General features: G+C 68.4%; 45 protein-coding genes, 1 tRNA gene and 1 pseudogene (1 of these 47 cut by a window edge). 20 read left to right on the top strand and 27 right to left on the bottom strand.

Going from position 1 to position 47850, the window contains the following annotated elements:
• The 3 genes and pseudogenes from ABTU92_RS20485 to ABTU92_RS20475 form a co-directional block, all read right to left on the bottom strand.
• Positions 1-1560, bottom strand: a pseudogene (locus ABTU92_RS20485) (hypothetical protein); the annotation flags it as partial.
• A 4-nt stretch (positions 1561-1564) separates the two neighbouring features.
• Positions 1565-2359 (bottom strand): hypothetical protein, encoded by a 795-nt coding sequence (locus ABTU92_RS20480; protein ID WP_408093478.1) that lies wholly within the window; start codon positions 2357-2359, stop codon positions 1565-1567.
• Positions 2360-2374: 15 nt separating this feature from the next.
• Positions 2375-3325, bottom strand: coding sequence for a VWA domain-containing protein (locus tag ABTU92_RS20475; protein WP_408093477.1), 951 nt, complete (start codon positions 3323-3325; stop codon positions 2375-2377).
• 302 nt (positions 3326-3627) lie between these two features.
• Here ABTU92_RS20475 and ABTU92_RS20470 point away from each other — a divergent pair, with 302 nt between their 5' ends.
• The 5 genes from ABTU92_RS20470 (at position 3628) to ABTU92_RS20450 (ending at position 6091) form a co-directional block, all read left to right on the top strand.
• Positions 3628-3987, top strand: a complete 360-nt coding sequence (locus ABTU92_RS20470) for a hypothetical protein (protein WP_408093476.1) — start codon at positions 3628-3630, stop codon at positions 3985-3987.
• Positions 3988-4114: 127 nt separating this feature from the next.
• On the top strand, positions 4115-4648 hold the full coding sequence (locus tag ABTU92_RS20465) for an isochorismatase family protein (protein ID WP_408093475.1): 534 nt from the start codon (positions 4115-4117) through the stop codon (positions 4646-4648).
• Between the two features lie 199 nt (positions 4649-4847).
• Positions 4848-5168: a hypothetical protein gene (locus ABTU92_RS20460; RefSeq protein WP_408093474.1), complete on the top strand. Its 321-nt coding sequence runs from the start codon at positions 4848-4850 to the stop codon at positions 5166-5168.
• A gap of 71 nt (positions 5169-5239) precedes the next feature.
• Positions 5240-5629, top strand: coding sequence for an aspartate 1-decarboxylase (gene panD, locus ABTU92_RS20455; protein WP_408093473.1), 390 nt, complete (start codon positions 5240-5242; stop codon positions 5627-5629).
• A gap of 330 nt (positions 5630-5959) precedes the next feature.
• Entirely contained in the window at positions 5960-6091 is a 132-nt protein-coding gene (locus ABTU92_RS20450) for a hypothetical protein (RefSeq protein ID WP_408093472.1), read from the top strand.
• Positions 6092-6363: 272 nt separating this feature from the next.
• Here ABTU92_RS20450 and gyrA read toward each other — a convergent pair whose 3' ends face one another.
• Entirely contained in the window at positions 6364-9105 is a 2742-nt protein-coding gene (gene gyrA / locus ABTU92_RS20445) for a DNA gyrase subunit A (protein WP_408093471.1), read from the bottom strand.
• Positions 9106-9502: 397 nt separating this feature from the next.
• A complete protein-coding gene (locus ABTU92_RS20440; protein WP_408093470.1) occupies positions 9503-11122 on the bottom strand; it encodes an AAA family ATPase in 1620 nt (539 codons plus the stop codon).
• 79 nt (positions 11123-11201) lie between these two features.
• Here ABTU92_RS20440 and ABTU92_RS20435 point away from each other — a divergent pair, with 79 nt between their 5' ends.
• Entirely contained in the window at positions 11202-11822 is a 621-nt protein-coding gene (locus ABTU92_RS20435) for a MarC family protein (RefSeq protein WP_408093469.1), read from the top strand.
• Positions 11823-11957: 135 nt separating this feature from the next.
• On the opposite strand, the gene ipdC is transcribed toward ABTU92_RS20435, so the two are convergent.
• The 4 genes from ipdC to ABTU92_RS20415 form a co-directional block, all read right to left on the bottom strand.
• Positions 11958-13598 (bottom strand): indolepyruvate/phenylpyruvate decarboxylase, encoded by a 1641-nt coding sequence (ipdC, locus tag ABTU92_RS20430; RefSeq protein ID WP_408093468.1) that lies wholly within the window; start codon positions 13596-13598, stop codon positions 11958-11960.
• 151 nt (positions 13599-13749) lie between these two features.
• A complete protein-coding gene (locus ABTU92_RS20425) occupies positions 13750-14376 on the bottom strand; it encodes a DUF4142 domain-containing protein (RefSeq protein WP_408093467.1) in 627 nt (208 codons plus the stop codon).
• Between the two features lie 180 nt (positions 14377-14556).
• Complete coding sequence (locus tag ABTU92_RS20420; RefSeq protein ID WP_408093466.1) at positions 14557-15246, bottom strand: DUF4142 domain-containing protein; 690 nt, start codon at positions 15244-15246, stop codon at positions 14557-14559.
• 242 nt (positions 15247-15488) lie between these two features.
• The gene (locus tag ABTU92_RS20415) at positions 15489-15983 is read right to left on the bottom strand and encodes a single-stranded DNA-binding protein (protein WP_408093465.1); all 495 of its coding nucleotides are present in this window, start codon (positions 15981-15983) and stop codon (positions 15489-15491) included.
• A gap of 552 nt (positions 15984-16535) precedes the next feature.
• Here ABTU92_RS20415 and ABTU92_RS20410 point away from each other — a divergent pair.
• The 8 genes from ABTU92_RS20410 to gltA all read left to right on the top strand — a co-directional run bounded on the left by ABTU92_RS20410 (position 16536) and on the right by gltA (position 26162).
• Positions 16536-17297 (top strand): outer membrane protein, encoded by a 762-nt coding sequence (locus ABTU92_RS20410; protein ID WP_408093464.1) that lies wholly within the window; start codon positions 16536-16538, stop codon positions 17295-17297.
• 467 nt (positions 17298-17764) lie between these two features.
• Positions 17765-18574: an outer membrane protein gene (locus ABTU92_RS20405; protein ID WP_408093463.1), complete on the top strand. Its 810-nt coding sequence runs from the start codon at positions 17765-17767 to the stop codon at positions 18572-18574.
• A 428-nt stretch (positions 18575-19002) separates the two neighbouring features.
• The gene (locus ABTU92_RS20400) at positions 19003-19830 is read left to right on the top strand and encodes an outer membrane protein (RefSeq protein WP_408093462.1); all 828 of its coding nucleotides are present in this window, start codon (positions 19003-19005) and stop codon (positions 19828-19830) included.
• Positions 19831-20183: 353 nt separating this feature from the next.
• The gene (uvrA, locus tag ABTU92_RS20395) at positions 20184-23351 is read left to right on the top strand and encodes an excinuclease ABC subunit UvrA (protein ID WP_408093461.1); all 3168 of its coding nucleotides are present in this window, start codon (positions 20184-20186) and stop codon (positions 23349-23351) included.
• Between the two features lie 117 nt (positions 23352-23468).
• Positions 23469-23798 carry a hypothetical protein gene (locus ABTU92_RS20390; RefSeq protein WP_408093460.1) on the top strand — a complete coding sequence of 110 codons (330 nt, stop codon included), beginning with the start codon at positions 23469-23471 and terminating at the stop codon, positions 23796-23798.
• A 189-nt stretch (positions 23799-23987) separates the two neighbouring features.
• Entirely contained in the window at positions 23988-24314 is a 327-nt protein-coding gene (locus tag ABTU92_RS20385; RefSeq protein ID WP_408093459.1) for a DUF4258 domain-containing protein, read from the top strand.
• A complete protein-coding gene (locus ABTU92_RS20380; protein WP_408093458.1) occupies positions 24311-24526 on the top strand; it encodes a hypothetical protein in 216 nt (71 codons plus the stop codon). The genes ABTU92_RS20385 and ABTU92_RS20380 overlap by 4 nt, the downstream gene beginning before the upstream one ends.
• Before the next feature lie 331 nt (positions 24527-24857).
• Positions 24858-26162: a citrate synthase gene (gene gltA, locus ABTU92_RS20375; protein ID WP_408093457.1), complete on the top strand. Its 1305-nt coding sequence runs from the start codon at positions 24858-24860 to the stop codon at positions 26160-26162.
• Positions 26163-26202: 40 nt separating this feature from the next.
• Here gltA and ABTU92_RS20370 read toward each other — a convergent pair whose 3' ends face one another.
• Both ABTU92_RS20370 and ABTU92_RS20365 read right to left on the bottom strand, forming a co-directional pair.
• Positions 26203-27171, bottom strand: coding sequence for a TIGR03557 family F420-dependent LLM class oxidoreductase (locus ABTU92_RS20370; RefSeq protein WP_408093456.1), 969 nt, complete (start codon positions 27169-27171; stop codon positions 26203-26205).
• 388 nt (positions 27172-27559) lie between these two features.
• Positions 27560-27841, bottom strand: a complete 282-nt coding sequence (locus tag ABTU92_RS20365; protein ID WP_408093455.1) for a DUF2312 domain-containing protein — start codon at positions 27839-27841, stop codon at positions 27560-27562.
• 197 nt (positions 27842-28038) lie between these two features.
• On the opposite strand from ABTU92_RS20365, the gene ABTU92_RS20360 reads away from it, so the two are divergent.
• Positions 28039-28347 (top strand): hypothetical protein, encoded by a 309-nt coding sequence (locus ABTU92_RS20360; RefSeq protein ID WP_408093454.1) that lies wholly within the window; start codon positions 28039-28041, stop codon positions 28345-28347.
• A 150-nt stretch (positions 28348-28497) separates the two neighbouring features.
• On the opposite strand, the gene ABTU92_RS20355 is transcribed toward ABTU92_RS20360, so the two are convergent.
• Entirely contained in the window at positions 28498-30756 is a 2259-nt protein-coding gene (locus tag ABTU92_RS20355; RefSeq protein ID WP_408093453.1) for a S8 family serine peptidase, read from the bottom strand.
• Between the two features lie 221 nt (positions 30757-30977).
• Positions 30978-31640 (bottom strand): hypothetical protein, encoded by a 663-nt coding sequence (locus ABTU92_RS20350; protein ID WP_408093452.1) that lies wholly within the window; start codon positions 31638-31640, stop codon positions 30978-30980.
• 238 nt (positions 31641-31878) lie between these two features.
• Between ABTU92_RS20350 and ABTU92_RS20345 the strand changes: the two genes are divergently transcribed.
• Positions 31879-32643, top strand: coding sequence for a potassium channel family protein (locus tag ABTU92_RS20345; protein ID WP_408093481.1), 765 nt, complete (start codon positions 31879-31881; stop codon positions 32641-32643).
• Between the two features lie 335 nt (positions 32644-32978).
• Here ABTU92_RS20345 and ABTU92_RS20340 read toward each other — a convergent pair whose 3' ends face one another.
• The 11 genes from ABTU92_RS20340 to ABTU92_RS20290 all read right to left on the bottom strand — a co-directional run bounded on the left by ABTU92_RS20340 (position 32979) and on the right by ABTU92_RS20290 (position 43331).
• On the bottom strand, positions 32979-33338 hold the full coding sequence (locus ABTU92_RS20340) for a hypothetical protein (protein WP_408093451.1): 360 nt from the start codon (positions 33336-33338) through the stop codon (positions 32979-32981).
• Positions 33335-34036, bottom strand: a complete 702-nt coding sequence (locus tag ABTU92_RS20335; RefSeq protein ID WP_408093450.1) for a hypothetical protein — start codon at positions 34034-34036, stop codon at positions 33335-33337. Before ABTU92_RS20335 ends, ABTU92_RS20340 begins: the two co-directional genes overlap by 4 nt.
• An 830-nt stretch (positions 34037-34866) precedes the next feature.
• Positions 34867-35205, bottom strand: a complete 339-nt coding sequence (locus ABTU92_RS20330) for a hypothetical protein (protein ID WP_408093449.1) — start codon at positions 35203-35205, stop codon at positions 34867-34869.
• On the bottom strand, positions 35205-37157 hold the full coding sequence (locus ABTU92_RS20325) for a phage tail tape measure protein (RefSeq protein ID WP_408093448.1): 1953 nt from the start codon (positions 37155-37157) through the stop codon (positions 35205-35207). The genes ABTU92_RS20330 and ABTU92_RS20325 overlap by 1 nt, the downstream gene beginning before the upstream one ends.
• A gap of 1 nt (position 37158) precedes the next feature.
• The gene (locus tag ABTU92_RS20320; RefSeq protein ID WP_408093447.1) at positions 37159-38406 is read right to left on the bottom strand and encodes a hypothetical protein; all 1248 of its coding nucleotides are present in this window, start codon (positions 38404-38406) and stop codon (positions 37159-37161) included.
• Positions 38403-39086: a MarR family transcriptional regulator gene (locus tag ABTU92_RS20315; protein WP_408093446.1), complete on the bottom strand. Its 684-nt coding sequence runs from the start codon at positions 39084-39086 to the stop codon at positions 38403-38405. Before ABTU92_RS20315 ends, ABTU92_RS20320 begins: the two co-directional genes overlap by 4 nt.
• Before the next feature lie 209 nt (positions 39087-39295).
• Entirely contained in the window at positions 39296-39973 is a 678-nt protein-coding gene (locus tag ABTU92_RS20310) for a head decoration protein (RefSeq protein WP_408093480.1), read from the bottom strand.
• A gap of 32 nt (positions 39974-40005) precedes the next feature.
• Positions 40006-40980, bottom strand: coding sequence for a S49 family peptidase (locus ABTU92_RS20305; RefSeq protein ID WP_408093445.1), 975 nt, complete (start codon positions 40978-40980; stop codon positions 40006-40008).
• A complete protein-coding gene (locus tag ABTU92_RS20300; protein WP_408093444.1) occupies positions 40977-41354 on the bottom strand; it encodes a hypothetical protein in 378 nt (125 codons plus the stop codon). The genes ABTU92_RS20305 and ABTU92_RS20300 overlap by 4 nt, the downstream gene beginning before the upstream one ends.
• Positions 41355-41408: 54 nt before the next feature.
• A complete protein-coding gene (locus tag ABTU92_RS20295) occupies positions 41409-41810 on the bottom strand; it encodes a hypothetical protein (RefSeq protein ID WP_408093443.1) in 402 nt (133 codons plus the stop codon).
• 1308 nt (positions 41811-43118) lie between these two features.
• Positions 43119-43331: a helix-turn-helix domain-containing protein gene (locus ABTU92_RS20290; RefSeq protein ID WP_408093442.1), complete on the bottom strand. Its 213-nt coding sequence runs from the start codon at positions 43329-43331 to the stop codon at positions 43119-43121.
• Positions 43332-43433: 102 nt separating this feature from the next.
• On the opposite strand from ABTU92_RS20290, the gene ABTU92_RS20285 reads away from it, so the two are divergent.
• The 4 genes from ABTU92_RS20285 (at position 43434) to ABTU92_RS20270 (ending at position 45908) form a co-directional block, all read left to right on the top strand.
• A complete protein-coding gene (locus tag ABTU92_RS20285; protein ID WP_408093441.1) occupies positions 43434-44063 on the top strand; it encodes a hypothetical protein in 630 nt (209 codons plus the stop codon).
• Positions 44060-45295 (top strand): tyrosine-type recombinase/integrase, encoded by a 1236-nt coding sequence (locus ABTU92_RS20280; RefSeq protein WP_408093440.1) that lies wholly within the window; start codon positions 44060-44062, stop codon positions 45293-45295. The genes ABTU92_RS20285 and ABTU92_RS20280 overlap by 4 nt, the downstream gene beginning before the upstream one ends.
• A gap of 90 nt (positions 45296-45385) precedes the next feature.
• Positions 45386-45475, top strand: a tRNA-Ser gene (locus ABTU92_RS20275).
• A 202-nt stretch (positions 45476-45677) separates the two neighbouring features.
• Positions 45678-45908, top strand: a complete 231-nt coding sequence (locus ABTU92_RS20270) for a hypothetical protein (RefSeq protein ID WP_408093482.1) — start codon at positions 45678-45680, stop codon at positions 45906-45908.
• Between the two features lie 363 nt (positions 45909-46271).
• On the opposite strand, the gene ABTU92_RS20265 is transcribed toward ABTU92_RS20270, so the two are convergent.
• From ABTU92_RS20265 to ABTU92_RS20255, 3 genes are all read right to left on the bottom strand, one after another.
• The gene (locus ABTU92_RS20265) at positions 46272-46472 is read right to left on the bottom strand and encodes a hypothetical protein (RefSeq protein ID WP_408093439.1); all 201 of its coding nucleotides are present in this window, start codon (positions 46470-46472) and stop codon (positions 46272-46274) included.
• Between the two features lie 456 nt (positions 46473-46928).
• Complete coding sequence (locus ABTU92_RS20260) at positions 46929-47120, bottom strand: hypothetical protein (RefSeq protein WP_408093438.1); 192 nt, start codon at positions 47118-47120, stop codon at positions 46929-46931.
• 722 nt (positions 47121-47842) lie between these two features.
• Positions 47843-47850 carry the 3' end of a hypothetical protein gene (locus tag ABTU92_RS20255; RefSeq protein WP_408093437.1) on the bottom strand. The gene runs 481 nt beyond the window's last position, so only the last 8 of its 489 coding nucleotides appear in the window; its start codon lies off the right edge, out of view; it ends in the stop codon at positions 47843-47845.

Genomic DNA, 47850 nt, shown 5'->3' with positions numbered 1-47850 from the left:
GGGCGGCGCCGCGGGCGGGGTCCCCACGACCGCAGGCGAGACGGCCGGGGGCGCGACCGTCTCGCGCACCGCATCCTCGCGCACCGCATCGTCGGTGACCGTGGCGGCGGGCGCGACGGGCTCGGGCGGAGCCGGGGTCGCGACCACGGTCGCGGCGGACGACGGTGGAGCGGGCGGCATCGACGGCTCGGCCGGAGCCGGCGGCGGAGGCGCCGGCGACGCCGCGACGCTCGGCGGCTCCGGCTCGACGGGCACCGGGACGGCCGGCACAGCGACGCTTGGCACAGCGACGCTTGGCACAGCGACGCTTGGCACAGCGACGCTTGGCGCCGCGACATTCGGCGCCGTGACATTCGGCGTAGCCACGGCCGGCGCCGTGACAACCGGCGCCTCAACGGTCGGGACCGCGACGGTCGGCGCGGCTGGGCCGGCGGCGTCGTCGCGAAGCAGATGCGCGCCGGCCAGGTAAGCGACCACGATGGCGGCCGACCAGGCGGCCGGGCGCCAGGGGCCTGGTCCCCACCCCTGCCCCCGCCCCGCTACACCGGACGAGGCGGCGGACGGGACCGCAGGCCCCTCGGTGGTCGCAGCGGACGACCGGCCGGTCCGGCCGAACAGGCTCCACCCGCGGCCGGTCGCCGGTCGCGCGCCGGCGCGGTTCGCCTGCCGCGGGCCGAGCCCGGTCTGCGCCGCGAAGTCGGCGAGGCTCGGCACCGCCTCGACATCGCCGGCACACAGCGCCGCGAAGGCGCGCGCCGCCGGCCGCAGCGGGCGCAGCCGGTCGAGCGCCGCGATCACGGCGGAGTGGCGCGGATCCTCGAAGTCGCCCTTGCGGAACAGGAGCCCGTTCTCGACCGCGTGCTCGGCATAGAGGCGCGGCGCCATGATCGCGGTCTGCAGCGCCAGATAGATGGCGATCGCCGAGAAGCGGTCGATGGTCGGGCCGAAGGCCTGCCGGCGGCGGCCGGGGTGCTGATAGTTCTGGTGGCCGCTCTCGACCGCCGGCCGCCCCGCCATGGCCGGGACGAACATGCCGTCGTAGTCGATCAGCCGCAGCCGGTCGGCGACCAGGATGTTGTCGTGCTGCAGGTCGCCATGGGCGAAGCCCTGCTGCTCGGTCGAGGCCGCGAAGGCGAGGATGTCGGCGGCGATCTTGCGCAGCGCCTCCGGCGTCTCGAGATTGGCGCTCACATAGGTGTCGAGCGGGACGCCGTTCGCCCAGTCCATCAGCAGGCCCGGATAGCGCACCCCCTCGATCTGCACGGCCTGCGGCAGATACTCGAAGCCGACGAACTGCGGCGGCGTGCGCTCGGTCAGGAACGCCGCGATCGCGGCGTAGCGGTCGGCGCGGTCCGGCACGTGGCGGGTGAACAGCTTCAGCGCCTTCGGCCGGCCGGTCGGGTCCTCCAGCGCGAAGGTCGCGGCGTAGTTGCCGGTGAACAGCACCGGCCGGTTGATCCGCTTCATGCGGCGGAACGTCAGGCCGGCGAGCCGCTGATGCACGAAGGCGCGCTTCGCGACGGCGAGCGAGTAGTCGTTGGCGGTCGGCCAGCCAGCCATGACGCTACCCGGTCTCGACGATCATGAGGGTCGTGTCGTCGCGCCGCAGCCGGCCCGCGGCGCGCTCCTCGATCACCAGATCGGCGAAGGCCGTCTCGCTCTCGATCGCCTGCAGGCGGGCGAGCCGCGCCTCGGTCTCGTCGAGCAGCCAGGCGCCGAGCGCGTCGGTCATCAGGCAGAACGCCGTCCGGGCGTGCGCGGCGTAGCGGCCGACCGTCCAGATGCCGGACTGATCGAGCAGATGCACCCCGTCGACGACATTGGTGTGATCGGCGGTCGAGAGCAGCACCGGCCGCCGCTCGAACTGCGCCGCCGAGGACAGCGGAAAGGACCGCACCAGCGTCGGCCTTGCGCCGGCTCCGTCGTCGGCGCCATGGCCGGCGCCGGCGACGGCCGCTGATCCCTCTCGCGTCCTTTCGGTGGCGCCTTCGGCGACGACGCAGATCGAGTCGCCGATCGCCTGGACGGCGTAGAGATGCTCCTTCGGCCACAGCATCAGGCCGACCAGCGCGGCGTAGCTGCCGCGCCGGTAGGCGTTGCGCCGGTAGGGCGGCCATTTGCGCATGTCGAAGGACTGCTCGTAGGTCGCCCGCGCGCCGGCGAGCAGCGTCCGGTCGAGCGGCGCGTGCGCCACGAAGGCGGCGGCGAGCGCCCGCGCCCACCGCCCGGAGGCGAACGATTCGGTCGCCCCGTCGCACACCGCAAACGCGGTCGCGGCCGCATTGGCCGCGAAGGCGTCCTCGTTCTCGGACGGCACCTCGGGTTCCTTGGGCACCGTCCAGGCACGAACCCGGCGCATCGTGTCACCCGGCCGTCAGGCCGGGCTCGCCTCCTTGGTCGGCTGCGCCGACGAGGGCTGCGCCGCCGTGGGCTGCGCTGGCGCGGGCTCCGCGGGCGCCGGGGCGGCCGGCTCGGCGTCGGCCGGCGCCACGTAGACGGGCGCGTTGGCCGGCCGGGTGCCGATCTGGAAGAAGTGCGCGATCGTGTCGGTGCCGGCCTTGAAGCCGAAGAAGCGCGAGGTCGCGGTCGTCTCGTAGGACTCGGCGACCGCCGGGCGCAGCGGCTCCGGGATCTCGCTCGACATCCGGAACAGCTTCTTGGCGTAGACGTCGGGCAGCGTCGCCTCGTCGGACGGGAACACGACCTCCTTGCCGGTCTCGCGGCTGACATGGAGATTGAACAGGAGCACGGCGCCGTCCCAGGTGGTGAGCGCCTTGATCTCGTTCGCCACCGGCTCCGGGTCGCCGTCGGTCGGCTCGCCGTCGGTGACGTGGAAGACGATCGGCGGGAACGAGGCGGGATGCTCCTTCACCCAGGCCGCGACGATGTCGCGGGTCTTCTTCAGCGCCTCGACCATCGGGGTGTCGCCGACCGCGACCGGCTCGAACCACACCTCGGATTCGACCTCCTCGTCGCGCATCTTGCCGTCCGGGTCCGGCACCTTGATGGTGACGGTCTCGATCCGCAGCGGCGCGTCGGCGACCCGCGAGATCGGCAGGAAGAAGTCCTCGGTGTCCTTCCAGACGTTGCGCACTTTGCCGTCCGAGTAGCCGAGCGCCGCGACATGGAAATAGTCGCGCACCTGCTCGTCGCCGCGCGTGCACTGGTTGACCAGCTCGCGCAGCGCATCGTTGACGCTGCGCGCCAGGAAGCCGGCCAGCGTCCGGCGGGTGTTGTTGAAGGCGTCGTTCATCGACGACGACTGATCGATCACGAACACGAAGGCCGCGGGATGCTTGCGGCTGATCTCGGCATCGTATGGCATGGCGGAATCTCGCGGTGGAGCGGCAATACCGCAAGCTGTACCACCGGGGCCGGAGGCGGTCGAGCCGCGCGCGGCCGCGGCCACGTCGATGGCAGCGCACCGGCCATCCGCACGCCGGCACCCGGCGGGGGGCCGGCCGGAGCGCCTTTTCGGCGATGCCCACCCAGCGGGGCCCCGGAACAGCAGCCGCTCTGGAAGAACTGTACGTGACCGTACGGCCGCGCCGGGGACCGGGAACGCGCCCAGCCCGGTCCGGTTCCCCCTGGACATCGCCCGGCCGCCACCGAACACAGGAGATCCTCATGCGCGTCGTCGAGAACACGGCCGGCCGTCTGGCCCTGCAGTCCAGCGGCTTCGCCAATGCCGTCACCTGCATCCTCGACAAGCCCGAGGGCACGGTGCGGGTGCAGCGCAAGGTGCTGCTGTGGCCGCGCACCCCGATCGAGGCGCCGCTCGACGCGGTCGAGGACGTCAGCATCAGCGAGATCAAGGATCCGGCCTCGGGCACGCGGCTCCACGTTCCGGTGCTGCACCTCGCCGAGGGTCGGCTGGTCTCGCTCTCCGCCTCCGACGAGGAGGTCGCCACCGAGGTGGTGGACACGATCCGTGCCTTTCTCGAAGCCGGTCGCGACGGCCGCGGCCCGGCGCGATCGCGCGGGTGACGGCTCGCGCGGGACATCGTGCCCGGTGTCGCGCCCGCCGGTTCCGGGCTAGTGTCGGCTCTCGATTCTCGCGTTCCGCCCGCCGAGCCCCGGCCGGGCGCCGCGCCGATTTCCGGCAGAGAGAGCCGTGCCGACCATCGATCCAAAGCGCTCGACCCTCGTGGTCGTCGATTTCCAGGACCGTCTGATGCCGGCGATCGCCGAGGCCGAGACCGCGATCGCCAACGCGCGCCGTCTGCTCGACGGCGCCGCCCTGGTCGGCATCCCGGTCGTGTTCACCGAGCAGAACCCGAAGGGGCTCGGCCGCACCGTCGCGGGGCTGCCGACCGCCGGCCATCCGGTGATCACCAAGCAGACCTTCGACTCGCTGCCGGCGCCCGGCTTCCTGGCGGCGCTGGCACCGGCTCATGCGGTGGTCGTGGTCGGCTGCGAGGCGCATGTCTGTGTCTGCCAGACCGTGCTGGGCCTGCTCGCTCGCAAGCGCCAGGTCTATGTGGTGCGCGATGCCGTCGGCTCGCGCGCCGCCGAGAGCAAGGAGACGGCGCTGCGCCGCATGGAGCGCCACGGCGCCGAGATCGTGACGACCGAGATGGTGCTGTTCGAGTGGGTGGAGTCGGCCGAGCACCCGAAGTTCCGCGAGGTCGCCCGGCTGGTGAAGTGAGGGCGCGGCGCGCCGGATCACATTCGCGCGTTTCGAAAACCTTCAACGTCGCAGATTCTTGAGGGGCGCGCGCCGGACCTCGGTGCCGGCGCCGGCATCGCCGAACCGTCACGGCCCTGCCCCGTTCCCTGACGATTGCCGCCCGCTTCCTCGCCGATCCTGGCAGCATCAACGATTCACGCTCGTCGGGGGGCTGAGCATGATCGTCCTGGACTGGATCGTCGCCGTGCTGGTCGGCGGCTTCGTCGCGGCTGCGGCCGTGGAGGCGCAGCTCTATCGCGACCGAAAAGGCCTGCCCGCCCGACCGCCGTCGGGCTCGGGCCGGGTGCCGGCGGCGCACGGCCTGTGGAGCGTCGCCGAGGCGGCCTGGATCGGGGCGCGCGGCCCGCAAGGCCCGGGGCAGCGCCGGCTCGGCGCCCCGGAGCGCGACCAGCCGGGCTTCGCGGCCGCCGGCACCTACGAGGTTCGTGTTCAGTGGACCCCGGACCGGGTGCCGTCGCGTCGACGCCGTCGGCGCTGAGCCGCCGCGACGCCGGCCCGGTTGGCAGCGCCGCAAAAATCTGGCATGGGAGCGCCGCCGAGGAGCCCCCGATGCACATCCGGATGTTCTGGTCGAAAATCCACCGCGCGACCATCACGCATGCCGACCTCCATTACGAGGGCAGCTGCACCATCGACGCCGACCTGATGGACGCCGCGAAGATCCTGACCAACCAGGAGCTTCACGTGTGGAACGTGACCCGCGGCACGCGCCTCGTGACCTACGCGATCGAGGGCGAGCGCGGCTCCGGCGTGATCTGCATCAACGGCGCCGCGGCGCACGGCAACAAGCCGGGCGACCTGGTGATCCTCGCGACCTTCGCCGACATGACGGCCGAGGAGGCGAAGCGCCACGTCCCGACCGTCGTCCAGGTCGACGCCGAGAACCGCATCGCCCACATCCGCGACGAACTCCCCGGCCCGGCGCTGCGCGCGATCTGATTCTTTTCGGCTCCGTAGGGTGGGCAAAGGCGCGCGAGCGCCGTGCCCACGCCGTCTCACGTCGATAAGGCGGACGCCGACCGCGTGGGCCCGCCGTTCCGGCGCGCCCACCCTACAGCCGCGGCCCGACGCCCGACCACATTCCCCCGGCCGGAATTCGGCCCGTCACGACGTCGCTTGCCGCCGCTCCGCAGCCTCCGCCACCGTCCGCGACGGCCGGACACATCGCGAAATCTCCCCGCCCCGGCCGCGATCCGACACCGCTACCGCCGGAGTTGCCGGCGACAGTGGCATGGTTAACGGAACATGACTCGTTCGGGGGGACAGAGCATGATCGAGCTGCATTGGATGACGTTGTCGCTGGTCGGCGCCTTCGTGGGGCTTTCGGCGCTGGCCTGCATCGTCGAATGGCGCTGGCTCGCGGCGGAGACGCGGCCGGGGGCCGGGTCGAGCCGGGCGTGACGCCGCGCGGGCGCCGCACGCCCGCGTCTCTCTGGGGCACCACGATGGATGATGCAGCTCTCACCGTATGAGGCTGCGTGCCCCGGACGAGGCGCGTCGGGCCGAAGGCCCGATGCGCCGCAGAGCCGGGGCCCAGGGGCGGCACGACGGGCGGCACGACGGGCCACACGACGGTCCACACGAGGGGTCGTGCGACGGGCAGCCCGACAACCGCCTCGGATGATCGCCCCTGGGTCCCGGTTCGCGGCGCGTCGCGCCCGGGACACGGGAGATCAGCCGCCGGTGCCGTTTCCGTTGCCGTGTCCGTTGCCGTTGCCGTTGCCGTTCTCGCCGTTCTCCTCGGCCTCGCCTTCGGAGAGGCGCTCGACCGAGACGACGCGCTCGCCCTCGGCCGTGTCGAACACGATCACGCCCTGGGTCGAGCGGCCCTTGATCGAGATCTCCGACACGCCGCAGCGGATGAGCTGGCCGCCGTCGGTGACCAGCATGAGCTGGTCGCTCTCCTCCACCGGGAACGACGCGACGAGCTTGCCGATGCGCGGCCGGATTCCGGCGCGGGTGCGGTTGTCCATGGCGACGATGCCTTTGCCGCCGCGGCCCGTGATCCGGTACTCGTAGGACGAGGTGCGCTTGCCGAAGCCGCGCTCCGACACGGTGAGGACGAACTGCTCGGCCGCCGACAGCGCGACGTAGCGCTCCTCGCCGAGCTGAATGTCGGCGCCGCTCGTCTCCTCGCCCTCCTCGGGCGCGCCCGCCTCGGCGTCGGCCTCGGCGTCGGTGCCGCGGCGCACCGCCATGGCGCGCTTGAGATAGGCCTCGCGCTCTTCGCCGCTCGCGTCGACATGGCGCAGGATCGACAGCGAGATCACCTTGTCGTCGCGGTCGAGCGCGATGCCGCGCACGCCCATCGAGGTGCGGCCGGAGAAGACGCGCACGTCGGTGACGGGGAAGCGGATGCACTGGCCGATCGCGGTGGTGAGCAGCACGTCGTCGCGCTCGGTGCAGATCTGCACGTCGACGATCGCCTCGCCCTCGTGGCCCGTGTCGGCGTCGAGCTTCATGGCGATGATGCCGGAGCGGCGCACGTCGGAGAAGTCGGAGAGCTTGTTCCGCCGCACCGTGCCCGAGGTCGTGGCGAACATCACGTCGAGCTCGGCCCAGGTCGTCTCGTCCTCGGGCAGCGGCATGATGGTGGTGATGCGCTCGTCCTGCTCGAGCGGCAGCAGGTTGATCATCGCCTTGCCGCGGGCGTTCGGCGCGGCGAGCGGCAGCCGCCACACCTTCTCCTTGTAGACCCGGCCGCGCGACGAGAAGAACAGCACCGGCGTGTGGGTCGAGGCGACGAACAGTCGGGCGACGAAATCCTCCTCGCGGGTCTGCATGCCGGAGCGGCCCTTGCCGCCGCGGCGCTGCGCCCGGTAGGTCGACAGCGGCACCCGCTTGACGTAGCCGAGATGCGAGACGGTGACGACCATGTCCTCGCGCTGGATGAGGTCCTCGTCCTCCATCTCGCCATCCTGGTCGAGGATGACGGTTCGGCGCGGCGTCGCGTATTTCTCGCGGACCTCCAGCATCTCGGTCTTCACGATCGACTGGATGCGGGCCCGCGACCTGAGAATGTCGAGATAGTCGGTGATCTCGGCGGCGAGCTTGTCGAGCTCGTCCTTGATCTCGTCGCGACCCAGCGCGGTGAGTCGCTGCAGGCGCAGATCCAGGATCGCGCGCGCCTGCGCCTCGGAGAGCCGGAACGTGCCGTCCTCCTGCACCTTGTGGCGCGGGTCGTCGATCAGCTCGATCAGCGGCAGCACGTCGGCGGCCGGCCAGTCGCGCCCCATCAGGGCCTCGCGCGCCTCGTTGGCGTCGCGCGAGGCGCGGATCAGGCGGATCACCTCGTCGATATTGGCGACCGCGACGGCGAGGCCGACCAGCACATGGGCGCGATCGCGCGCCTTGCCGAGCAGGAACTTGGTGCGCCGCTTCACCACCTCCTCGCGGAACGCGATGAACGCGTTGAGGAGGTCCTTGAGCGACATCACCTGCGGGCGGCCGCCGTCGAGCGCCACCATGTTGCAGCCGAAGGTCGATTGCAGCGGGGTGAAGCGATAGAGCTGGTTGAGCACCACGTCGGCGACGGCGTCGCGCTTGAGCTCGATCACCACCCGGTAGCCGTCGCGATCGCTTTCGTCGCGCAGATCCGCGATGCCCTCGATGCGCTTCTCCCGCACCAATTCGGCGATCTTCTCCACCATGGTGGCCTTGTTCACCTGGTAGGGAATCTCGGTGACGATGATCGCCTCGCGCTCCTTGCGGATCGTCTCGATCTCGGCCTTGCCACGCATCACGATCGAGCCGCGGCCGGTGTGGAAGGCCGACCGAATTCCGGCCCGGCCCAGGATCACGCCGCCGGTCGGAAAGTCCGGCCCCGGCACGATCTTGATCAGGTCCTCGATGCCGAGCGCCGGATCCTCGATCAGGGCGACGGCGGCGTCGATCACCTCGCCGAGATTGTGCGGCGGGATGTTGGTCGCCATGCCGACCGCGATGCCGCCCGCCCCGTTGACCAGGAGGTTCGGGAAGCGCGCCGGCAGCACCGACGGCTCCTGCTCGTTGCCGTCGTAGTTCGGCCGGAAGTCGACCGTGTCCTTGTCGATGTCCTCGAGCAGCGCCATCGCCGGCCGGGCGAGCCGGCACTCGGTGTAGCGCATGGCCGCCGCCGGATCGCCGTCGACCGAGCCGAAGTTCCCCTGCCCGTCGATCAGCGGCAGGCGCATGGAGAAGTCCTGCGCCATGCGCACCAGCGCGTCGTAGATCGCCGAGTCGCCGTGCGGGTGATACTTACCCATGACGTCGCCGACGACGCGCGCCGACTTGACGTACTTGCGGTCCGGCAGATGCCCCTGCTCGTGCATCGAGTAGAGGATGCGGCGATGTACGGGCTTGAGCCCGTCGCGCGCATCGGGGAGCGCGCGCGACACGATCACGCTCATCGCGTAATCGAGATAGGCGCGCTTCATCTCGTCGGAGATGGAGACGGGGCGAATGTCCGATGGGCTCGAAGGCCCGGTCGGACCCGTGCTGCCCGGCGGGGGTGTGTCGTTGTCGGCCAAGTGCGGAGAATCCCGGCGAATCCGTTGCCCTCTAGATAGTCCATCGCGGCTGCGAAAGCCAGTTCTGCGGGACGCGGCGCACCGATATCTTTCGCTTTGTTTATAAGCGTTTAGCTGGGGCGCACGCGGTTCGGGCGACAATCCTGTGACGCGATGCGGCCGGACGGCCGCGCGAGAGGCGCGATTGATCCCTTGTCCCCTGCAACGCCACCAACCAGATTTCCTGAGGTTATCAAGCCGCGCTACCCTGGGGCGCACCGCACCATTCCCACCCTCACTGCGAGCCGAGCGTGTTGTCTTGAGCCTAACCATTGACCTCGGCGTACAATCCTCCGAAAAGGCTCCTTATACTTTCCAAAGCACAAGCATCATCCTGCAACAGTTTGAGCACAGCAGCTTGGAATGCGCCACGGTCTTTCATCTTAAGACCTTCCACAACACGATCGAATGCCGAACTTTTACGGAGGGGATATCTCGTTAACAAACCTTCCCAATTGTTCGCAGAAATCAAGGCATCGAAGCGTTCTCCTTCTGTCGCGCGAAGAGACTGAACGTCTACCTCGACCTTAATTAGGGAGACTTCTGCTCGTAGATGCGAGCGATTCGGCAATTCACTAAGGATTTTTTTCCGCACCACCCGAAGAACGGCATCCTCAACAAGGTGATCTCGCTTAATACTAGCGGCATTTACGGCCGCTTGGACCGCCGCGGCACCGAGCACGCCGGGGTCTTCGCCTAACAAATCAGCTTGGCGCGCCGCAATCTTCGCAATTAAAAAGGGATGATAATAAAGCGACTCTACAGAATAATATGGTAGCGCCCACACGCCCGCCTGCCTCAAACGCGCAATATCTTCGGGTGCCCGCTGGTCATTATCAACTATACCCCAGACAGCAATCCAATGCACCTCGTCAGCACCTCGCAGACCGCGAACAGAATACTCTACATCCCGACAGCTTTCCTTTGGCACGATTGAAACATCCGGAAATACAATATTGTAAAACGGCGCATCCAAACTGCTTTTTGTGCCCTCTACGAAAACCATCTTCCGGCGAGATCCTAAAATGTCACTCTTTAAGTCATCGTCTATTCCCGCTCCCGGAGGCAACAAATCTGCACTCCAGGCGGTCACCCTCTGTCCGTGGTAAACACAACCCCGCACCAGAAGAACAGATGCGGCAGGCGTATCGAGAGGCAATGCGAGCTCGTGAGTCGAGACAACAAAAACACAATCATTACGATAACCGAAAAGATATCTCAATAAGGGGGAAATGATGGATCGGTGCAAATGACGCTCAGGCTCGTCGACTAAAATTAAAGAATTTGATTTCGCCGTGAGCACATCGGCTGCTATAAGAAATGCATTGCGCTCTCCATCCGAGAGTTCAGCTACACTGTATTTATCACCCCCATTCTTCTGAGCAACTACCTTTTGCCCAGCTTCAACGCTGATCTCTATGCTCAAATTCGATAAGCGCACAAGCTCGTTAATGATCTGAATCGGAGAGGGATTTCGAGCCTCCTCCTGCGCGACCTCAAGATTTCTCTCCCTTACTAATCTTGCAATTTTACGCTCCTGCATAGCGTCGGCATCGATTAGATCAAAAATGGCCATACCGGCGCGACCAGATGGATTCCACTCTCGATAGCGAGCATGAAGCTGAGCATCCTGACTTCTGTAGTTGCGCTCTAGATCCTCGCGGTTCCGGGGTGTCATATCCAATGTGTTGGACTCAAACCACGTTTGCCGATGAGCTGAGATACGTCGAGCAACGGCTTGGTGCTGTCCAAACAAGAGCGAAATTAGGCTAGATTTGCCGGTGCCGTTAGCACCAAGCAGGTACAGGACATCGCCATTATGGAGGCTAAAATTAATAGCGTCCCCGGCGGCGCTCGGAATGGAAAATTCAAGATGATTCGTCATCCCTTCATGCTAATAGATCTTCTCGCAACTTCACCGGCGAATCTCATCAGGTACACTCCGGCGCCGAGTACGGCACTAAATGGATCTCGATTTTCTCCTCTCCGCGGCCGTCACGCTGTTCGTGGTGGTCGATCCGCTCGGGCTCGCGCCGGCCTTTCTGGCCGTCACTGAGGGGCTGCCGGCGGCGGCGCGCACGCGGGTGGGTCTCCGCGCGACGCTGATCGCCGTCGTGGTGCTGGTCGGGGCGGCGCTCGCCGGTGAGTGGCTGCTGCACCATCTCGGCATCGGCCTGCCGGCCTTCCGGATCGCCGGCGGGCTCCTGTTGTTCGCCGTCGCCTCCGAGATGGTCCTGGGGGTGCGCATCGAGCGGCAGTCGCGCGAGGCCGAGCAGGCGATCGAGGAGCGGGTCCGCCACGTCGCCGCCTTCCCGCTGGCGATCCCGCTGATGGCCGGCCCCGGCGCCCTCACGGCCGCGATCCTGCTCGCCGGCCAGGCCGGCAGCCTCGCCCGGCTCGGCCTGCTGATCGGCGTGATCGTCGTCGTCTGCGCGCTCTGCCTCCTGGTGTTCCGCTTCGCCGGACGGCTGTCGCGGTTCCTCGGCATCACCGGCAATGTCGTGCTGTCGCGCCTGCTCGGGGTGCTTTTGGCCGCGCTCGCCGTGCAATACGTGATCGACGGGGCCAAGGCCGTGTGGGGGTGAGAAGGCGCCCGCCGGATCCCGTGGCACGTCACCCGTAGCCCGCATGGAGCGCAGCGGAATGCGGGGTCGTCGCGGGAGGTTCGGTCGGGGCAATCCCGCGTTCCGCTGCGCTCCACGCGGGCTAAGGCGCTGCCACTAACCGGCCTGCCGGTCCCGCGCGCTCTTCAGGCCCGAGACGAAGCGGGCGAGCGTGCGCGACGTCACCCCGCGCGGGATCATCGCCTCGATCAGCGAGAAGACGCCGCGGCGGGCGACGGCGCGCTCCAGCGCGGCGGCGAGATCCTTGCGGGTCGAGACCCGCTCACCATGGCCGCCGAGCGACGGCGCAGCCGCCGCGAAAGTCCAGTCGGACAGGTCGTTGAACTTCGATTCCGGTTGAAAGACCCGGAGCATCTCCCAGCTCGCATTGTTGAAAACAATCACGATCGGATCGAGGCCGTAGCGCCGGCAGTTGCCCAGCTCCCAGCCGGTCATCTGGAAGGCGCCGTCGCCGACCAGGATCAGCGGCCGCGTCCCGGTCGCCGCCGCGACCCCGATGCCGGCCGGCACGCCGAACCCCATGCCGGCGTAGTAGCCGGGCGCGGCCAGCGCCGTGTTGTCGATCTCCATGGCCGTGAACAGGCAGTCGCCGATGTCGGAGGCCATCGGCATCGGGCCGTGGCGGTCGAACAGATCGTTGAGGGCGGTCGCGATGTCGGTGGGGGCGAGCGGCCGGTCGTCGGCGACGAGGCCGCGGGGATAAGCCTCGAAGGGCGGCAGGCTCCGCGGCTTCGGGGCGACGTCTCCTTCGGTGCGGCCGAGCAGCGCCGTGACCAAGTCCTCGATCGGCAGGTCCGGATAGACGTGATGGCCGACCCGCACGCTCCGGTCGATCGCCAGCACCGTGTGGCGCCAGTCGAAGCGCTTCTCCGACAGCGCGAAATTGGTGTCGCACAGGATCACGCCGAGAAGCAGGAGGGCGTCGGCATCCTCGACCAGGCGGGTCACGGCGGGGTCGCCGGCACTGCCCAGATACGTCCCGCGCAGCACGTCGGGCGCCTGCTGCAGCAGGCCCCGTCCCATGAAGGTCGTCACCACCGGGATGCCGAGCCGGCGCGCCAGTGTCGCCACGGCGGCCTCGATGCCGTAGCGGCGGACCTCGACGTCGACGACGATCACGGGCGACGCCGCACGGCCGAGCAGCGCGACGATCTCGGCCGCGCATTCGGCGAGCGCGTCGGCCTCCGCGGGGCGCGGCGGCAGCACCGGCACGGGCGCGACCTCCACGTCGACCATGTCGCGCGGCAGCTCGATATAGACGGGCAGCGAGCGCTCGCGGGCGCTCCGCAGCACCCGGGCGATCTCGTGCGGCGCGGTCGCCGGATCGTCGAGCACGGCCTGGTCGCAGGTGATCTCGCGGAACACCGCGAATTGGGTGTCGACACTGCGCGCCTGGTGATGCAGCAACAGGCCGCTCGCCCGCTCGCGCGCCCCCGGTGCGCCCGCGACGACGACGACGGGCGAGCGCTCCGCATAGGCGCCGGCGACCGCGTTGACGACGTTGAACGCCCCCGCCCCGTAGGTGACCACCGCGACCCCGATACCGGACCGGTAGCGCGCCGCCGCGTCCGCCGCGAAGCCGACGGCCGGCTCGTGGCTCAACGTGAAGCACGGCAGGATCGCCGTCTCCTCGACGATCTTGAAGAACGGCAGGACGAAATCGCCCGGGATGCCGAACAGCTCGCGGGCACCGTGGTCCTTCAGGCCCTGCAGGAGGGCGGTCGCGAGTCTCGGCATTCCGGGCTCCTCGGGCGCGGTCTTGACGCCCCGCCGGCGACTGCGCACGGAGACTCGGAAGCGTCACGCCCAAATCAGGAGAGCACGTTTCGGGCCACGCCGGGAGCCGCCGACCCGGCGACTGCACCGGGCCGGCCGAGACACGAGACCGTCAGTTCAACGCCTGCGCCATGTCGAGGTGATGCTTGAGCGCGGGCAGCGTGGTGTCGGCCCACTGCTTCAGCTCGGGATTGTCGCCGCTCCGAGCATAGGCCTGGAACAGCGCCACGGCGTCGCGGTGAGCATCACGCTGCATCTTGATATAGGCGTCCCGGAACGCCGCGCCGTCCAGGGCACGGAGCTGATCGACCTTGGCCCGGTGGGCGGCATCGAGGTCGGTCGGCAGAGTCGCATCGATCTTGGCGCTCTCCCGCAGGCCGCGCAGTTCGTCCGCGGTCTTGAGGTGGGCGAGGATCATCTGGTCGGCGAAGTCGAGCTCGCCCGGATTGGTCTTGGCGCGGGCGATCCGGCTCGTCTCGATCTCGAACAGGTTGCCGATCGCGGCCTTCTGGACGAACTCGGCGGTCGGGATCGGAGCTGTCGCGGCGCCGGACGACGCCTCGGCCCGCTGGGACGCGGTGCCGAGCACCGCCCCGACCGACGCCGCGGTGGGCATGTCGCCCACGCCCGGACCACGGCTCCACAGCGCAAACAGCACGAATGCGAGCCCGGCGACGAACAGCACGTAGATGTTGTAGTCGCGCGTCGGCCGCGGCCGGGCCTGAGAAAGATCGGTCATGTGGTCCCTCCGATGAATTCGGGAGTCGCTGCCCGCCGTCGCGGCCCGCCGCGATCCCTCGCTGCCGGAGGAAGTGGCGTTTGTACCTCCCGGTTCCCGCCGCGACGACGCGGCGGCCGGATTTTTGGCCGCGGCGTTTCGCCCCGTCATCGCGGGGCGAGCAGCCGGGCGGGAGCGCGATCAGTCGAGCTTCTCGGCCATGCCGAGATGCTGCTTCAGCTCCGGCAGCGTCTTCTCGGCCCACTGCTTCAGCTCGGCATTGTCGCCGCTCTGCGCATAGGAGGTGAACAGCGCCACGGCGTCCTGATGGGCCTGCACCTGCATCTGCTGGTAGGCCTTCTCGAACGCGTCGCCGGAGAGCCCGCGCAGCTGCTCGAGCTTCTGGGTGTGCGCCTGATCGAGCCCGGTCGGCACCTCCGCCTGCACCTTGCCGCTCTGGACGAGGCTCTTCAGCTCGTTCGAGGTCTTGGTGTGGGCCTGGATCATCGTGTTGGAGAAAGCGCGCCCTTCGCGGTCCGCCTTCTCGCGGGCGAGCTGGCTCGACTGGATCTCGAACATGTCGCCGAGCGCCGCCCGGCGGACAAAATCGGCGGTCGACACGCCGGCCGTGCCGGCCGGCGCGGCGCCGGTCGTCTGGCTCTGGCCCGTCGTCTGAGCCTGGCCGGTCGTTTGCCCGGCGTGCGGCATGCCACCCTGCTGGTGGCCCGGTTGGGCGGTCTGGCCCTGCCCCAGGGTTCCGGCGGGCGGCGCCGGCTGGTTGCCGGTGGTGGGCGGCACGGGCCCCGGGCCGGCGGGGTTGCCGAGCTGCTGGGCGATGGACGGCGTGCCGGAGAGCGCCAGCACGGTGGTGAGAAGCAGCAGTTTTCGCATCGGGTCGGCCTCGTCTGGACGAAGGCGCGGGGTCGCGCCCCCTCTGTCCGGGGCCAATCCAGGATGCATCCGTCAGTTCCGACACCACCCTGCGATGGTGGCGCGCGCGGTGCCGCACCGGAGGCCGGCACCGGCGTCCTCCGGTGTCATCGGCTCAGCTCACCGCAGTCCGTCCGGAGAGCATCGTCTGTTCGGACCGACCAGGCGGGGCGCATGCCGCGCCGCCTCGGGTCCGACTCGTCTCAGAACGGGATGTCGTCGTCGAGATCGTCGCGGCGCGACGAGGCGGCCGGCGCCGGCCGGCGCTCGCGGCTCGGCGCGGGACCGCTGGCGCCGAAGTCGTCGCCGCCCTGCTCGTAGCCGCCGCCACCGCCGCCGCCCTCGCCACGGCCGTCGAGCATCGTCAGCACCGAGTTGAAGCCCTGCAGAACGACCTCGGTCGAGTACCGGTCCTGGCCGGACTGATCCTGCCATTTCCGCGTCTGGAGAGCGCCTTCGATGTAAACCTTCGCGCCCTTCTTCAAGTACTGCTCGGCCACCCGGCAGAGCCCCTCGTTGAAGATGACCACGCGATGCCACTCGGTCTTCTCGCGCCGTTCGCCGGACGCCTTGTCGCGCCAGGTCTCCGACGTCGCGATGCGCAGGTTGGCGATCGGGCGTCCGTCCTGGGTGCGGCGAATCTCCGGGTCGGCCCCGAGATTGCCGATGAGAATGACTTTGTTGACCGAACCCGCCATGCGCCTCTCCACTCCTTACGACGCTTCGCCTTGGAACCATATGGGACGCCGCCGGCCACAGACGGGCCGGGCGCGTCGCGGAGCGCGCCACACCCTACCCTTTATCGACACCGCAACAAGCCGGCGACGCGGCTTGTCCACACGTCGATGTTCCTCGTATGTTCTTTTAGCGCCACGCTGTTGCTGAGGCAAGCCGGGGCACCCTTGCAGCACCGCAACGCGGCATCCGATCACGGGAGCGTGAACGATCACGGGAGCGTGAACACGGTGGCCGAACCGGGAGCCGAACACGCAGCCAGGCGCCGCGCGGCTGCCTCGAAACGAACCCACACGGAGGTGACTTCATGCGGCATTTCAGGACGTTCATGCACCCTGGATCGGGGCGACGCCGAGCCGGATCGTGGCATGGCTTAACCCGAATAGGAATGCCACAAAGCTGCCACAACTCCACGTTCCCCGACGCTGTGGCATAATTGTCACCACGGCCCTGGCGATTCCTCCTAGTTTCCGCCTCGGGACTTCGGTGTTTCTTCTCGGAAGGAGGGGCCGTTTATGAAGAAGATCCTGCTCGCTACTGTTGTTGCGTTCGGCTTTGCCGGCGCTGCTTCGGCCGCGGACCTGCCGGCGCGCATGCCGGTGAAGGCGCCGCCGGTCATCGCTCCGGTGTTCTCGTGGACCGGCTGCTACATCGGCGGCTACGTCGGTGGCGCGTGGTCGGCCGATGACGCGACCGCGTATCCCTACACCTCGGGCGTCGCGACGTCGTTTCCGGGCTACGCCTACAATGTCGACTCGAGCTTCATCGGCGGCGGCACGCTGGGCTGCAACTGGCAGCCGGTCGGCTCGCCGTTCGTGCTCGGCCTCGAGGGCGAAGTCGGCTATCTGAGCCTCGAAGGCTCGGCCTACGATCCTATCGCGGGAGCCGGCTACTATGCCTCGAGCAAGGCCGGCGACTGGTACGGCATGATCACCGGCCGTCTCGGCTACTCGTGGGATCGCGCCCTGCTCTACGTGAAGGGCGGCGTGGCCTTCGTCGACGTCGAGAGCACCTACACGATCCCGACGGGCTCGATCTCGCTCAGCGATACCGTGGCTACCTGGACGGTCGGCGGCGGCCTTGAGTGGGCCTTCGACATGAACTGGAGCATCAAGGCCGAGTACATGTATATCGGCCTCGACGAGACCCACACGGGATGCGTGTCGACGCTTGCTCGCGGCTGCTTCTCGCAGGACGTCGGCGGCATCCACACCGCCAAGGTCGGCCTGAACTACCGCTTCGGCGGCTTCGGCGCTCCGGTCGTCGCGAAGTACTGAGCCTTTCGACATTCTGTCGAGCGGAAGCCCCGGGGAAACCCGGGGCTTTTTGCTGTTCGGGACGGCCGCCGCACGGGCCCGCCGACCGGAGCGGATCGCGGGTCGCCGGAGCCGGTCCACGCATCACCCCTGCCGAGTCACGCGTTCCCTGCCGGTCGATGAAGATCCCTCCTCGCCGTCCTGGGCACCCGAAACGGCTGTCCAGATCATCGGCGGGTCACGTCCTGCTTCGTCCGCTGCGGCCACGCGACTCGCCGGCCCACGTGTTCGAACACGGAGACGTCGAAACTGTTATCGAGGTAATTAATAACCTAAATGTCGGCCAACGAACAAAGGCGATTGTCTCGCGGTGGTATTCGACGGCTTTTTCTTTTAAGTAACGGAATGTCTTGTTGCCTTTATGTCACCCTCGGGATGCGTATTCGTCCTAAGCTTTCTTCATCGATACCAACCAACGGGGGGTCATCATGAAGAAGCTCCTTCTCGCGACGGCGGCGATCCTGGCGACGGGCGCCATGGCACAAGCCGCCGACCTGCCGGCCCGGATGCCGGTCAAAGCACCGCCGGTCGTCGCTCCGGTGTTCTCGTGGACCGGCTGCTACATCGGCGGCTTCGCCGGCGGCGCGTGGAGCGCCGACGACAACGTCAACACCACCTACAGCACGGTCGTTGGGTTCCCGACGCGCGCCTACGGCTACAGCAGCGACTCGAGTTTCATCGGTGGCGGCACGCTGGGCTGCAACTGGCAGCCCGCGGGCTCGCCTTTCGTGCTCGGCCTGGAGGGCGAAGTCGGATACATCAGCCTCGAAAGCTCCGCTTTCGACCCGACGATCCCTCCGGCCCTCGGTTCGATCGTGTCGTCGACCAAGGTCGGCGACTGGTACTCGATGGTCACGGGCCGGCTCGGCTATTCGTGGGACCGGGCGATGATCTACGTGAAGGGCGGCGTCGCGTTCGTCGACGTCGAGACCGCGATCGGCGCCACCTTCCCGGCTACCGTTCCGGGCGGGCCGGCCGCGGCTTTCGCCGGCGCCGTCTCGGACACCATCGCGACTTGGACGGTCGGCGGCGGCATCGAGTGGGCCTTCGACATGAACTGGAGCATCAAGGCCGAGTACATGTATATCGGCCTCGACGAGACCCAGACGCTGTGCGGAGGCGGGGTCGTCGTGCCGACGACCACCTGCTTCAGCAACGACATCGGCGGCATCCACACCGCCAAGGTCGGCCTCAACTACCGCTTCGGCGGCGGCGCCCCGCTGGTCGCGCGCTACTGACCGGCGGCGCCGCGGAGCTTCGCGACACCGAACGTCCCGATCCCGAAGGGTCGCCACGCCCCGCTCCGCGACACCGAACCGCCACGACGGAACCAAGGCCCCGGGCACGCCCGGGGCCTTTTCGCGAGACCGGTCCCGGATGGTGGTGTCGCAGCCGCGGCAGGCCGCGAACATTTCGGTGGCGCCTGGCGCCTGCGGAACGATCGACGCCCGGTCGGGCTCGGTCGCCGCGCCTAGTCCAATCGGTATCGCCGATCCCCAAAGTCTTGTCCCGATGAGATTCTTGTTCTTTCAGTGCGACCCGGCGGGCTAGCCGTATGAGTGCACGGTCAACAATCGATGCACTCGAGGTTGTGGCGTAAATGTCACCATCCACAACCTGAATCGCGATACGGTACGGCATCGCTTCAATGAGAGGGGGGTTCTCCATGAAGAAGCTTCTGCTGGGTACGGTCGCTCTGATCGCGATCGCCGGGACTGCGAGCGCCGCCGACCTTCGGATGCCCGTGAAAGCTCCTCCGGTCATCGCTCCGGTGTTCTCGTGGACTGGCTGCTACATCGGCGGCTACGTCGGCGGCGCGTGGGCTGGAAACGACGCTGCCGCTTACGACTACGGTGTGTCGGGCGTCGCGAACGGCTTCGCCAATTCGGCCTACAATAACTTTTACGATCATGGCTGGTCGTACAAGCACGATTCGAGCTTCATCGGTGGCGGCACGGTGGGCTGTAACTGGCAGCCGGTCGGTTCGCCGTGGGTGCTCGGCCTCGAAGGCGAGATTGGCTACATGAGCATCTCGGGGTCCGCTATCGATCCCGTTGCGCGGAACGCCGCTGGCCTTGGCTTGGACACCGTTGCGAGCAGCAAGATCGGTGACTGGTACGGCATGATCACTGGCCGGCTCGGCTACGCGTTTGATCGCGCGCTCATCTATGTCAAGGGCGGCGTGGCCTTTGTGGATACCGAGTGGTCGGTGGTTGACGGATGCACGACCGGGACTTGCAGCCCGTGGACAGTCAATGCCGGTGGCAGTTCCACCAAGGCAACCTGGACGGTCGGCGGCGGCCTCGAGTATGCGTTCGACATGAACTGGAGCATCAAGGCCGAGTACATGTTTATCGGCCTCGACGAGACCGAAACCAGCTGCGGCACGGCCGTCGGGCCGACGGCGAACCCGTTCTGCTTCAGCCACGACCTGCCCGGCATCCACACCGCCAAGGTCGGCCTGAACTACCGCTTCGGCGGCGCGCGCTACTGATCGCCGCGCTCTGACGGCTGCTCCGGTCCCAGTGGGAGCCCCGAACCTCGGTTCGGGGCTTCTGCTGTTTCGGGGGGCTGTTTCGGGGGGCCCGCCCCAATGAACCACCGCTGGACCGCGCCGGCGGCGCGATCGTATCGCCGTCGAATGCGATCGCTGTTGACAACCGCCGGGGTGCTGGCGAAACCGCTCCGTTCTCATTAAGTTCTGGTGCGCGGCGCGACGGCCGGCCTTCCGACCCGGGCTTCGCGCACCATATCCTGCACGTCGCAGCGTGCAGATCCTCGCGTGAACGTCTCCACCCCCGTGGGCCGGGTTCCGTACCGCCCGACACTGACCGAACCCGGTGACCGATGGCCGATCTGTTCGACAAGCCGCGCCGCCCCGACGGGCGGGTGATCTCCATCCGCGGCGCCCGCGAGCACAACCTCAAGAACGTCGACGTCGACCTGCCGCGCGACAAGCTCGTCGTCTTCACCGGCCTGTCGGGCTCGGGAAAATCGTCGCTCGCCTTCGACACCATCTATGCCGAGGGGCAGCGCCGCTACGTCGAGTCGCTGTCGGCCTATGCGCGCCAGTTCCTCGAGATGATGCAGAAGCCGGACGTCGACCAGATCGACGGCCTCTCGCCCGCCATCTCGATCGAGCAGAAGACCACCTCCAAGAACCCGCGCTCGACGGTCGGCACCGTCACCGAGATCTACGACTACATGCGCCTCCTGTGGGCGCGGGTCGGCGTGCCCTACTCGCCGGCGACCGGCCTGCCGATCGAGAGCCAGACCGTGTCGCAGATGGTCGACCGGGTGATGGCGCTGCCGGAGGGGACGCGGCTCTATCTGCTGGCGCCGCTCGTGCGCGGCCGCAAGGGCGAGTACAAGAAGGAGCTGGCCGAGCTCCTCAAGAAGGGCTTTCAGCGGGTCAAGATCGACGGCGCCTACCACGAGATCGCCGCGGCGCCAGCGCTCGACAAGAAGTTCAAGCACGACATCGACGTGGTGGTGGACCGCATCGTCGTGCGCCCCGACATCGCGACGAGGCTCGCCGAATCCTTCGAGACGGCGCTTAAGCTCGCCGACGGCATCGCCGTGGTGGAGTTCGCGGACAAGCCGCCCGCTGCACTGCCGGTGGCCGCATCCTTCGAGACGCGCTCTTCGAGCGCTCCTCAGGATGAGGGGCGGGGTGGGAGCGACGGGAAGCGCGGCAAGAAGGCCCTTTCCCCTCGTCCTGAGGAGGCGCGAAGCGCCGTCTCGAAGGACGCGGCCGAGGCGCCGGCCAAGAGCGGCGACGCCAAGACGACCAAGCTCGCCGCGGCCGCGGCCTCGGACGCCAACCGGCTGGTGTTCTCCGAAAAGTTCGCCTGCCCGGTGTCGGGCTTCACGATCTCCGAGATCGAGCCGCGGCTGTTCTCGTTCAACTCGCCGCACGGCGCCTGCCCGGCCTGCGGCGGCCTCGGCCTCGACCAGAAGATCGACCCCGACCTCGTGGTGCCGGACCGCGGCGTGTCGCTCAAGCGCGGCGCCGTCGCGCCATGGGCGAAGTCGTCGTCCCCCTATTACGGGCAGACGCTCGAGGCCTTGGCGAAGCACTACCGCTTCACGCTCGACACGCCGTGGAAGGATTTGCCCAAGCGCGCCCAGGAGGCGATCCTGTACGGCTCCGGCGAGGACGAGATCAAGTTCGTCTACGACGACGGCATGCGGGCCTACACGACCCACAAGCCGTTCGAGGGCGTCGTCAACAATCTGGAACGGCGCTGGCGCGAGACCGACAGCGAGTGGGCGCGCGAGGAGATCTCGAAATATTTCACCGCCATCCCGTGCGCCTCGTGTGACGGTCACCGGCTGAAGCCCGAGGCCATGGCCGTGAAGGTCGACGGCCTGCATATCGGCGAGGTGTCGGCCCTCTCGGTGCGGCGCGCCGGCGCGTGGTTCGCGGCCCTGCCGAACAAGCTCAACGCCAAGCAGATCGAGATCGCCACCCGCATTCTCAAGGAGATCCGCGAGCGCCTCGCCTTCCTCAACGACGTGGGCCTCGACTATCTGACGCTGGCGCGCGCCTCCGGCACGCTGTCGGGCGGCGAGAGCCAGCGCATCAGGCTCGCCTCGCAGATCGGCTCCGGCCTCACCGGCGTCCTCTACGTGCTGGACGAGCCGTCGATCGGCCTGCACCAGCGCGACAACGCGCGGCTGATCGAGACACTCAAGCGACTTCGCGACCTCGGCAACACCGTGATCGTGGTCGAGCACGACGAGGACGCGATCCGCACCGCCGACTGGGTGCTCGACATCGGTCCCGGCGCTGGCATCCACGGCGGAAAGATCGTCTCGCAGGGCACGCCGGACCAGCTGATGGCCGACCCGAAGTCGGTGACGGGCCAGTACCTCACCGGCGCGCGATCGATCCCGATCCCGCCGCGCCGGGGGCCGGACTCCCGGCGCGTCGTGCGCGTCGTCGGAGCGCGCGGCAACAACCTGAAAAACGTCTCGGCCGACATCCCGCTCGGCCTGTTTACCTGCATCACCGGCGTCTCGGGCGGCGGAAAGTCGACGCTGCTAATCGATACGCTGTTCAAGGCCGTCGCCCGAAAGCTGCACGGGGCCGCCGAGGCCCCTGCCCCGCACGAGCGCATCGAGGGGCTGGAGCACATCGACAAGATCATCGACATCGACCAGTCGCCGATCGGCCGCACGCCGCGCTCGAACCCGGCCACCTACACGGGCGCGTTCACGCCGATCCGCGAGTGGTTCGCCGGGCTGCCGGAGGCGAAGGCGCGCGGCTACGAGCCCGGGCGCTTCTCGTTCAACGTCAAGGGCGGCCGCTGCGAGGCCTGCCAGGGCGACGGCGTGATCAAGATCGAGATGCACTTTCTGCCGGACGTCTACGTCACCTGCGATGTGTGCAAGGGCAAGCGTTACAATCGCGAGACGCTCGACGTCACGTTCAAGGGCAAGTCGATCGCCGACGTGCTCGACATGACGGTCGAGGAAGGCGCCGAGTTCTTCAAGGCGGTGCCGCGGGTGCGCGAGACTCTCAAGACGCTGCATCGCGTCGGGCTGGACTACATAAAAATTGGCCAGCAGGCGACCACGCTGTCAGGTGGTGAGGCGCAACGCGTGAAACTCGCCAAGGAGCTGAGCAAGCGCGCGACGGGCCGCACCCTGTATATCCTCGACGAGCCGACGACGGGCCTGCACTTCCAGGACGTCGAGAAGCTCTTGGAAGTGCTGCACGAGCTGGTCGCCCAGGGCAACACGGTCGCCGTGATCGAGCACAATCTCGAGGTGATCAAGACCGCCGACTGGATCATCGACCTCGGCCCCGAAGGCGGCGACGGGGGCGGCGAGATCGTCGCGGTGGGAACGCCCGAGGACGTGATCAAGGAGAAGCGGAGTTACACGGGGCAGTTTTTGAAGCCGGTGCTGGAGCGCAAGCCGGTCTCGACCGGTGCGACAGCGACGGGGCGCGGCGCGGCCGCCGCGGGGAACGGACGGCGGCGGAAGGGCGCGCAGGCGGCGGAGTGAGCGTCTTCGTAGCCCAGGACGAACCAAACGATACTCGGGGGCGGCTTCGCGTTACAACTTCTAGAAGAGTTGTCGGCATTGGGCTAACATCGTCCAGGTCTATCAAGGTCGAGCACCATGACCGACTACGTGACCCGCACCGAGTTCGAGCAGCTCGCCGCACGCGTCGACATCGTCGAGCGCGAGGTCGACGGCGAGAAGATGGTGACCCGCCATGTGCTCACCGAGACGCGCCGCAACTCCGACGATCTCGCGGCCATCAAGACGCGCCTCGACCGGATGGAACTAAAGCTCGACGACCTCGGCCGGAAGGTCGAGGAGGTCGCCGGGGAGCTGAACGGGAAAGTTACAAGTATCGACGGCAAGATCTCCGGCCTCGCCGCCACCCTGCCCGGCCTGATCGCCGACACCATGCGCGAGGTCTTGAAGGAGTGCGACGGACGGTGAGCCGCTCCTAGCACAGCAAGCGTAGCCCGGTTCGTCGTGCATCGTAGCCCGGCTGGAGCGCAGCGACAGCCGGGGTGAGCGTCACCGCGAGTCCGGACGTCGCCGGGAGGCCGGTCCTGCACTTCGCTTTTGTGCTTGCCGGTCACGATCTACGCTATTCTCGTTGCGCCGAGCAGGGATGGCCGCGGCATGAGCGAGATCCTGAGGCGAGTCCAGACGCTGGTCCTCGCCGGCGATTGGCTCGCCTCCGAGCACGGCTATGGCGAGCTGTCGGCGGATGATATCGTAGCGACCGTGGTGGTCGACGGCATTGCCGAGGCGGTGGCGGTCGAGGAGTATGGGGATCGGCACCGTGGTCCGAGCGTTCTGACCCTGCAGCGGGACCAGGATGGGCGCCCCATTAACGTTGTCTGGGCCATCCCTGCCGGTCAGCGGCGTCCGGCCGTCCTGGTGACGGCTTACAGGCCGGATCCGGCGCGTTGGGATGCGGACCTCAAGGTGCGGAGACCGAAATGACCCGCAAACGGACCAAGCTGGTTCAGGTCGGAAAATACGCGGCCGAGGTCGAGGTCGAGCTGATCGAGGACGATACCGCCTGGTCGCCATATCTCTCGCCGGCCGATGTGACCAAGCTCGATGCCGTCCGGCTCGCGCTGCGCCGCGGCGACCTTGGCGCTGCGGAGGCCTATGGGACGGTGTTCGAACTCGTCCCGGTGAAGCAATCATAGGGCGTTGCCGGGAGGCAAAGCGCTGCCGCGGGCACCCCCGTCCCGCATTTCGCTTCGCTCCATGCGGGCCACGGGCTACCGCGGTTCCCACCGCCATGCCCCCGCTCCACCCCTCCCGCACCGCAGCATCCGGCCTGCGACACTCCTGCCTCCCACCTTGGCAGCGGCCCGCGGGCGGGTAAGATGCCGGCTGCTTCGACCGGCGGTCGCGGGCTCCGGGCCGGCTCTTCGCCCGACAGATGTCCCGCCCCGACCTTCCGCGTCCACACCGCGTCTCACGATCGAATTTGTCTTCCGTATCGCCGTCAACCGTTCAGGATGGACCTCGAAAATGGCCGCTGACCAGGGTGCGCACGCGCAGACCGGGACTCTCGAGATCGACGGCAAGACCTTCAAGCTTCCGCTGCGGCACGGCACCGCCGGGCCCGAGGTGGTCGACATCGGCAAGCTCTACGGCCAGGCCGGCCTCTTCACCTACGACCCCGGCTTCACCTCGACGGCGGCCTGCGAGTCCAAGATCACCTATGTGGACGGCGAGGCCGGCCGCCTGCTCTATCGCGGCTACGCGGTCGAGGATCTGATCGCCCGCGGCGATTTTCTGGAGACCTGTTATCTGCTGCTCTACGGCGAGCTGCCGACCGTGAAGCAGAAGCACGACTTCGACGACAAGGTCACGCGCCACACCATGGTGCACGAGCAGATGGTGCGCTTCTATCAGGGCTTCCGGCGCGACTCGCACCCGATGGCCGTGATGGTCGGCAGCGTCGGCGCGATGTCGGCCTTCTATCACGACTCCACCGACATCGCCGATCCTCACCAGCGGATGCTCGCCTGCATCCGCATGATCGCCAAGATGCCGACCATCGCGGCGATGGCGCACAAGTACACGACCGGCCAGCCCTTCGTGTACCCGAAGAACGACCTCTCCTACGCCGGCAACTTCCTGCGCATGTGCTTCTCGGTGCCGTTCGAGGAGTATCAGGTCAACGAGGTGCTGGCCCGCGCCATGGACAAGATCTTCATCCTGCACGCCGACAACGAGCAGGGTGCGTCGACCTCGACGGTGCGGCTCGCCGGCTCGTCGGGCGCGAACCCCTTCGCCTGCATCGCGGCCGGCGTCGCCTGCCTGTGGGGGCCGGCGCACGGCGGTGCCAACGAGGCGGCGCTGAAGATGCTGGCGACCATCGGCAAGCCGGAGCGCATCCCGGAGTTCATCGCGCGGGCGAAGGATCCGGACGACCCGTTCCGCCTGCTCGGCTTCGGCCACCGCGTCTACAAGAGCTACGATCCGCGCGCCGCGCTGATGCGCGACATCTGCCGCGAGGTGCTGGCCGAGACCGGCGGCGACCCGCTGTTCGACGTGGCGCTCGAGCTCGAGCGCGCCGCCATGGCGGACGAGTATTTCGTCGAGAAGAAGCTGTTCCCCAATCTCGACTACTATTCGGGCCTGACGCTGCGCGCGATGGGCTTCCCGCCCGCCATGTTCACGGCCGTGTTCTCGCTCGCCCGCACGGCCGGCTGGATCGCCCAGTGGATGGAGATGATCGCCGATCCGAGCCAGAAGATCGGCCGGCCGCGCCAGCTCTACACGGGCGCGACGCGCCGCGAATACGTGCCGGTCGCCAAGCGCGGCTGACGGAGGGCGGCCCGCCGTGGCGCACGCTCGCGCCCCGTCGTCACGCCGCCTGCTTCTGCCTGAGAGCGGGCGCGAGCTCGCGACGGAAGACGTCACAAAACTCCTTCTGCTGCGGGCCGATCTGGGTCAGCACGATGTGGTCGAAGCCGGCGTCGACGTACTTGCCGATGGCCTTCAGATGCGCGTCGATCGACGGCCCGCAGCTCACGACCTCGGCGATGTCGTCGGGCGTGACGCTCTCGCTCGCTGCGGCGAAACCTTCGGGATCCGGCAGCTCGGCCATCACGGGCCAGCCCGTCGCCGACCAGCGGAAGTACGTGTGCGCCGTCTGCTTCGCCTCGTCCTCGCTGCGCGCCCAGCAGACCGAGACCTCGCAGTAGCGCGGCCCCCGCCCGCCCGCCGTGTCGTAGGCCTCGACCAGCGCCGGATCGGCGTCGGTCGCCATCAGGCCGTCGGCCTTCTCGCCGGCGAGCGCCGCAGCCTTCGGCCCACCGGCCGCCAGCACCACCGGCACCTTGCGGTCCGGCCGGTCGAACAGCTTCGCGTGGTCGAGCACCAGATGGCGGCCGCGATAATTGGTCAGCGTGCCGTCGAGAAGCCCCTGGATGATGTCGAGCGCTTCCGAGAGCCGCTCCTGCCGCTCGACGCGGCCCGGCCATCCGGCGCCCGTCACGTGCTCGTTGAGCCGCTCGCCGGCGCCGAGCCCGAGCGTGAAGCGGCCGTCGCTGAGCAGCGCCACGGTGGCGGCACCCTGCGCCACGATCGCCGGATGATACCGGAAGGTCGGGCAGGTCACGGCCGTCATCAGGCCGAGCCGCTCGGTCGCCTGGGCGACGGCGCCGAGCACCGACCAGGCGAGCGGCGCATGGCCCTGCTCGTCGAGCCACGGGAAGAAATGGTCGGAGATCGCCGCGAAGTCGAAGCCGGCCGCCTCGGCGACCGTCGCGTTGCGGACCAGATCCTTCGGTCCGTGCTCCTCGGACATCAGCTTGTAGCCGAGCTTGATCATGTCGGTCGCGCCTGTCGTGTGAACGGAAGTCGGCGCGGTCGTCCGCACCGCTCTGCCAACGCGCTCGACAGGCCGGGGTTCGCGCGACCGCGCGTGCTCCACCCGAGTACCGACGCACGCCCCCCGAAGGAGGGCTCGTGTCCCGGGCGCGGCGCGACGCGACCCGGGACCCAGGGCGATCGAACACGGTCGTCGCCGTGCCGCCCGTCGTGCGGCCGGTCGTGCCGCCGGTCGTGCCGCTTCCTGGGCCCCGGCTCTGCGGCGCATCCGGCCTGCGGCCTGCCGCGCCTCGTCCGGGGCACGCGGCCGAAAGGCGCGCCCGAAAAATAGAAATCCCCGGCCGGGCCGGGGATTTCGCCGTTTCTGCAGACGCCTCGAGCCGAACTGGTCAGGCCGCCTTCTTCTTGGCGCCCGGGGTGGCCGCGTTGGTGATGGCCGTCAGGTAGAGGTCGAGCAGCGTCTCGCGCTCGTCCCGCTCCTTCTGGTCCTGCTTGCGGATGCGGAGGACCTCGCGAAGGATCTTCACGTCGAAGCCGTTGCCCTTGGCCTCGAGGAAGATCTCCTTCTTGGCCTCGTTCAGCGCCTTGATCTCCTCGTCGATGGTCTCGATGCGCTCGATGATCGTGCGCAGCTGATCGCCGGCGATACCCGTGACGTCCGAACCGCTCATGGTTTACTCCTGGTCAACGCGACCCCTAAAAACTGCGCGATCCGGGGCCATCCGGCAAGCCGCGCTCCGCTCTGTGGTTGACGTTTTACTAACGCTCGACGACCCTGATCGCCGGCGACGTCGCACCGGCATCGCCGGCGACGCATGGTGCATGGCGTCGCCGCCGCGCCCTCCCCGCAAGCCCTCGGCGAGCCCCCATGACCCAGCCCATGACCGATCTGATCACGAGAGAAGAGTTCGACCTGCTCGCGGCCCGCATCGGCATCGTCGAGCGCGAGGTCGACGGCGAGAAGCTGGTGACGCGTCACGTGCTCGCCGAGGCGCGGCGCACCAGCGACCGGGTCGCGGCGCTCGAGGCGCGGATCGAGCGGATGGAGCGGAAGGTCGACGACATCGGCCGCCGCCTCGCCGAGCTCGACGGCAAGGTAACGGTGCTCACCACCACGCTGCCCGGCATCGTCGCCGACGCGCTGCGCACGGCGCTGCGCGACCGCGACGGACGGTGAGGCACCGCGCGGTTTCCGATCGTGATGAACCGGACTCGACGTCCGCTCGTCCCCGCGAAGGCGCTCCGGGATGCACACGTCGCACGTCACGCATGAGAGCGGCATGCGCGTGCTCGCCCTCGACACTCGCCCTCGCGACTGGGCCGCGCCTCAGGGAACGGCCCGGCCCGTCGCAGCGGCCGGCCGCGGCGCCGTGCGGGTGCTGCTCGGCACCGGCGTCGCCGCGGCGGCCGCAGCGGCCGGGGTCTTCGGCTTGGCCGGCGTGCCGGAGGCGACGGCCGGCTCCTCCGGCATCTCCGGCTCGTAGGTGAGCGCCTTGACCGGATCGACGAGGCCGGCGCCGGTCTCGGTCTCGCTCGTGCCGGTGATCGGCGCGGCGCTGCCGACCAGGATGGCCCGCACCTCGTCCGGGGTGAGGTCCGGCCGCTTCTCCAGCACCAGCGCGACGACGCCACTGACATGGGCGGCGGCGATCGAGGTGCCGGTGGTGAGCTGATAGGCGCCGCCGGGCGCCGGGGCGAGGATGTCGACGCCGGGCGCCGCCACGGCGAGGTGCTTGCCGCGGTTCGCCTGGGGGAGCGGCGCGTCGCCCCGGTCGGTCGCCGTCACGGCGATGACGTTCGGGTCGGCGGCCGGATAGAGCGGCGGCGAGGTCGGCCCGGCATTGCCGGCGGCGGCGACCAGCACGATGCCCTTGTCGTAGGCCTCCTGCAGCTTGCGCTCGATCATCACGTCGTGCGGACCGGCGAAGCTCATGTTGATGACCCGCACGCCGCGCCGCATGGCGTGGTCGATCCCCTTCAGGATCTGGAACGTGGTCGCCTCCGGGGCCGTGCTGCGCTCGTCGAACGCCTTCACGGCGACGATCGAGGCGTCGGGCGCGATCCCGCGCAGCCGATACCGTGCCAAAATGGCGCCGGCCATGCCGGTGCCGTGCAGATGCGGCTTCGCCGCCGTGCCGCTCGGATCGAAGCGCTCGGTGACGGCGCCGTGCATGTCCGGGTGACGGGCGTCGACATCGGAGTCGATCACGGCGATCGCGACGTTGCGGCCGCGCGCCTGCGCATGCGCCTCCACGAGCTTGAGCTTCTCGATGACGTACTGGCCGGGATCGCCGGGCGGCAGCGGCTGCTCGGTCGCCGCCGCGGCGGCCGGCTCCGGCGCGGCGGGCGCGGCGGCCGGAGAGACCGGCGTCGCCGGCGCGATGGTGACGGCGGGCGTGGCCGGCACGGCCGGCCGAGCCGCCGGCACGGCGTCCGCCTGATGGAGCCGATAGACATAGTTCGGCTGCGCCGCGGCGACGACCTGCTCGCGCTCGAGATTGCGGATCACGTCGCGGACGTCGCGGCCGTCGGCAGTGCGGAAGTGGTAGAGCGTGCGGCCCGCCCCCGCGAAGCCGTGCGACGCCATCATGGTGATGCCGTGCTTGCGGGCGGCCGCCTCGATCTGGGCGCGCGGCACCGTGTCGGCGACCTGGACGACGACCTCGCGCGGGATGAAGCGGGTCTCGTTCTGCGGCGGCAGTCCCGAATAGAGGCGCTCGTGCGCGGTGCGGCCGATGCCGAGCCCGGGCGGCGGCCCGACCGGACGCGGCGGCGGCACGTAGAAGCGATGCCGCATGCCGGCCCAGGCGGCGGCCGCCGGCGACCGGAACCCGCGATAGGGACCGACGCCCGCCCCGCCGGGACGGCCCGGTCCGGCGAAGCCGGGGCCACCGAAGCCCGGGCGACCCGGCGCGCCAAGTCCCGGGCGGCCCGGGCCGACCGGACGGATCGTCGCGAGCCCGGCGCCGCGGGGTGGCCGGATCTCGGGCCGGCCCGGACCGGGCGCGGCGAAGCTCGGGCGGCCGCCGGGGCCGGTCCGCGGGCCGAGGGCGGCGCCCCCGCCGACTCCCTGAGCACCGGCACCCGGCCCGGCGGCCCCGAGACCCGCACCACCCGGCCGGGCGGCATTGCGCGGCAGCGCGGCGCCCGCGGCGGGCGCGAGCCCCGGCCGATGGACGCCGGGAGCTGCGACGGCCGGGCGCCCGGCGAACGGTCGCCCGCCAAAAGCCCGTCCGCCGAAGCGGCCCGGCGCGTAGCCGGGCGGCGGCCCGTAGGGCTGTCCGACGGCCGCCGGGGCGCCGGGCGGCCCCTGCACGGCCGCCGGCCGCGGCATGGCCGCTGGCCGCTGTGCGGTGGGCGGCGGAAGGAAACGCTGCTGTCCCGGATAGGCGCGCGGCGGCGGCGTCGGGGCGGCCCGGAGCGGCCGGGTCGCGCCCGGACGGTCGCGCGGGTCGAAGCGCGGGTCGGCCGGCTGCGCCGCCGCGCCGAGCCCGCCGATCCCGGTCAGCACCGCCGCAAACGCCAAAAGCCGGAGCGCCTCGCGGCCCCCGGCCCTCAAAATCCCCCGCACCGGACCCGTCGTCACGACCCCTGCCCTGCCGTCTCGCCGCGGCCCGCGCGGCCGCCCTGTCGTCGATCGGCCGACCATGCGCCGAGATTGTGACGACGGCGGGCCGCCATCGTGTCGGGCGGCAGGCGTCCGGCAGATCGTCAGAGCGGATCGTCAGGGCGGATCGTCAGGGCAGGATCGTCAGGGCAGGATCGTCAGGGCAGGATCGTCAGGGCCTGGACTTCAGCGCGAGGACCTCACGGCTCCGGCCGCAGCACGTCGCGGCCGGCGAGCAGCACCTGGACGAGACCGCCCTCGCCGGTCGTGCAGGCGACCGATCCGCCGCGGAAGAACTCGGCGCGCAGCTCGGGCTTTACCTCGTCGAGCCAGCGGCTCTGCCGCAGCGCCACCCGGGCCTGCGCCGAGCCGTTCCAGCCGCGCCGCGCCAGGACCTCGCCCGCCACCGTCGCGACGGCGCCGTCGTCGACGATCATGCGGCCGGCATGCACGTCGCCGCCGATGTGCAGGAAGCCCTCCTCGCCGGTCGCCACCACGAGGTCGGCCGTGACGTTGCGGTCGACGACGAGGTCCATGGCGCCGACCGCGACGGCGCGGCAATGCAGGCTGCCGCGCACCCACAGGAAGCCGGGCCGCGCGCCGGCGCGCCGGCTGACGATGGCCCCGAACAGCTCGAGATCGCCGTCGACCACGATGCCGGCGACGCTCGCGGCGACCATCCCGTCCATGTCGAGGTCGCCGGCCGAGACGGCGTGATTGCCGGCATAGCGCACCACCAGCAGCGACGGCCGCGGCGACGCGATGACGATATCGTCGAGCGTCGTGCGGTCGCCGAAATGGGCGTCGAGATCGAGCCCTTCGCGCGCCTCGTCGAGCGGAACCGAGATGAAGCCGAAAGCCATGCCGTCCCCATGGCGGTTGGAACCGTGGGGATTGGTCGCCGCGAATTCGTCCGAGGTTCAGGTTCGGGCCGGCGCGGCCGTGCCGGAGCCCCCGGAGATGGCCGCGACTTCGCCTCGGCCCGGCCGCCTGCTACCATACCCTCAGGAGCGCCCCTTGACCCCCGACACGCCCGTCCCCACCCCGTCACGTTCGAAGAGCCGCCTCGCTGCCAGCCGCCGCCTCGGCGGCCCGCGCCGGCTGATCGCATGGCTGCGCGACCTCTACGAGGCCGACACGCCGGAGGCGCACCGCTTCCGCTACGTGCTGCTCGGGTTCGATCTCGTCACGGTGCTGTTCATCGTGGTGACGTCGTTCCTGCCGCGCACCGATCTGGTCGAGCGGCTGGACGTTCTGTTCGGGATCGTCATCCTGGTCGACTTCGTGGTGCGGCTGACGATCTCGCGGCGGCCGCTGCGCGACCTCCTGCATCCGGCGACCTGGGCGGACATCGCCGCCATCGTCTCGTTCCTGGCACCGCTGGTCGGCGAAGGCGCCGGCTTCCTGCGGGTGCTGCGCACCGTGCGGCTCCTGCACACCTATCAGCTGCTCGCGCGACTGCGCGTCGACAGCCCGTGGTTCCGCCGCAACGAGGAGGTGATCCTCGCCACGGTCCACCTCAGCGTGTTCATCTTCGTGATGACGGGACTCGTCTACGAGACCCAACACGCGACCAATCCGGCGATCGCCAACTACGCCGACGCGCTCTACTTCACCGTGACGGCGCTGACCACCACGGGCTTCGGCGACATCACGCTGCCCGGCACGTCGGGCCGGCTGATCTCGGTCGTGATCATGATCCTCGGCGTGACGCTGTTCTTCAACCTGGCGCGCGCGCTGCTGCAGCCGACCAAGGTGCGCTTCACCTGCCCCAATTGCGGCCTGATGCGTCACGACCCCGACGCCGTCCACTGCAAGGCCTGCGGCGTCGTCCTCAACATCCCGGACGAGGGGCAGCGGTTCTGAGGCGGCGACGCGCTGCGGCGGACGGCCGCGATGAGCGACGGCGCCGAGAACCTTGACGCCCCGCCGAAAGCGCGAAACAAGAGCCCGCCCATAGCGGCATCGGACGGGTGGCCGAGCGGTTGATGGCAGCGGTCTTGAAACGCGCTTGCCGCTGTACCACTCAGTCCCTAGTCGTGACGATCTGTCCCGCTCTCTAGGGAAATCAGAAGCCACACATCACACTGCATACTAAGCCGTGCCGAACAATCACAGTCAGTTTGGGTCCAGAGTTGGGACCAAGAAGATAGGGCCGCCCCTGAGGGCGGCCCCCTTGCTTTGCTGACGCGGTTCAAAGGTCAGGCGTCGGCCGCCGCTCCAACCGTCCTCTCGGCATCCGGGCACGGATGAAGCATCCGAAACAGCTCGCCCCGCGCTTCGCTGAGCCGCTGGCCAGTCGCCTTCAGTGTCCACGCAACCCGATTGAAAGCCGCGGCAACGTCCCCTTCGAGATCGTCACCAGACGCCATGATCATAAACACGGTCGCGAATTCGGACACCGCCGCGACGTCGTCCTCTATCTTGCAAACGATATCCCAGGCCGTGAGCTCGCCACGGGCGATCCGGTCCTGGCGGTCGTCAATGAAGCGGGTGACCTTCTCGTAGAGAGCCTCGCCCTCGGCCATCTCGCTGGGAATGCTGAGGGGTTCGCGGCTCATGACAGCGCCTCACCAGGATTACCGAGGATCCGCATCACGGCCTCGGCCAACGCCGGCCCGAGGACAACGCCGGCGAGTTCCGGGGATGCCGATTCGCTGAGCGCCCGTGCGATCCGCGCAAGCACCAGGATGCCTGCGGCTGTCGCCGGAGCGATGGAACTAGCTTGCTCGGCCAGCGTCTTGATGACGTCCGTTGCAGCCTGCAGCTCCGCGCTCGCGACCGGCAGCCCCGACAGCTCGATCGCGTACGAGCGGGCATCCTCGTGCTGCCTCGCGAGCACGAAGAGACGCCGCACATGCCGGCCCGCCCGCGATCTCAGGGACGACGGCAGCCATCCGCCCGCCATACCTTCGGAGAGCAAATGGGCGGAGTACATGCCTCTGGTCGGATTCCGGAGGTCTCGACCCTCGATGTCGCGCTCTCCCTCCCAGCACCTCCATAGCCCCCTGACAGGCCCCGGACGGCTTCCGTCGAAGACGAGATCGGCCGGCACGGACGGGCAGAGCGCTTCGGCACGAGCGCGCGCCGCGGTTTTGGCGGTGGCGGCCGCGCGCCAAGCATCGAGCGCTGGACCGATCCGCTTGCCGAGTGCGACCAGCTCCGCCGCCTCAGGAGCGGCCGGGTCCGCCGGCACGGCCGCGGCGGCGGCGAGCGGAACGGCGCCGGCGAGGGCGGCGGCGGGGACAATGGCGTTCATGAAAAATCTCCGGGTGGGTAATACTTTCACGCCAGCCACAGCCCGGCCGGCTGGCACATCGTGCGCCGCGCTGGCTCCGCCGTCGCTGCTTCGGAGCGTACCTGTGTGGCCTTGGTAAACGCCGCCGGGAGCGTTGGGGGACGCGAGTTGGTCGCCCGCGGCAACAGGTACGCCCCCGCAGGTGCCCTCGGGCGCTCTGCGCGGGGTAGTCGAATGTCCGATGGTCATGGTGGTGCTCACAGGTAACGGCCTCTCACAGCCGCGCCCGGTGGCGGACCGGGCAGCCGGGGGGTGAGAGCCAGCCTGTGAGACTGGTGCGCCGGTTTTAGACCCGAAGGCCCTGGACAGAACGGCACGCCCCGGCCATAGTTCGCCGGTCGGAGCCGCGCCGCCAAGCGCGTCCGTCGACCTCCCGTCTGACGGGGAGGTCAGTTCAGCCGCCGCCCGACGCTTGCAGGCGCCAGGGCAATTCCTTGCAGGGAATGCGGCCTATCACAGGTCCGGGCTCTCACACCCAACGGACACTGTGCACTGCTTCGCCTAACCGATCAATAACCGCGCAGCGCCCCTCACAGGGCGCGGTCGCGCGCGCCCTCCCTCCCCGCCCGCGGGGCGGATCGACGCGACCCTCCCGCTCCACCACCTTAGCTCCCGAGAAACAGGCTGAAGAGATCGGCGGTCGCCGCGCCCGGGCGCCAAGCCGGCGGACCCGGCGCCCACTCCGGGGAAATTCCCCGTACTGATTGTGCATCGGTGAGCCGGCCAACGCCCGAAGGCGCTGGCCGGCCCTGCCCTGCCGGTACATCCGCGGCCAGGGCGATCGGGAAACGTCAGGAGGTTGGCCTGGTGGCCGCGCGTGCTTCGCGCACAGCGTGCGTGATCGCGTTCGTCAGGCGAATGCGTGCGGCCTCGTCGGAAAGCCGCCGCGCATCCCGCGTCGCCTGCTCGACGGTCGCCATCAGCGCGTCGAGCGCGCCGCGCGTCGTGATCAGATCAGCCTCGATGGCAGCAGAGCGCGACAGGGCCATGTCGAGAGCTGTCGCCATGGTGCCGAGCAGCTCGATCAGTTCGGTGCGGTTCTCGTCGGCCGCGAGATAGGCGACGCGGTCGCGCCATTCGCGGCCGACCTGGTCAGCCGCCGGCGCCGATGCGGTCGAGTTCGTATCCATCACGGAATCCCCTGCTCGGCGGTGCCGCGCCGCACGCCGGCGCCGGCGCCGATGCCGCCTGGGATGCTGATCGCCGGCGAGACCTTCATCCCGTTGATGCGCGAGAGCGTCGCGGCGAGCTGTTCGGCGGTGGCCAGCGCCGAGCGCAGCGGTGCGACGTCGACCTGCGGAGCCGCACGCGCGGCCCCCAGCTCCTGCACGGCGCGCTTCGCCTCGCCGGCCTTCGCCGTCACGGCCTCGATCGCCCCGGTCTCGGCGCGCGGCGCGATCGGCGTCGCCGGCCGCACGCCGGCAGGAAGCGCTCGCGCCGGCGTGGTTGCCGATCCCGGCGCGATCGGCGTCGCCGGAGCAACGTCTTGCCGCGGTCCGAGCAGGGTCGGGTAGATGTCCCGGAACGTCTTCGCCTTCTTCACTGGCAGCGCGGCTGCGGGGGGCGGCTTCCGCGCTTCCACCTCGCCTTCGAGCACAGCGATCCGCTCCCGGAGCGCGTCGACGCGCCGGCTCGCGTCGCCGGGATCGCGGCCGAGGCCGGGGCGCTTGGCGTGCGTCGCCCGCGCCACGTCCAGATCCCGCTCGGCGATCAGAAGCTGTGCCTTCGCCTGGCGCAACTCGTCGGCATACTTAGTCCGGGTCAGCCGCCGCTTCAGCTCGTCGACGGTCTTCGGCGCGTCCTTGCTCTCGCCGAGCGCATCGGGTGCCTCGCCGCGCAGGCTCTTCAGCTTCGCCCCCACCATGTCGACGGTGGCGCCGAGGCCGTTGAACGACTTCGTCAGCTCGTCGAGGACACTGCCGACGCCGGCCGACCATCCGAGCGAACCCGCTGCGGCCGTGAAGTTGCTCCACGAGTCGCCGAGGCGCTGAACACCCGCGGCCGCATCGTTGGTGACGCGCTTCACATCCTGCATCGTCGTGCCGGCCGACGTGTTCCTGATCTCGGCCCGCAGCGTCTGGAACTCGCGCTTGAGGTTGATCAGCGCCGAGATCGCGTTGCGGCTGTCGATCTCACCAAAGAACTTCGGAAGCTGAGAAAGGTCGCCCTTGGTCACCTTTTCGGTCAGCTCGGTGATCACGTCGAGCACCGACCGCCCCTCGCGGCGGCCCTTCTTAAGGCCCTCTTCGAGGTCGACGCCGGCCTCTTTAAGGTTCTTCTGGACGTCTTTCGAATAGATCTTCGCGAGCAGATCACGCATGCCGTTGAAGGCATTCTCGGACGTGCCGGTCTGCTTGCGGATGATCTGCAGGCCGGCCGCGAGGTCGGCGAGGCTGTTGACGCCCTTCTGGCCCACGTTGCTCCACCCAGCGGCCAACTGCGGCATATACTGGGCCATATCCTTCAGTTCGAATTGGCCCTTTTTGCCGGCGAAGGCGAGCATGTCGAATGCCTTCTCCATCTCGCCGGCGGCGACCTTCAAGTTCATAGACAGCGCGCCCGACGTCTTCGAGATGTCAGACACCTCGGCGCCGCTCGCCTGCGCGGCGATCAGTATCGACCGCATCTGAGCGAGCGCGTCCGGCAGGCTGAAGCCCTGCGTGACGAGAGCTTCCAAGCCGCTGAATGCATCTTTTTGCCCGACACCGAACTCCGCCGCGAGGCCGTGCAGCATTGTGCGCGCGTCGGCGAGCTGCTTCGCCGTCGCCTCGGCTGTGATGCCGAGCCGCGTCCAGGAGCGATCGAGATCGGCGAAGTCCTTGTAGCCCTTTCCGGCCGTGCGCGCGGCCATGTAGCCGGCGCCGAGGCCGAGCAGCGCCCGGGTGCCGCCGGCGGCGAGCAGACCGCTGCCACCAGGCGCTTCGGCGCCCGGCCGCAGCATGTTGTAACGTCCGAGGTTGCGGACGCCGTTCATCGACCGCGCCTGGCGGTCGAGCCCCTTCAGCGCACCGGCTGCGGTGCGGGCGGGGCCGGAGACGCCGTCGACGAGACGGATGCGGAGAACGCCCTCGGCCGAGCCCATGTCAGGCCTCCTGGTTGCCGGAGTCGCCGTCGGCCGGCGGCGGGGTCTGATCCGGCGACGCGATCGAGGCCGGCGGCGGCTCTGATCCGGCGGCAAGTCCAGGGACAGCAGAGACGTTCTGCGCGAGACGGCGACGAACCGCGGCCGACCGCGCGACCGGCTCAGGAGCGTAGGCGAGTTCGGCATGGAACAACTCGCGCCGAGGCGCCGGCAGATCGGAGGCAAGGCCGAGGACGGCCCGCGGGTCCGCATCCGGCCGGCGGTCGATGTCGAACCCCGCCGCCGCAATGAGAGCCTCCTCTTCCCGCTCGGCGGCGAGCAGATCGCTGAGAATCTCGCGGAACCTCGCACGCCGTGCGTGGGTGGAGAGTGCCGCGGCATCGTCCGCGTTCGCGTCGATCTCGGCGTCGACGGCGGCGGCCAGCTGATCCTTCATCAGCCACGCCACCAGAACGTGGGCGTCGGGAATCTCCTGGTCCGCGCCGCGGTAGTTGATAATGATCTGCTTCGGAAATTCGATCGCCTCGCGGCGCTCGATCGCCGGATAAACCGAAGGTCGTCCACGCTCGGCGAGCTGCTCGAGCTGGTCGCGCCACACAGCCTTCGCATCCGCGGCGAGCATCGGCGCAGCGTCGGTTGCGCGAAGGTCGGCGAGCAGCTCGCGGATGCGGCGCCGCTTCGTCTCGATCTGCTCCGGCGTGATGCGAATCGGTGCCGGCGCGGTCGTGAGAAGTCCGCCGGCTCGATACTCGGTCAGCTTCACGTCGGCCGGCATCTTCTGGAGCCAGTTCTCCAGTGCATTCAGAAGGCCCCCGAGACGCTGTTCCGATGCCCGGGCCAAATCGCGCCGGGTTTCGACGCGCCCGTATTCTTCAGCCAACTGCGCCAGCTCGACGTCGATCGGCGCGAGGGCGGCCGCAATCTCGGCCTTCGTCGGCGGAGTGTATGACGGACCGACGCCGGTCATAAGCAGACCGGTGCCGCCGGTCTCGTCGGCAGAGATATGGGTCCCGAGGGTTCGAGTACCGAGCCCGACACCAAGCTCAATGGCCTGGCGCCGCGCGGTGAGACGTTGCATTCGTTTGTGCAGCTCTGCCATCCGATCGCCTGCGCTGCGGTCAATGGCGCGCTTGTCTTCGAGCGCGTCCCGCATGCGCCGCACGAGATCACGCGCGGCGGGCGGCAGGCGGTCGACCGCCGAAAGGGCCTCAGAGGGGCCACTATTGTAGATCCCGCGGACAAGGCTCATGACAGTTCTCCTTCGAAGACTTCGGTTTCAAGTAGGCCGGCCGCCTCGGCGGCACGGCCCTCGGCCTGCAGCAGCTTCATCTCCCGGCCGATGGTCTCGCGCATCTGGTGCGCCAGTTCCTTGAGCAGCTTCCGCACGCCGAACTCGCCCTCGCGGGTCGCGGCGGCCGCGATGTCGCCGGCGCGGGCAGGCAGGCGGTCGATGACGGCCACCATCTTCTGGGCGACGCGGACCATCGCCTCCTCGATGCCGTGCTTGCCCGCGATCGGAAGCACGAGCTTGCGCTTCTCGGCGAGGGCGAGCTTGGCGAGCTCCGCTTCGTAGACCTCGCGGTCCGCCTTCGCGGTGCGCAGCCGCCCGGCCTCGCCGGCATCCGCGGTCGGCAGCGGTGCCGCCACATCACCAGCCGCCTCGGGCTCGGCGAGGAGGCGCCTGGTTTCGGCGCCGAGCACCTTGTCGAAGTCGGTCGTCTCGCCGAGGGCGTGATCGTAGGCCGCGAGGTTCACGAGCTTCGTACCGCGCGGCCCCGGCCGGGTCGAAAGCTTGCCGTCGCGCACCAGGCGCGACACCCGCCGCGACACGCCGGCCTTGTCGACACCCCGCCGCCGAGCGATCTCGGAGATCGTCAGCCAAAGGCCCCCGTTGTCATCGTTGCGTGTTGCGTTGACCTGCGTTGACACAGGATTTCCAGTGCTTCGCTACCGAAGAGCCGGGCTGCCGCCGCCGCGCGGCGGTCCGGGAGAGGGGAAGGACCCGCGGGCGGGTTGCGCGGGGGATGGCTGGACAAGACCACCCCCCGCGCCGTGATGCCGCCTCGGGCAGACACCGAAGCTGCATCCACCTATCGCGCCGGGCCGGGTTTCATAGCGACACAACGCGACGGAAGTGATCAGCTCGCGCGAACGATGATGCCGAGCTTATTCAGCTCGGCGATGCCGGCGGCCTTCTGTTCGTCGGTCGCGCCCGCCGGCCATTCGAGGCCCTGCTCTCGCGCGATCGACGGACCGCGAACCAGCGCGAGGAGCGGACGGTCGGCGCCGCCGTCTTTGGCGACCTTCTTCTGCAGGCTGACACCGGCGACGTTCTGGCTGCCATCCGTCGCTGAGAAGTTGAGCGGCACGATCTTGGTGGAGCCGGCCGCGACCGTGACCGGCAGCGTGAAGGTGTCGCCCTGGGCGAAATCGGTCGCGCCAACCGCCAGGCTGAACTTCACCTGACCCGTATAGGGAGTGCCGGGGACTGCGTAGCCGTCGATGGTGCCGTCCGGACGCCGAACAGCGAACAGGCCGGAGTCGGTGGTCTTCTCGACGCAGACGATCTTGTAGTCGCCGGCCTGTGCGGCAGCCGAAGCGGCGGGGTTCGCCTTGGTCAGCGTGCCGTTGCCTGTGCCGGTGAAGGCCGGCACGCCGACCGTGACGGCGCCACGAGTGATGCGGCCTAGCACGGTGCCGACGTCGACGACGTTGTCGCTGCCGGAGCCGGCCGCGAGGATCTCTTGCTCGAAACAATACGTCTGATCGCCGCCGGCGAACACGTGAGTCTCGGTCTTCGGCTCGTGCACGGTCATAGTGAGAAGGGACATGATATCTCCTCGTGATGTTAAAGCTTGCCGCGACGGGCGGCCGACCGAGGTGCCCGGGCGGAGAGATCGGCCAGCACCTCCTCGAAGGTGCCGACCGCATCGGCGAGTCCGGCCGAAACCGCGGCGGCCCCCTTGAAGAGGCCTGCCTCTGTGTCGCGCACAGCCTTAGCCGTGAGCCCCTTGCGGCCCTGCGTGACGGTCTCGACGAACTGGTCGTAAAACCCGGAGACCTGGGCTTGCAGGCGCTCGCGGACCGGTTCGGGCAGCGGCTCGAAGGGATTGCCGTCGACTTTTTGGGCGCCGGCAAAGATCAGCGTCGGAGCGATGCCTTCGGCCTTCAGCCAGGCCGAGTAGTCGAGATGCATCAGCACGACGCCGATCGAGCCGGACAGGCCGCTCGCCATCGTGATCACGCGAGACGCCGCCGATGCGATCGCGTAGGCGGCCGAGGCCGCCATGCCGTTGACGACCGCCAGGACGGGCTTCTCGGCGGCCGCAGCTCGCACCGCAGCGGCCGCCTCGAAGGCACCGATCGCCTCGCCACCGGGGCTCTCGAAGTCGAGCACGATCGTGCGCACCTTCGGATCGCCGGCGGCGGCGCCGATCTGATGCTTGAAGCCCTCGTAGGAGATCAGGCCCGACGAAGCGCCGACCCATGCGCCACGGTTCACCAGCTCGCCGACCACCGTGATGATCGCGGTGCCGTCCTCGGTCCGTCGGTAGGGCGCGGGCCGGCCGGTGCGTTCGTCGATTGGGTAGTCGCCGTAGAACCGGCTCGCCCGCGGCTGGTGGACTTCGACCGAACCGTCAGGGCGGGGTTGAGACGGGAAGGCCTGAATGCTCTCGCCGGCGTCGTTCTGACCCGCTCCGGCACCACGGCCAGCTGCGATCCGCGACGTCAGAAACACACTGATTACCTCCGCGCTGTTCGGCGTCAGCAGCAGTGGCCGATTGTAGAAGGCCGACGCGATGCGGTGGTACGGAATGCTCATGACACGCTGCCGCCGCTGCGCACCATGCGGTCGACGGCGGCGACGAGGGGATCACCGACATCGGCGTGCGGTGCGACCTTCGAAGGCGAGGCGGCCGGCGGCCGAGAGCGCGCGACAATCCGGTCAATCGAGGCATCGAGGCGCGCGATCGGATCGGAAACGGCGGCATCGGGCTCGACGGGCGCCAGACCCTGCGCGGCGCAGATGCGGTCGACCGCGGAGTTCAGGCCGGCATGCGAGGCACGGACCTGGTGGTTCTCACGACTTCCGAGAACCGACGCCGGCGACGGCGAATGCGCACCGTCGCGCGAGGCTCGGGTGGGCGTTCCTGAGAACAGCCCGTCGAGACATTGCCGCAGATTTTCGTTGGTCATCTCGGACGCTCCGTTGAGTCGTCCGACTCTCGCGATTCGCGTGGGTAATTGAAATCACGAGCTGTTACCCAGGATTTGCCGAACGCGTTCTTCGCCGATGACACGAGGACACGCGCTGAGCACTTCCCACCAGAAATATCGTGCCGAACCGACTCTGTGCGGGTTCGCCGCAGCGCCCCGCTCGCGCATCCATGCGCTGCACTGATACCGAGCCAGCTCGCCGGCGATCTGAGCAGCCTGACTGCGCCGAGGATGGCCACCGTAGAGACTGGCGGCGGCTTCGATGACGAGCTGATCACGTCGCCGCAGCTGATTGGATGTGCCCACATCCGTGAGCCGTCCTTCGCGATGCAGGCGATCCAATTCGTCGGCGAGCCATTCTGCATCGGCCGGCGAAACCGGCGTCTCTGCGCGCAATGCCGCGCGGACGCGATCAACTCGCTGAGTGACGCTCACGACCGCCACTCCGGGGAAATTCCCCGCCGGGTGCCGGCCATCCGGAGCTTGCGGGAGGCGCACGGGAGCAAGAACGGCGGACAGCAGCCCCGGCCAGAAGCAACTTTTTCGAGAACACCCAGAGAGTTGCTGTACGCCCTCTTTCTCGTCAGGGAGCTTAAGGAGCTTAGGGAGCTTGTAGCTATCGTGTGTGCATGCGCGCACCTGCGGGCGCGCACGCATGAGTCCTCATAGAGAAAATAGCTCCCCCGGCTCCCGCAAGTTCCCTTCATCCTTGCGGCCCAACGGTTCCCGACCTGCCCCGGCCACCTGCCAAGCTCCCCTTCTGCTCCCGTGGCGGGAGCTTGGAGGCATCGAGGGGGGCGCCGGGGGCGGCCGAGGCCCGGGCGCTGGCGACGGCACGCCCGCGACTGCCTGGCTCTCCGCAGTTCGGCCGCGCGAGGCGCCGACTCGCCAATGAGCAAAGCAGGAATCCCGTTGTTTACTCGCGTCAAGTAGGGCACCGATAATACCCTTCGTAATCCACGAATATTTCTGGTCGGGAGGGTTCCTGAGCATGCCGGGAGCATCTTCGACATAACCTCCCGTTGATTTACTCTTACGTTATAGAACGTTAGCCACACTAAACCCGACTTTCGGGAGGATGGGAGGGTTTAGTGTGAGTATTTTGTTATGTGCGCGCACACGCGCACACACGCACACGCATATCAGCCTCATTGCCAAAACCCTCCCGATCCACCCACATCCTCCCATTCTTAACGAATTCAGTAGGTTACCAATCGGCCAACCTTCCCGACTCCGGGAGCTTGGGAGCTTCGCCGGCTGTTTGCCCCGTGCGACGGGCCGGCGACGGACCCAGCCGGAGCCGGATTCCATGCCAATAGACCACCGACGAACGCCGCTTCCGGAGCCCCAAGCTGACGAGCGCGGTCGACAAGTGTCGACCGCTGAGGCGGCTCACGCCGACCTCGTCCGCCCATGCGTTATAGGCAGCCAAGAGCGACGAAGCCTGTTCAACGCCCGATGGATCGAGCGCGCAGCGCGCGGCGAGGAATGCTCGCACATCAGTTGCGAATTGCTCGATCGGGGCAGGAACCGTTCGACCCTGCCGCTGCCCCTCGTCTGGTCCGGGCGTGTCGGTCACAGCCTTGAGCAGGAGCTGGAGCGAAGCGCGCTCGCGCGCGGTCAGAATGGTTCGCCCGAGTGGGAGGGTCACCGAAAGTGTGACCGTCGCCCCCGCGGGGGCGAGGGGGGCGGCGCGGCGAGCGGCCCCCCCTGCCCCACGCAGAGCCGTGATCTTCGTCGCCATCATCGTGCGTGATCCCGCCTGCCGCTTGCACCGTCGATAAGGCGGTCGAGCGCAACCTTGGGGACGCGAATGAGCTTCCCGATACGGATGGTTGGAATATCGCCGCGCGCCGCTGCCGCGTACGCAGCGTTACGGCTCATGCCCAGCAAGGCCGCGGCCTGGGCGACATCGTAGACCAACGGATTGTCAGTGTTTGTCGTTTTCTCCGCCATGCGAGCCTCTTGGTGGTGAACGTACACCAATTGACACGTCTCGATTTGGGACGCAACCGGAAAGGTGGACAATCACCACCTCTCTCGTGTACCCATCCCGGCATGCTCGGTCTCAAATCGTACGGCTCACGCATCGCACTCCAGCTCGGACTCACTCCCGCGGCGCTCTATGAGCGGCAGCGAGCGTTGGTCAGACTCGGATTATTGAAGTCGAGCCAGAAGCGCGGGCCCGGCGGTGGAGTGCAATTGAACGCCGATACATTGGCGGTTCTGCTTCTTGCGATCACGGCAACAGACAGCCTCTCAGAGACCGACGAACGCATTCGCACTCTTTGCAACGCGAGGATCCCTTATGACAAAACGTGCCTCTTGACCGGAGAGAAAACGTTGCGCGCGGCCATTACCCGGATCATATCGTCACCGGACTTAGCCAAGCAGGTTTCTGAACTTATCGTCACAAGAAATGCTTCTTCCGGAATATTACGTTATGGAAAGAACGATAATTCTTTGCCGACCGCGCAGCCGTCGCTAGAAGCCTCGAATTTCTTTTCTCACGATGTCAAACTTCCGGGTTCTCGGTGGCTGACAAACACAGCTACCTTGGCGGGAGACTGCTTTAAATTCATTTCCGAAGACTTGGAACGGATTAATAACGGGATAGAACACGAGATCGAAATAACCGTGTCTTCGATTACCTATTTAAGGGAAAAGGACTTCACGGACCCAATATGAACTCCACCAAGAGGCGCACCTATGGTGACGGAAGCCTCGTGCAACGAGGCGAGAACTCTTGGCGGCTTCGCTACAGAGTCGGCGGCAAACGGTTTTCGGCGACCGTGCACGGTACTCGAAAGGAAGCCCTTGCGGAACTCCGTCGACTGCTTCGAAGCGGCGACACCGGAGAGCACGTCGCTCCCGCCAAAATCACGCTCGCCGAGTGGATAGAACGATGGCTCGCCCTGCTCGACCGCCAGCCCGCCGCCGAGGCCGAGCCGCAGGCCGGCGCTCGCCGGCGCGGCCTGGTCAATCGAAAGACGCTGGAGCGGTACGGCCAGCTCATGCGCCTCCACGTCGTTCCAACGCTCGGAGCGCGGCTACTGCAAGCGATCCGGCCTGACGAAATCGATCGGCTCTACTGCAAGCTCGAAACGAAGCTTGCGCCGCGGACAGTGCATCACGTCCACACGCAACTTGGGGCCTGCTTCAAGGCGGCAGTTCGCAAGGGTCTCTTGGCGACCAATCCAGTCGCGCGAGCCGAGGCCCCCTCCCCCGGCGACAGCGATCACGGCACGGCCTTGGACGCCGAGCAGCTCGAGAAGCTGATCGACGGATTTCGCGCCTCGGTCCTCTACCCCATCATCTGCGTCGCGGCGTTCACCGGCGCGCGACGAGGTGAAGTGCTGGCGCTGCGATGGTCGGACTTCGATCCAGACGCGATGACCCTCCGGATCGTCCGCTCGGTCGAGCAGACCCGGTCACACGGAATCGCTTTCAAGGAACCGAAGACCGCACGCGGGCGCCGAACGATCACTATCGACGAGAACCTAGTCGCTCTGCTCCGTCGCGAACGCGACCACCATCTCCGGATCGTCGCCGGCGTTCCCGACGGCGCGACTGTTGACCTATCGCTGGTACCGTTGCCCGAAGACGCCTTGATGTTCCCGAACCCTCCGACCAAGGGCGAGAGCTTCTCATTCCGCCGGCCTCGGGCTCCGGACGCGGTGACGCAGGAATTTACCAGGAAGGCGGCGGCACTCGGCTTCCCGGGCCTGCGGCTTCATGATCTTCGGGGCACCCACGAGACGATGCTGCTTGACGCGGGGGTGCCTGTGCACGTAGTTGCCGCCCGGTGCGGTCACGATCCGGCCGTCCTGCTTCGGATCTACGCGAAGCGGACCCGGAAGGCCGATACCAGCGCAGCGGCAGTCATCGCGGCGCTGTCGCGCACCACGCTCGGCAGTTAAGCCGATTGGGTCCAGATTGGCCCCAACATGGTCCGGCGTTCCCGGACCGTTCGGCCAGAGACCAGACTAAGTGTCTGGTGTTGCTGAAGTGGACGGGTGGCCGAGTGGTTGAAGGCAGCGGTCTTGAAAACCGCCAGAGGCGCAAGTCTCTCGTGGGTTCGAATCCCACCCCGTCCGCCAGCAAACAGAGTTATGTTTCTGTAATCGTTCGGTGATTTTCATAATCATCGACGGCGATCCCCCAAACAGTCCCCCAAGCGGGTGGAAATTCCCGGGTTGCGACGCCCACGGCGAGGGCTGCTACGGTCCTGCGCTGGATGTCGGGTGGGAGAACCGCCTCCGTGGTCCGCGGGTCGGCTGAGTCGCATTCTTCGGGCGAGAGGTGCTGGCCGGGCTCGTCGAGCGCGTCACCTTCCACAACGCCGAGAGCGGCTTCTGCGTCCTGCGTCTCGCCGCGCGCGGCTTTCCAGCCGGCTTCGCCCGCGGCACGCATGGACAGCGGCCGGCCGAGGTGAACGAGGTCACGATGCGCCCGCTCGACGGCTACGGGGCGCTCGCCTGGCTGCGCGGCCGCGACGACGTGATTCCCGATCGCATCGGCCTGCAGGGCTGATCGAACGGCGGCAGCGCCGTGCCGGCCGCCATGGCGGCCGGGCCGCGAGAGAGGCCGCGCCGCCGGGCGCTCGACCGCGAGGAGACGGGCCGCAGGGGCGCGGGCCGCAAGGGGCCGTGCCGAGCCGGACTACGGCGACGCCGGCGACCGGGTTCCGGACGGCGCTGGCGTTCTATCACGGCTGCAGCCTGATGGGCGCCTTCAAGTCCGGCGTGCGGCCCTCCGCGCCGGTGCGGGTGCTGATCGGCGACGCCGACGAGGAGGTCTTGCCGAAACGCTGCGTCGCCCTGGTGGACAGGAGCCGTGCCGCCGGCGGACGCGACCGCGAGTTCGACGAAAGATCGAGCGGGCAGAGTTCGTCGGCTATCGTCTCGCGCTCGCGCCGATTGCGTCCCGAAGCGCCTCCAGGTCCGCGGGGTCGATCTCGGCCAACGCGCCGGGGTCGACCCGCAGCTCGGCAGCGATCCGCCGTGCGAGCTCGGCGTGACCGTGTCGCGTCACAGCCGCCAGCACCAGGGCGACGCCGCGCAGCACGGATGGATCGATACCGTCGACGTCAGTCATGGTCCTACCCTCTAAAGCCGCGGGTTCGCGGTGCCGGCTGCAAGGCGTGCAGCCCGAGCAGCCGCGGCATCGGCGCGTGAGGCCCGCAGCGGGCGCAGGTGAGCCCCAGCACGAGGGCGGAGACGGCGCCCTCCGGGTGCCTGTCGAGCCGCCGCAGATCGGCCGCTCCGATCGTCGCGCACGCTGGGCATAGCACCTCGAGCCAGGGCGTTCCGGCAGCCAGCGCGCCGCGGATCGAGGGCGACCAAAGCGGTGGATCTCCGCCGGCCAGCTCGGCGTTCCAGCGGGTGACGATGCCGCGCGCCCGCTCACGCCGGACAGCGTCGCCAGTGGCGTCGGCGAGTCGAGCGAGCATGCGAGGGATGCGGTCGCGAACACCCATGGCGGTCGACTCGGCAATGCGGGCGGCGACCCTAGACCGTCGCGCCGGGCCGGCCAACGTTTGTCGCACTCCGATCACGGCGCCGATGCCTCGTCTTTCCGCTCGCCCTTTGCCACGATCGGCGCATCGACCCCATGAAGTATCGTCAACGCGAACTGCCATTTTAGGCGCTTCGGCACAGGCACTTTGTCGAGAGCCTCCACGGCGGATTCGAGTAGCCCCGGGTGTTTCGCTGCGGCTCGATAGGCATCGTCGAGGCAATTCATAATCGTCCTCCTGGGTTGAGGAGGCATTCAACCAGTCTAGAGTCTCATGAAGGTATCAGCCGCTGAGCATTTTTTCGATTGCGACCGCGAGCGGCACCGGCTGAGCGGTCGCGCGCTCGCTCTTCTGTGTGCATCGGCGCCATGGTGCGCGACGGCGATTTGCTTCGCCTACGGTTCGGCGTCCCGTTTGTCGACGGCGGCGTTGCACGGGCTACAGCTCGGGGTGCTCGGCCCCCATACGCGGCCGCATTTCGGGCACATCCACCCCTGCGGGGGAAGAGTCTTGTCGCGGTACCAAGGCCAGCAATCGGGCGGGAGGCTCGTCGCGGCGACGGGATCATCAGAGCAGAGTTGCCGTATCGACTTCTCGACCTCTGACAGTTTCTTGCTTCTTCCAAACATCCTGCGTCCCCATATTGCGCTATCTGCGTGCGTGCACTTACAACACCGGGGCGCGAGTTGCTCGCTTCCTCCCCACCGTCGCGGCTTCCAACGATCGAGCGCAATTTCATTGGTCGTCCTTTCGGGCCCCCGCTCCCTCCTCTCGGTGACTCCGCTGAGACTGCCTCCCCACTGCGAATGCGACGCGAGCCAGCGTTAGAAAGCTCGCGGCTGTTCGGAGGATCCGACTCCTTTCCTCCAGGTCTGAGACCGCCTCCGCCTTCTCTCGAAGGTGCTTTGCCATGCTTAAGTGCTGGCGCGCTGTGAACTTCATGTTGCCGTTAATCGC

The sequence above is a fragment of the Rhodoplanes sp. SY1 genome (assembly GCF_046000175.1).
GTDB lineage: Bacteria > Pseudomonadota > Alphaproteobacteria > Rhizobiales > Xanthobacteraceae > Rhodoplanes.
This window is presented reverse-complemented; position numbering and strand designations above follow the sequence as displayed.

Excerpts from the sequence above, each read along its gene's own strand:
- ABTU92_RS20480 (WP_408093478.1), bottom strand. The coding sequence starts at position 2,359 with ATGCGCCGGGTTCGTGCCTGGACGGTGCCCAAGGAACCCGAGGTGCCG.
- ABTU92_RS20475 (WP_408093477.1), bottom strand. The coding sequence starts at position 3,325 with ATGCCATACGATGCCGAGATCAGCCGCAAGCATCCCGCGGCCTTCGTG.
- ABTU92_RS20470 (WP_408093476.1), top strand. The coding sequence starts at position 3,628 with ATGCGCGTCGTCGAGAACACGGCCGGCCGTCTGGCCCTGCAGTCCAGC.
- ABTU92_RS20460 (WP_408093474.1), top strand. The coding sequence starts at position 4,848 with ATGATCGTCCTGGACTGGATCGTCGCCGTGCTGGTCGGCGGCTTCGTC.
- panD (WP_408093473.1), top strand. The coding sequence starts at position 5,240 with ATGCACATCCGGATGTTCTGGTCGAAAATCCACCGCGCGACCATCACG.
- ABTU92_RS20450 (WP_408093472.1), top strand. The coding sequence starts at position 5,960 with ATGATCGAGCTGCATTGGATGACGTTGTCGCTGGTCGGCGCCTTCGTG.
- gyrA (WP_408093471.1), bottom strand. The coding sequence starts at position 9,105 with ATGAAGCGCGCCTATCTCGATTACGCGATGAGCGTGATCGTGTCGCGC.
- ABTU92_RS20440 (WP_408093470.1), bottom strand. The coding sequence starts at position 11,122 with ATGACGAATCATCTTGAATTTTCCATTCCGAGCGCCGCCGGGGACGCT.
- ABTU92_RS20435 (WP_408093469.1), top strand. The coding sequence starts at position 11,202 with ATGGATCTCGATTTTCTCCTCTCCGCGGCCGTCACGCTGTTCGTGGTG.
- ipdC (WP_408093468.1), bottom strand. The coding sequence starts at position 13,598 with ATGCCGAGACTCGCGACCGCCCTCCTGCAGGGCCTGAAGGACCACGGT.
- ABTU92_RS20425 (WP_408093467.1), bottom strand. The coding sequence starts at position 14,376 with ATGACCGATCTTTCTCAGGCCCGGCCGCGGCCGACGCGCGACTACAAC.
- ABTU92_RS20420 (WP_408093466.1), bottom strand. The coding sequence starts at position 15,246 with ATGCGAAAACTGCTGCTTCTCACCACCGTGCTGGCGCTCTCCGGCACG.
- ABTU92_RS20415 (WP_408093465.1), bottom strand. The coding sequence starts at position 15,983 with ATGGCGGGTTCGGTCAACAAAGTCATTCTCATCGGCAATCTCGGGGCC.
- ABTU92_RS20410 (WP_408093464.1), top strand. The coding sequence starts at position 16,536 with ATGAAGAAGATCCTGCTCGCTACTGTTGTTGCGTTCGGCTTTGCCGGC.
- ABTU92_RS20405 (WP_408093463.1), top strand. The coding sequence starts at position 17,765 with ATGAAGAAGCTCCTTCTCGCGACGGCGGCGATCCTGGCGACGGGCGCC.
- ABTU92_RS20400 (WP_408093462.1), top strand. The coding sequence starts at position 19,003 with ATGAAGAAGCTTCTGCTGGGTACGGTCGCTCTGATCGCGATCGCCGGG.
- uvrA (WP_408093461.1), top strand. The coding sequence starts at position 20,184 with ATGGCCGATCTGTTCGACAAGCCGCGCCGCCCCGACGGGCGGGTGATC.
- ABTU92_RS20390 (WP_408093460.1), top strand. The coding sequence starts at position 23,469 with ATGACCGACTACGTGACCCGCACCGAGTTCGAGCAGCTCGCCGCACGC.
- ABTU92_RS20385 (WP_408093459.1), top strand. The coding sequence starts at position 23,988 with ATGAGCGAGATCCTGAGGCGAGTCCAGACGCTGGTCCTCGCCGGCGAT.
- ABTU92_RS20380 (WP_408093458.1), top strand. The coding sequence starts at position 24,311 with ATGACCCGCAAACGGACCAAGCTGGTTCAGGTCGGAAAATACGCGGCC.
- gltA (WP_408093457.1), top strand. The coding sequence starts at position 24,858 with ATGGCCGCTGACCAGGGTGCGCACGCGCAGACCGGGACTCTCGAGATC.
- ABTU92_RS20370 (WP_408093456.1), bottom strand. The coding sequence starts at position 27,171 with ATGATCAAGCTCGGCTACAAGCTGATGTCCGAGGAGCACGGACCGAAG.
- ABTU92_RS20365 (WP_408093455.1), bottom strand. The coding sequence starts at position 27,841 with ATGAGCGGTTCGGACGTCACGGGTATCGCCGGCGATCAGCTGCGCACG.
- ABTU92_RS20360 (WP_408093454.1), top strand. The coding sequence starts at position 28,039 with ATGACCCAGCCCATGACCGATCTGATCACGAGAGAAGAGTTCGACCTG.
- ABTU92_RS20350 (WP_408093452.1), bottom strand. The coding sequence starts at position 31,640 with ATGGCTTTCGGCTTCATCTCGGTTCCGCTCGACGAGGCGCGCGAAGGG.
- ABTU92_RS20340 (WP_408093451.1), bottom strand. The coding sequence starts at position 33,338 with ATGAGCCGCGAACCCCTCAGCATTCCCAGCGAGATGGCCGAGGGCGAG.
- ABTU92_RS20335 (WP_408093450.1), bottom strand. The coding sequence starts at position 34,036 with ATGAACGCCATTGTCCCCGCCGCCGCCCTCGCCGGCGCCGTTCCGCTC.
- ABTU92_RS20330 (WP_408093449.1), bottom strand. The coding sequence starts at position 35,205 with ATGGATACGAACTCGACCGCATCGGCGCCGGCGGCTGACCAGGTCGGC.
- ABTU92_RS20325 (WP_408093448.1), bottom strand. The coding sequence starts at position 37,157 with ATGGGCTCGGCCGAGGGCGTTCTCCGCATCCGTCTCGTCGACGGCGTC.
- ABTU92_RS20320 (WP_408093447.1), bottom strand. The coding sequence starts at position 38,406 with ATGAGCCTTGTCCGCGGGATCTACAATAGTGGCCCCTCTGAGGCCCTT.
- ABTU92_RS20310 (WP_408093480.1), bottom strand. The coding sequence starts at position 39,973 with ATGACCGTGCACGAGCCGAAGACCGAGACTCACGTGTTCGCCGGCGGC.
- ABTU92_RS20305 (WP_408093445.1), bottom strand. The coding sequence starts at position 40,980 with ATGAGCATTCCGTACCACCGCATCGCGTCGGCCTTCTACAATCGGCCA.
- ABTU92_RS20300 (WP_408093444.1), bottom strand. The coding sequence starts at position 41,354 with ATGACCAACGAAAATCTGCGGCAATGTCTCGACGGGCTGTTCTCAGGA.
- ABTU92_RS20290 (WP_408093442.1), bottom strand. The coding sequence starts at position 43,331 with ATGGCGGAGAAAACGACAAACACTGACAATCCGTTGGTCTACGATGTC.
- ABTU92_RS20285 (WP_408093441.1), top strand. The coding sequence starts at position 43,434 with ATGCTCGGTCTCAAATCGTACGGCTCACGCATCGCACTCCAGCTCGGA.
- ABTU92_RS20280 (WP_408093440.1), top strand. The coding sequence starts at position 44,060 with ATGAACTCCACCAAGAGGCGCACCTATGGTGACGGAAGCCTCGTGCAA.
- ABTU92_RS20265 (WP_408093439.1), bottom strand. The coding sequence starts at position 46,472 with ATGACTGACGTCGACGGTATCGATCCATCCGTGCTGCGCGGCGTCGCC.
- ABTU92_RS20260 (WP_408093438.1), bottom strand. The coding sequence starts at position 47,120 with ATGAATTGCCTCGACGATGCCTATCGAGCCGCAGCGAAACACCCGGGG.